Genomic DNA, 44,246 nt, shown 5'->3' on the forward strand with positions numbered 1-44,246 from the left:
AATTAATTACGACATTGAAAGAGAAGAAAAAGCCGTCGTAGAACGACGGGGCTTCAGACCCCGCTTTTTGGTGAAATCTGTCTTATTTTGGAGTCAACTTTCAGGTCGCGAACATCAAGTCTATCAAAAAATTGATAAAATTTCACCCATCAAAGTCAGAGTTTGCGCGCAAGTCTTGTCAGCGATCGCTCAGAACCCAGGCTAATACCATTTTTCTAAAGATGTGGTACAGATGAAGTCTTAGCCCCCCCGAAGTCGCGGGGGGGTTGGGGGGGTAATATCTAGCGCTACTTTATGAAATTGGCATAAGATGTCTTGCCGAAAAAGGTTGACAGTTGTCCATAACTCTACTTTGTATTTTTTTTACCCACAAACTTTTGTTACTCATCAATAAAAGCTATTTCCAGGATTTCTGACATCTTGTGGAGTATCTGGTAAAGCCAGCGCCGCCTTTTTGAATCAACAATCTCAATCTATTTAGCGACGAGAATGTCAAAAATCATCCCCTAATTATGCCACGCCTATCAACTAAGGAATGAAAATTTGCTCGTTACCAGGCTCTGCCTGGTAATGCAGATCCGGAGGCTCTGCCTCCTTTGAGGAAAGCAACTTACAGGAGAGAAGACTGTAGGAGGTGTTTAAGTTATTAAGTTTTCGATCCTAAGCTCCTATTCTCTGAAGTGATGTCGTCAAACCAGCTTTCTCTCAATTATTTTTAATTGCTTACAATTAGATTGTAAAAAATATTATATAAAACATTCAAGTCTCCCTTAGAAAATTATTGCTTCATAATTCTGTCTCAAAAATATGTTAAGAAAAATGTAATTAAATGAATATTGCGCCAGATAGAGCCACAATATTAGATATTAAATCTAAGAAGCTTCAGGCTTAACAAAAGCAGTAGGAATACGTAGGTATGACTAATATCACAAATCTTTTTCTCGGATATCACATTAACCAGCAAATATACTCAGGAAATCGAACTCTAGTTTATCGTGGCTTTCGGTGTTCCAATGGGCAGCCAGTCGCGATCAAACTGCTGCGAAATGACTTTCCCCGCTTCAATGAACTCGTTCACTTCCGCAACCAGTACATCATTGCTAAAAACTTAGAGATTCCTGGCAGTGTTAAGGCATACAGTCTGGAGACTTACCATAACCACTATGCTCTGGTGATGGAAGACTTTGGGGGAATTTCCTTAAGTAGCTACCTCGCTAGTCTAGTAGAAGCTAGCAAGGAACCAGTAGAAGGCTTGCCCGTTAACGAATTTCTTCCGATTGCAATTCAAATTGCCAACGCCCTTGACGGACTTTATCGCCACCACGTCATCCATAAAGACCTCAAACCCGCCAACATTCTGATTAACCCCACCAGCAAAGAAGTCAAGCTGATTGACTTCAGCATCGCCTCACTGCTACCTCGCGAAACCCAAGAAATCAACAATCCCAATGTCCTCGAAGGCACTTTACCCTACATATCTCCAGAACAAACTGGGCGGATGAATCGGGGCATTGATTACCGCACAGATTTCTACTCGCTAGGAGTAACATTCTACGAATTACTAACAGGAAAGTTACCATTTCAAACAGACGATGCAATGGATTTGGTACACTGTCACCTTGCCAAGCAACCTATCCCAGCCTCAATCGTCAACCAGAACGTTCCATTGGTGCTGTCTGAGATTGTCAGCAAACTGATGGCGAAGAATGCTGAAGCTCGCTATCAAAGTGCGATCGGACTAAAGTACGATTTGGAAACTTGTTTATCTCAGTGGAAAGAGACAGGGGAGCTGACTAACTTTAGCATAGGGGAGCGAGATTTGTGCGATCACTTCATCATCCCCGAAAAATTATACGGTAGAGAGACCGAAGTATTCTCCCTGCTATCGGCCTTCGAGCGCGTCAGTCAAGGCAGCACCGAAATGATCCTCGTTGCCGGTTTCTCCGGCATTGGCAAAACCGCTGTCGTCAACGAAGTTCACAAACCAATTGTCAGACAGCGAGGCTACTTTATAAAAGGTAAATTCGACCAATTCCAACGCACCCTACCCTTTAGTGCATTTGTCCAAGCTTTTCGCGATTTAATGGGACAACTGCTATCGGAAACAGATGCTAAAGTTGAGCAGTGGAAGTTAGAAATTTTGGCAGCTTTGGCCGATAGCGCTCAGGTAATCGTTGAAGTCATTCCCGAACTAGAACGGATTATCGGACAGCAAGCGCCAGTCGCAGAACTTTCTGGCAGTGCCGGTCAAAATCGCTTTAATTTGTTGTTGGAAAAATTCATTCAATTATTCACAACAAAAGAACATCCTTTAGTGATTTTTTTGGACGATTTGCAATGGGCAGACTCAGCATCGTTAAAATTAATTCAACTGCTGATGAGCGCTACCGATAACTGCTATCTCTTATTAATAGGAGCTTATCGGGATAACGAAGTATTTCCAGCGCATCCATTGATGCTGACGTTAGCAGAGATTCAAAAAACCGCAGCCAAGGTGAATACTATTACCTTAGCTCCCCTCGATCGAGCCGACGTAAATAGTTTAGTGGCCGATACTCTAGTTTGTTCTACACCGTTAGCTCTGCCTTTGACAGAACTCGTTTATCAGAAAACCCTAGGCAATCCATTTTTTAGCACACAATTCCTCAAATCTTTGCATGAAGATGGGCTAATTGAATTTAATTTTGTAGCTCGGTATTGGCAGTGCGATATTGCTCTAGTGCGAACCTTGGCACTAACGGATGATGTAGTAGAATTCATGGCACTTCAGTTGCGAAAGTTGCCAACCAGGACACAGGAAATTTTAAAGTTAGCTGCTTGTATTGGCAATCAGTTCGATTTGGCGACGTTAGCAATTGTTGATGAAAATTCGCCAGTAGAAACCGCAACAGCTCTATGGAAGGCACTGCAAGAAGGATTGATTTTACCTGTTAGCGAGGTTTACAAGTTTTATCAAACAGATGGAAATAGCGAATTAGTAATCGGTAATGGCAAAAAATCTGACCAATTACCAATTACCCACGACCAATTACCCAAATACAAGTTTTTACACGATCGCGTCCAACAAGCTGCCTATTCTCTCATTCCTGAAGAGCAAAAGCGATCTACGCACTTAAAAATCGGTCAACTGCTGTTAAAGAATACGCAAGAAGTGGAACGAGAAGAAAGAATTTTTGATATTGTCAACCACTTGAATGTGGGAGTTGAACTAATTACCCAGGAGGCACAACGGGAGCAACTAGCACGGTTGAATCTGGTTGCTGGAAAAAAAGCAAAAGCTGCTACCGCTTATACTGCAGCGGTTGAATATTTCAATATTGGTAGGGAATTACTGACAGAAAATTGTTGGTACAATCAATACGAACTAACCTTGGCATTGTCTACAAAAGCAGCAGAAGTGGCATATCTCAGCGGTGATTTTGACCAGATGGACAAATTAGCATCAGTCGTGGAAAACTGCGCCAAAACGCTGCTGGACAAAGTAAAAGTGTACGAAGTCCAAATTCAAGCTTATATAGCTCAAAACAAGTTACTAGAAGCAGTTAATACAACGCTACAAGTCTTAAAGGTGTTGGGAGTCGAATTTCCTTCTCAAGTGAAGCCGTCAGATATTGAGCAGGCACTAGGGGCAACTGCATCAATTTTGAACGGGAAGCGAATTGAGGATTTAATTGACCTGCCTCAAATGAGTAATCCCTATAAACTAGCAGCCATAAGACTTTTATCAATTATCTTTGCTCCTGCATATATAGCAGCCCCAGCACTGGTGCCCTTGACGGTGTGCAAACAAGTAGATTTATCCGTTCAATATGGTAATGCTTCCGTGTCTCCCTTTGCTTATGCCAATTATGGTCTTCTACTTTGCGGAGTTGTAGGAGATATTGATTCAGGTTATCAGTTCGGTCAATTGGCTTTAACTCTAGTGTCAAAGTTAAATGCTCAAGAAATTAAAGCCAAGACACTCCTCATAGTAAATATATTTATCCGACCTTGGAAAGATCATCTGAGAGAAACCTTAGAACCTTTACTGTCAGTTTACTCTAGCGGACTGGAGACAGGTGATTTAGAGTTTGCTGGCTATGGTCTACTAATGTACTCGTGTTTCAGTTACTTGAGTGGTAAAGAACTGACTATCCTTGAAAGAGAAATGGCAACTTACAGAGATGCTGTTGATAAAATCAAGCAAGAAACACCGCTTCATTATATAGAAACCTATTGGCAGGCGACATTAAATATGCTCGGCAAAAGTGAAAGTTCCTACATTTTAAAGGGTGAAGCCTGCGACGAGCAAATTACGTTACCATTGCACCAGCAAGCAAACGACAGATTGGGTGTTGCTTACATATATTGGAACAAAGTTTTACTTAGTTACTGGTTTGAAAATTACTTAAAAGCGATGGAAAATATTGCTTTAGTAGAAAATTATTTAGACGCAGTGATAGGATTACCTGCTGTTCCTATCTTCCATTTATACGATTCTCTAGTGAGGTTAGCGGTGTATTTGGATACTCCACAGTCAGAGCAACAGGGTATTCTTGACAGAGTACAAGCTAATCAAGAAAAAATGCAGAAATGGGCGTATCATGCCCCAATGAATTATCTGCACAAATTCTATCTAGTGGAGGCAGAACGGCATCGGGTTTTAAACCAAAAAGTAGAGGCGATCGAAATGTATGACAAGGCGATCGCCCTCGCCCAAGAAAACGAGTACATCAACGAAGAAGCTCTAGCCCACGAACTCGCCGCCAAATTTTATTTGGAATGGGGGAAAGAAAAACTGGCAAAACCCTATTTAATTGATGCTTACTATGCCTACGCTCGTTGGGGAGCAAAAGCAAAGATTGATTATCTAGAACAGCGCTATCCCAAATTGCTTGCTCCGATCCTGCAACAGGAGCGAAGTCGCCAGTATCCAAGCGAAACAATTCATACCTCCAGCAATAGTGAATCATCCCTATCTAACACGAATAGAACACTTATCGGTACCACTAGCTGCAGTTCGGAATTAGTAGATTTGCCGACAGTTATCAAAGCTTCTCAAGCTTTATCTAGCGAAATTAAACTCGATCAATTGCTCACTACCCTGATGCAAGTGGTGGTGAAGAATGCCGGAGCACAAACCGGAGCATTAATTTTGAATGAAGAGGGAAACTGGAAGATAAATGTCCACTGCACAAATCGTCAAGACTGCCTTCTGCAATCTATTCCGGTTGAGGAGAGCGAAGTAATTCCTCTAACCCTAATCAACTACGTCAAACGTACAAAAGAAACCCTAGTTTTTGATAATGGTAGCACTCAACCAAGATTTGCATCTGACCCCTACATTATCCAACAGCAATCTAAGAGTATCCTCTGCACTCCCATCCTTTATCAAGGCAAGATGATGGGGATTTTGTATCTGGAAAATAATCTAGCAACAGGAGTATTCACGCGCGATCGCGTCGCCATCCTCAACATCCTCTGCTCCCAAGCTGCAATTTCCTTACAAAACGCCCAATTGTATCAACAATCTCAGGATTATGCCCAAAAACTAGAGTCCTCTATCCACAATCTTCAACAGATGCAACTGCAATTGGTGCAGGGTGAGAAGATGTCTGCTCTCGGAAATTTAGTCGCAGGGGTAGCCCACGAAATTAACAATCCCGTAGGCTTTATCGCTGGCAATTTGCAACCCGCTCAAGAATACGTGGGGGATTTATTCCACTTGATTGACTTGTATCAAGAAAAATTTCCCGATCCGGGAGTGGAAATTGAATCAGAAATTGAGGAGATGGACTTGGAGTATTTGCGAGAAGATTTGCCGAAATTGATTAGCTCAATGAATGAGGGAGTCGATCGCATTCGCAATATCAGTACGAGTTTGAGAACGTTTTCGAGGGCGGATAGCGATCGACCAGTTTCTTTCAATATTCACGACGGACTCGAAAGCACTCTGCTGATTCTCAAGCACCGTTTAAAAGCGAGCGAGTTTCGCCCTGCTATTGAAGTTGTGAAAGAGTATGGTAACTTGCCCCTAGTAAAATGCTTTCCCGGACAGTTGAACCAGGTATTTATGAATGTGCTGGCTAATGCCATTGACGCTCTGGAGGAGTCAAATAAGGGGCGCAGTTTTAGTGAAATTAAAGTCCTACCTAATCAAATCACGGTTCAAACTGCTCTGAGCGAAGATAAAAATCAGGTTTTGATTCGGATTAAGGATAATGGAGTGGGGATGTCGAAGGAAGTCAAGGAAAACATCTTTAACCATTTATTTACAACTAAGGCTGTGGGTCAAGGAACTGGATTGGGATTGTCGATCGCCAACCACATTGTTGTGGAAAAACATGGAGGTATATTACTCGTTAATTCCTCATTGGGGCAGGGTTCGGAGTTTGTGATTTCTATTCCGGTATGAGCAGTTCGTGCTAGAATTTAACGCAATTAGCGCCGTTTAGGTAAGAAGAAATATAGGGATATTCCGGGTTTCTAGATACCTATAGCAATCCTAAATGACTCGTAAACTTTTTACCCTGCCCCAACCCTCCCCTTGCTAAGGAGAGGGAGTAAGAAATTCACAAATGATTTACGATTGCTATATTCGTTTAGGATTGAAATTGTGAGTTGTAAGTCAATACGGTTCACTTAACATTATGCCCCGGAGATCCCCCTAAATCCCCCTTAAGAAGGGGGACTTTGAGGGGATTCTTGTTCCCCCCTTTTTAAGAGGTGTGCCTGGGAGATCGTCTTAAGTAAATTGTATTGAGTTATAAGTTGTGATATCAATTCCGGTTGCACTCTTTATGATGTTAACAGTCAACAGTCAACAGTCAACAGTCAACAGTCAACAGTCAACAGTGAATTTACTATTCCGATGAAGAGAGGATTTGATATGAAATGTAATTTGTCTTATTGGCGTTCAATATTGTCAGTCTCGATATTACCTGTACTGGGGATCGCCCAGTCTTTGCTTTGGAATCAACCCGGAAGAGCGCAAGAGGCTTCGAGTGGGAGAACTTCTAGTTTTTCCTCCAATCCATTACACAATTTATTGCCCTCTTCCTTGTTCCTGAATCGTGAATTAACGGAGGTCAATTTGGCTCAATCTGTACCGCCAGTTGCCAGAATTAAACAAGGTCGCCAAGTGTCTCTCAACGGCCGGATTCTGCCCTTAGCTTGGACTGTGCAGCCAACAAACAGCACTTCGGCAAATTTCCGAACTTGGATTGCTGATGTTGGCTTGATGCAGAGTGCGGGAGTGGATTTGCTCAACACCGCCGACAGTAATAAACAACCGGTGCAGTGGTTTTCGGTATCTTTCACCGATGCTAAAAGTTTGACAGCCAGGGCAACAGGCCCGTATCGTTACTTGGATGTTACAGATTTTGCTAAACTTGCAGGCTGGCAGATATCTGCAGAGGGCAATGTTCTAAAAATTACTTCTCCAACTGCGAATATTACCGGCATTCGGCAAGCAGCGAGAGAATGGGGCGATCGCACAGTGATCGAGATCGATCGCCCCGCCCCGTGGCAAGTCAACTTCGTCGATACGCCGAGCCCGTCCCCAACAACCCCACCGCGAGACACTCCCGACGACCCCACAAAGCCTGCTATCCCGCAGCAGACAGCGCCCCCAGCCCGAAACCTCCAAACACCAGACGACCCGACTAAACCGGCGCTCTCGCAGCCGCTAGCGCCCTCTGCGCCGATCGCCACTCAAGAATGGTCGATCGCGATCGATGCTAAGATCGATCGCACTTCGATCGATCGCGCTTTTGCAACCAGCCCACAAGTGCGATCGTTAAAAATCGAACCTGCGGGGAATCAAACCAAAGTCAAGGTACAAATTCCATTAGGTTGGCGGCCACAAGTTTTCAGTTTAGGAAATCCCAATAGATTAGTAATCGACATTCGCCCGGATTCCCTAGTAGAAAAAAACATTCTTTGGGCTCCGGGCGTGCGGTGGCGGCAGCAATATCAAAATTTAGGAACCGCTCGTTTTCCCGTAGTTGGGTTAGAAATTAATCCCCGCCAATCCGGTGTCAAAATTAGACCGCTTTTGAGCAATCCGCCGACAGATCAAGGTACTGCACCTCTATTGCAAACAGCAGAACTTTCGGGAACTGCGGCTGCAATTAATGCCGGATTTTTCAATCGCATCAATCGATTAGCTTTAGGCGCGATTCGGCGGGAAAATAAATGGCTTTCCGGGCCAATTTTGAATCGGGGGGCGATCGCTTGGAACGATCGGGGCGAATTTGCGATCGATCGTTTGACTTTGCAAGAAACTTTGATAACTCCTGCAAATCAACGTTTGTCTGTTTCACAGTTAAATAGTGCCTACGTGACATCAGGAATCTGCCGCTACAATCCCGATTGGGGAAAAACTTATATTCCGTTTTCCGATAATGAAATAGTTGTGACAGTTGCGGGCGATAAAGTTGTCAGCCAATCTCCCGGAGGCGCGCAGGGAACAGCAAATTTCCCGATTCCAGCAAACGGTTATGTTTTGGCTTGGCGTTCCAATTTTTCCCCTGCTTCTCAATTAACTGCTGGCACTTTATTGCGTTTGGAAACTAACACAATTCCGGCAGATTTTAACCGTTTTCCTTACATTCTAGGCGGCGGGCCGGTGTTGGTACAAAACAGTCGAGTTGTTTTGGATGCTAAGGCGGAAGGGTTTAGCGATGCCTATGTTCGACAGACGGCGATTCGGAGTGCGATCGGGCGAACTGCTGCGGGGAATTTGCTGATTGTAGCGGTGCACAATCGCGCGGGCGGGGCGGGCCCAAATTTTGCGGAACTGGCGCAGATATTGCAGCAAATGGGTGCTGTGGAGGCTTTAAATTTGGATGGGGGAAGTTCGACGAGTTTGTATTTGGGAGGGAGTTTGCTCGATCGCCCGCCGTCTACTGCTGCGAGAGTCCACAATGCGATCGGCATTTTCATTCAACCTTAGATTGATCTAATTGTCGGGGCGGGTTCACCCTAATCTATGTTGAGCGATAAGATTGCATAAGTCTTCGATCGATCTAGAAACCGCAGATGTCAGGCAGATAAACACAGATTAACGCAGATAATTGAAGGATCGGAAAGCTTGGGAATGCAAGATGTCTAATCTAAATAAGCCCGCCCCCCAACAATTCGCAATCTCCCTCAAATTTATTTGAAACCTCTGGTTATTACTAGATTTGTAGTCAGCACTAAACTAAAGTTCTTAAAGCTGAGGTAATAAAAAAATGAAGTCCTGACTACAAACAAATACGATCGCCAGATTGGATTTTTGCAGAGCATCGCTCGGCCAGACTCTAAATCAGCCTTGTTGCCGGGAACAGCACCTTAAAACTGATAGACTTGTAGCAAAAGCCGATCGCCCGAAGCAAGCTGCATCACAGGAATAGTCGAAATAACAGGAATCATAGACAACGAAACTTGAGGAATGGGGAATGGGGAATGGGGAATGGGGCATGGGGCATTGGTAACTGGTAACTGGTAACTGGTAATTGTTACTAATGACTAATGACTAATGACTAATGACTAATGACTTCATAGCCGATTTGCGGGCGTTGGTCTAAAATCAATACAGTCCTCTGCTGACTTGCTTTCAGCAAGATTTAAGCATACTTACCCTGCAACCTTATAATAATCCTTGTGCCAGACACTGCCCAGAACCGCCCAGAGCTGGATCTGAAGACCATATTTCCCTTCGAGCTAGATAACTTTCAGAGAGAGGCGATCGCCGCCCTCGATGCAGGTAAATCCGTTGTCGTGTGCGCTCCCACAGGCTCAGGGAAAACGTTAATCGGGGAATACGCCATCCATCAAGCACTCTCCAGGGGGCGGCGCGTCTTCTACACCACTCCCCTCAAAGCTCTCTCCAACCAAAAGCTGCGCGACTTCCGCAGTCAATTTGGAGACGACAACGTAGGTTTGCTGACGGGTGACATCTCCTTCAATCGAGATGCCCCGATTTTGGTGATGACTACCGAAATATTTCGGAATATGCTCTACGGTACGCCGATCGGAGCAGTCGGTACTTCCCTCACCGGAGTCGAAACCGTGGTGCTTGACGAGTGTCACTACATGAACGATCGCCAGCGCGGTACCGTCTGGGAAGAATCCATCATCTACTGTTCCGGCGAAATTCAACTGCTCGCCCTCTCAGCAACCGTTGCCAATAGCGGGCAACTCACAGACTGGATTAACAAAGTCCACGGGCCCACAGAGCTCGTCTACTCAGACTTTCGGCCAGTGCCGCTGCAATTTCACTTCGCCAATCAAAAAGGGATATTTCCCCTGCTAGACGAGACTGGCAAAAGAGCTAATCTGCGGTTAATCCCCAAAAAGAAGGGGCAAAAAGTAGAAAGAGGTAGCATCCCCACTCCGAGTTTGACCGAAGTTTTGTCCCGGTTGGACGATCGAGATATGCTACCAGCAATTTACTTCATCTTCAGCCGTCGCGGGTGCGACCAAGCAGTCGCAGAAGTCGGCAATTTCTCCCTGGTTAACGAAGCCGAAACAGCCGAACTCAAACGCATCATTGACGATTTTTTACAGCGAAACCCAGAAGCAGAACGCTTAGGTCAAAAAGAAGCACTTTTAAAAGGCATCGCAGCCCACCACGCAGGCATTTTACCCGCTTGGAAAGGCTTAGTAGAAGAACTCTTTGGCAGAGGTTTGATTAAAGTCGTATTTGCCACCGAAACCCTAGCAGCCGGGATTAATATGCCCGCCCGCACCACAGTCATTTCCACCTTGTCCAAGCGCACCGACAAGGGACACCGACTGCTAAACGCTTCAGAATTCCTGCAAATGGCCGGTCGGGCGGGTCGCCGGGGCATGGACAAGCTGGGGCACGTCGTCGCAGTTCAGACGCGCTTTGAAGGCGCAAAAGAAGCCTCCTATTTGGCCACTGCCAAAGCCGACCCCCTCGCCAGTCAATTTACACCCAGCTACGGCATGGTGCTGAATTTGCTGCAAACTCACACTATCGATCAAGCTCAAGAGTTGGTAGAGCGGAGTTTTGGTCAATACCTGTCAACCTTGTACTTGCAGCCGCAGCAATCAGAATTAGACCGATTGCAAACAGAATTGGCGGTGCTTGAAGAGTCCCTGGCGGCCGGAGGTAATGTCTCTACCATGGAAAAACACCTCGCCCATTACGAAAAATTGCAGGGAAGGCTCAAAGAAGATAAACGTTTGCTGAAAACTCTATTGCAGCAAGCTGAAGAAGCCAGATTTAAGGAGATGTCCGTAGCTGTGGCTTTTGCAGTGCTCGGAACGGTTCTGAGTCTCAAGGGCAAGCACGTTCCGACAGCAAAACGATCGCACACAACTCCCGTGCCCGCCGTATTAGTTGCCAAAATCGCAGGTTCCGGCCAAGCACCAAATTTGGTGTGCTTGGGCAAAGATAACCGCTGGTATATCGTCGCCATTAGCGATGTCGCTACCCTGCACGCCGAATTACCCCGCTTGAGCGTTGCAGATACCTTGAACCCGCCGTCGGAAATGCCCCTGAGACTCGGCCAGTGCCGCTTGGGAACTGAAGAAACTGCTTCAATTGCCAAATCGATCCCAGAATTGCCCGTACCGGAACCGAGCCCAGAGGCGATCGAGCAACAGCAAAAAATCGCAGCCGTAGAAGCTAAACTAGAAACTCACCCGGTTCTAGAATGGGGCAATCCCGGTACTTTGCTCAAACGCCAGCGCCGCCGGGAGGAATTCAAAAAAGAAATCCGCAAAAGCGAACAAGACTTAGAAAAGCAGCGAGCTCGCTACTGGGAGCAATTTCTCAACTTAATCGACATCTTGCTAAATTTTGGCTGTTTGGAAAGAGTAGTTTCGGCAAATGTAAACCGAGATGACTCCTCCGACAGGTTGGTACCCACAATCTTAGGCCAAGCTTGCGCCGCCATTCGCGGCGATAACGAACTGTGGCTGGGTTTGTCCCTGATGTCTGCCGAGTTTGACGAACTCGACCCCCACCACCTCGCTGCTGCTTGCGCGGCCTTAGTTACAGAAGTTTCCAGGCCCGACAGTTGGACTCACTACTCGCTGTCGCCAGAAGTTTTGGCACCTTTGGACAACCTGCAAAAAGGCTTGCGGCGCCGATTGTTTCAAGTGCAGTACCGCCACGAAGCTGCGATCCCAATTTGGCTGGAACGGGATTTAGTGACTTTGGTGGAACAGTGGGCTCTGGGTGTGGAATGGCTGGAACTGATTAGCCATACGAGTTTGGATGAAGGGGATGTGGTGCGGATTTTGCGCCGGACTTTGGATTTCTTGTCTCAGATTCCTCATGTTCCTCATGTTTCGGATTCTTTGCGGAGGAATGCTTTTCGGGCGATGCAGTTGATCGATCGATTCCCGGTGAATGAAGCTGCAACGCCAGAAAATAGTTGACTGTTGACTGTTGACTGTTGGCTGTTGGCTGTTGACATTTGGCTGTAAGCTGTGCGGCATCTAAATTGTATTTTTGGTTTTTCAACCCAAATGCACCCAGGTTTTAATCTAAAATTGTTTTCGGTTGCATCTCATATGTTGCACCATTCTCAATTAGCCTTTTAGGAACAGGCAAGATGCCTGTTCCACAAGAAAAATTATCTTTTGTGGAACGGGCATCTTGCCCGTTCTTGAGAATGGTGCAAGATGTGAGTTGCATCGGTATTGTTCAAATGTCCAAACAGTCAACAGTCAACAGTCAACAGTCAACAGTCAACAGCCAACAGTCAACACTCATGAGGAATACACCCAGATTTTAATCTAAAATCCAAAATCCAAAATCTAAAATCGATAGATCGCATATTTTCCTGATTCAGGTTGCAGAACAGGATAAAAAATTGTATGGTGCGGATCGATAGCTCGAAATTGTTATTGAAATTTTATATAGCGGTGTGGTGGATAATTATCGTGTCAATGCAACAAATTAAACAAATCGCTCGAATGAATGAAGCCTGCTCCCAGGTTCAAAAAATTCGCTTTTTCACTTTCTTACAAAAAGTATTAATTGGAACTCTAGCGAGTACATTACTCAATCTCTTCATCATATTTCCCTCTCCGAGTTTCGCAGAAGTAGTTCTGGGCGTTGTTCGCAGTTCCGAGAATTCTCCCGATTGGGTGAAGATTACCACGCGCCTCTGGGAAAGCGGCATTGCTTACAAACCAATCAATCTCGAAGAAATCAAAAATGTGGCGGATTTAGCAGGCGTAAACGTGCTGTTTTTGCCCAATATTGAAACTTTGACTCCGGCACAAATTAAAGTTTTAGAAGCTTGGGCCTCCCAGGGCGGCCGCTTGATTGCTTCGGGCCCAGTCGGCCGCAGTTCGCCGGCCTTGGTGCGCCAATCTTTACGATCGCTCCTAGGGGCCTATTGGGCTTTTCCGTTAACCCAGCCGGCGAGCCCGCAACCGCGCAACCGCTGTCGGGATCTGGCTTGCACTACTTCTAGCAGTTGGGTGCCACCAGAACAAAAAAATGCCTCAGTCCAAGGCGGTGTCTTGATTCCTGCTGATGCAAACAGTCAAACTATTGCTACTTGGAAAGATAGTTCCGGTTCCTCCGCAGCCATCGCCACGGATCGCGCTACCTATCTCGGCTGGCGCTGGGGTAGCGACGGTTCGGCAAATGTAGATAAGGCTTGGCTGCAAGCCTCGATCGCCCGCTGGGGAGGCACAATCGCTTCTGGGCCTGTAGTGCCGCCTACTGCTGCTGCGACCCCACTGCCAACTCCCCCCTCCAGAGTCACTAGCAATAGCCCTATTTCGCCGCGTAGTACCCCGCTGAGCCGACTTTCTCCATCTCCATCGCTTCCCGATTCAGTACCTGCAACTTTTACAGACCCTTCGGATCAGTCGGCGCAGCCTGGTTTGGACGTGCAGGCAAATTCCAATAAGCCGATCGTCAGCATTGAAGCGTACTTGATGCGCCAAGAACTCACTAACCTCCTCGGCCGGTTTGAAAGCGCCCTGACAGCATCTAATTCAGCCAATACCGCCATCAATCTCAATGCTGCTACCTCCCCTCAACTGGTGGCTGCAGAACAGGGCGGAGGCGGCCCGGCAGCCAGCCGCCCCCCTGTTATGCAAGCGCTCAGGAAGGGGGCGATCGCCCAAGCACGGCAGGTTTTGCAAACTTTTGACCAACTCCTGCAAGAGCAAAACTACGCGGAGGCTAGAAAGCAGTGGGTGGAAGCGCGGCAGTTGCTGTGGCAAAATTACCCGAAGGAAGGACAGCGCGTTGGGGCGGAAATTCGGGCGGTTTGGCTCGATCGCGGTACGATCGTCGCAGCACGATCTGAACAAGGTTTGGCTGCAGTGTTCGATCGACTCGCAGCCGCCGGTATCAATACCGTTTTCTTTGAAACTTTGAATGCCGGATATCCGATTTATCCCAGTCAAGTTGCACCGCACCAAAATCCCCTAACAGTTGGCTGGGATCCACTGGCATCTGCGGTTAAATTAGCTCACGAGCGAGGCATGGAACTGCACGCTTGGGTTTGGATTTTTGCCACAGGAAATAAGCGCCACAATACTTTAGTTGGCCAACCTAGTTCTTATTCAGGCCCGGTGCTTTCCGCTCATCCACAGTGGGCAAATATTGACAACAAAGGACGCATACAAAATCCTAACGATGGTAAATTTTATATCGATCCTGCGAACCCGGAAGCGCGTAATTATTTGCTACGAATTGTCAGCGAAATTGCTAATAACTACAAAGTAGATGGGGTGCAATTAGACTATATTCGCTATCCTTTTCAAGATGATAATGCGAATTTTACTTACGGTTACGGTATTGCTGCGAGGCAGCAATTTAGGCAGTTAACTGGTGCAGATCCGGTGAATATTTCCCCCAGGGACGGCAGTTTGTGGCGGCAGTGGGTTGAGTTTAAAACTAATCAAATTAATACTTTTGTCGCTGAAGTTTCTCAGCTTTTGCGGCAGAATTATCCGCGCACAATTCTGTCGGTGGCGGTGTTTCCGCACCCGGAAAGTCAGCGGATTTACAAAATTCAGCAAAATTGGGAAGTTTGGGCTCGTCAAGGCATTGTAGATTTGATTGTGCCGATGACTTATGCTTTGGATACGAACCGACTTCAGCGCATCACCGAACCGTTGCTAAAGGAACAAATGCTCGGTTCGGCTTTGATTTCTCCGTCGGTTAAGTTGTTGACTCTCCCGGAAGTTGTGGCGATCGACCAAATTCAAGCTTTGCGCGATTTGCCGACAGGGGGCTATGCTATTTTTGCCGTGGAAAGTATCAGCAGCGGGATGCAGGGGTTTTTTAACCGCACTCAAGGCTCGCCAGTGCGTTCCACTTCTGCTGCGGAGCCGATTCCTTACCGACAGCCGTTTGCGGCGGCGGCTTCGCGGTATACTGCTCTCAAGCAGGAATGGAGTTTTTTGTTGGCTAACAATCAGTTGCGGATGTCGGAATCTGAACTGAAAGTTTTGCAAAGTCGATCGGATGAATTGGCGCAAGCTTTGAGCAAATTGGCGGCCAATCCTTCAACGGAAAGTTTAGCAAATACTAAAAGATTGTTAAGGAGTTTTCAATCTCAATTTCAATCTTCGATGCGCTTGCATTCTGCTGAAAATAGCTATCAAGTTCAAACTTGGCAAAATCGTTTGGAGAGTTTGGATATGCTGTTACGTTACGGCGAAAGGATGGAGTTGAATCGCAGGTAATATCTGTTAGCATCGGAATTATTCCTATCTCTATTCTCTTTATCTGCGTGAATCAGCGTCAATCCCTTGTCATCTGCGGTGAAAAAATTCTCTTGTTTGACCGCAGATACAGGCAGATTAACACAAATTAACGCAGATGAATTAGATGGATTTCGGTTAATTGCACCATCTGTGATTGTTGACCCTTCGGCTTCGCTCATGGCAGCGCTGTTGACTGAATTTTACTATTCCGATGCTACCGGAATTGATATAAATACAGATTTTTTGGGGGAGTTATTGTTAGCTACTTTTTGTTTAAACTGAGATGTTACACTATTCTCAATAACCCTGATCTGGGCGGGCAGGATGCCCACCCCACAAGAAAATGTAGTTGTTGTGGAACAGGCATCTTGCCTGTGAAGCCAAGAGTGAGTGTGATATTGTGGGTCGTTGCTCTTCTAGCCCACCCGTCCCAGACTTATCGAGAATGGTGCAATAAATCAGATGATTTCGACTTAGGTCGATCGCGCCCAACGATCTGTATCAGTAGTTACGAAAAAACTCTGATTAGAAATACGCTATTTTGATTTAAATTGCTCCACGGTACTGTCGTCAGTAAACTACAGCATCAGGAGAAAAGGAAGGGCAAAGGGAACATAATTTACACTCAAAACTTCCAACAGTTACCAATGCCCAATTCCCAATGCCCAATTCCCAATTCCTCTTAGGATAAATATGTTTCCTAAACCCCTCAATCGTTTGGCTACAAAATTTATCGGCAAAGCTCCATTACAAACGGTGCTAGTAATTCCTTTTTTAGTGCAAATTGTCGGCACAGTAGGAGTTGTAGGTTGGCTATCTTTCCAAAACGGTCAGCGGGCAGTCAACGATGTTGCCGCTCAGTTGCGAGGAGAAATTAGCGATCGCATCAAAGACCGCATGGAAAACTATATGTCAATTCCCCACATTGTCAATCACCTCAATGTTCAAGGCATAAAATTGGGGCAGTTGAACCTTGAAGACAAACAAAAACTAGAACTTCATTTCCTCGAACAAATTCAATATTTTGATACAATCAGCATCATTTACGTAGCCACAGAAAATGGAGAACACTCGGGAGCAATCCGCACTAAAAATCGGATTCTCATCTCTGCTGCTGACCAATCTACTGGCAATAAATTAGGTCGATATACTGGTGACTCTCAAGGAAGCCGCGTTAAATTAGTAGAAATATCCACCAATATTTACGACCCGCGAATTCGTCCCTGGTACATAGCAGCGGCGCTAGCAAAAAAAACGATCTGGACTCCAATTTATACAGACTTTTTAACAAGAGAGCTAGCAATTACTGCTGCTATGCCTATCTACAACGACGCTGGAAAACTGTTAGGAATAGCTGGCAGCGATTTGCTATTTTCCAAAATCAAAGAATTTCTCGTCAGCCTCAAAATTGGTAAATCTGGGCAAACTTTTGTGATGGAGCGATCGGGGATGTTAATTGCCACTTCTACAGCGGGCCAAGAATTCGCAGTGGAAGGTAAAGAAGCAAAACGCATCAAAGCTTCAGAAAGCAAAAATACCGTAATTCGTCAAACTGCACAATATTTAGATAAATCCTACGAAAGCTTAGCTAAAATCAATAATTCTCAACAACTTACTTTTGATATTGACGGGAAGCGCAATTTTATGGAGGTAACTCCTTTTAAAGACGATCGGGGGTTGGATTGGCTGATTGTGGTAGTTGTGCCAGAGTCCGACTTTATGGAGCAAATTAATGCCAATACCCGCACGACTGTTTTGCTGTCAGTTGCAGCTTTGATCGGGGCGACAATTCTGGGAATTATTACTGCTAAATGGGTGGTGCGGCCGATTTTACAATTAAATGCAGCGGCGAAAGCTTTAGCCAAGAATGAATGGGATACAAAGCTCGCTCTGAATCGGGAAGATGAACTCGGAGAACTTGCGGCTGCTTTTAACAGCATGGCAGAGCAATTGCAGCACTCATTTACTTCGATCTCGGAAAACGAAAACCGAGTCAAACAATTTCTAAATGCAGTACCGCTCGGCATTTTTATTGCCGAGCCAAACGGTCAACCTCACTACATTAATCCGACAGGAGAGCAACTTTTAGGTCAAGGAATTATAGCAGCAAATTCGGAAAATTTGCGAAAATCCTACCGAGTTTATTTAGCTAGCACTCAGGAAATTTACCCGGCGGAGCGCGACCCAATTTTAAATGCTTTCCAGGGCAAAAGTGTAACTGTTGATGACATTGAAATCTCCTCGACTGACAAAACTGTTCCCCTGCAAGTTTGGGGAACTCCTATTTATGACGCTCAAGGAAATATTATCTACGGGATGTGCGCTTTTCAAGATATTACAGAACGCAAACTAGCGGAGAAAGTATTAAAGGAATACAACGACATTTTAGCAGTGCAAGTTGCAGAACGTACCGCAGATCTTGCCAAGGCAAAAGAAAAGTTTTCTAAAGCTTTTCGTTTAAGTCCTAATGCAATTACCCTGACTAGAATCAGCGATGGTCGCCACATAGAAGCCAATGAGAGCTTTTGTCGGATGATGGGGTACAGTCACCAAGAAATTATTGGAAAAACAGCGGTAGAGCTCAATTTTTGGGCGAGTTTGGGAGAGCGCGATCGCATGATTCAAATGTTAAAAAATAAGACGGCAATTCACAATTATGAGCTGAGGTTTCGCAATAAAAATGGTACAGAAAGAACCGCCCTGCTGTCGATAGAAACCATCGATATTGACGGAGAAGCTTGTTTTTTGTCGATTTCTAGCGATATTACCGAGCGCCAAAAAGCAGAAACAGCCCTCCGGGAAGCAGAAGAAAAGTATCGCAACATTTATGAAAACGCTTTAAACGGCATTTTTCAGACTGCTGCTGACGGGAAATACATCAGCGCTAACCCCGCTTTAGCTAACATCTACGGTTACGACTCGCCAGCAGATTTAATAGCAGCACAGCCGAATTTCCATAACCAGCTTTACGTAAAACCAAACCGCCGCGACGAATTTGCAGCGCTGATGAACGAGTACGGGATACTATCAAACTTTGAATCGGAAATTTACCGCAAAGATGGCAGCATAATCTGGATTTCGGAAAATTGTCGCGCTGTCTGCGATGAAGCAGGAAATCTACTTTACTACGAAGGTTTTATTAAAGACATTACTGATCACAAACAAGCGGAAATCAAAATGCAGCAGGCGAAAGAAGCGGCCGAAGCAGCAAACAAAGCGAAGAGTACCTTTCTCGCCAATATGAGCCACGAATTGCGATCGCCCCTGAACGCAGTCATCGGCTTTGCTCAAGTCATGATCCGCAGTAAAACGTTGTCTCAGGAAAATCAAGAAGATGTCGGAATTATCCTGCGGAGTGGCGAACATTTACTGGCTTTAATTAACCAAGTTTTAGACTTGTCAAAAATCGAAGCTGGACGCACGACGATTAATGAAAAAAGCTTCGATTTATACCAACTAATCGACGATTTAGAAGATATGTTTGCTCTCAAAGCTGAGCAAAAAGGTTTGCAATTGATCTTCGACAGAGACGCCGAAGTTCCCCATTACATTTGTACTGATGAAGTTAAATTGCGGCAAGTCTTAATTAATTTGCTCAATAATGCAATTAAATTTACTTCAGAAGGGGGAGTGTCGGTGCAAGTCAAAGGAGGAAAGCGGAACATACATAAAAACAGCACTGACCAATTGCCCGGCCGCTACTGGCTACATTTTGAAGTTCAAGATACTGGTGCAGGCATTGCTGCTGAAGAAATCCATCAGTTGTTTGAAGCATTCGTGCAGACGAAAACAGGTAAAGATTCTCAGGAAGGAACGGGTTTAGGTTTAGCTATTAGCCGCCAATTCGTGCAATTAATGGGAGGTGAATTTACTGTTAGCAGCGAGATCGGAAAGGGTGCAGTATTTCAGTTTGACATCCAAGTTCATCTAGTTGAAGCTGCTGATATTGAAAGCAAAAAAACTCAACGTCGAGTTGTTGCCTTGGAACCAAATCAACCGAGTTATCGCTTGCTAATTGTGGACGACAAACCTTTGAACCGCCAACTGTTAGTAAAACTTCTCAGTCCACTCGGATTTGAGTTGAGAGAAGCGAATAATGGTCAAGAAGCGGTTGATATTTTTATGGAGTGGGAACCGCATCTGATTTGGATGGACATGAGAATGCCCGTGATGGACGGCTATGAAGCAACGAAACAGATTAAAACTACAACTGGCGGGCAAGCAACGGCGATTGTGGCCCTAACTGCTAGCGTTTTGGAGGAAGAACGGGCGGTGATTCTTTCGGCGGGTTGCGATGATTTTATGCGGAAACCGTTCCGAGAGGAGGATATCTTTGTGGCAATGGGAAAACATTTAGGAGTACGCTATATTTATGAAGCTCCAAGCGCCGTAAGTGCCACAGGTGTAGAGGAGTCAAGTCAGGAGGTGCTGACACCAGAGGCCTTTGCTTCTCTTTCTCCAGACTGGATGGCCCAATTCAAGCAAAATATTTTGAGTGTGGACATGGAGGCGATCGAAGTTGCGATCGCCCAAATCGGCACTGTCAATCCCTCTCTTGCGGGCAAGCTTCAAGATTGCATTAATAATTTTGAATATGACAGAATTTTGAACATAATCGAACTTAGCAAAAAACAGTAAATACCCGATGACTTCAACTTCACCTAAAACCAATCGAGCTAATATTTTAGTAGTGGACGATACGCCAGAAAACCTGCGGCTGCTGACCGGAATTTTGAGCGAAAAAGGCTATCAAGTTCGCCCCGTACCCAATGGCAAGCTAGCATTGTCTGCTGCTCAAAAAATACCCCCGGATCTAGTGCTGCTGGATATTATGATGCCGGAAATGGACGGCTATCAAGTTTGTCAGCAACTCAAAGCTGCTGAAATTACAAAAGACATTCCTGTTATTTTTATTAGTGCGATTAATGACGTGCTGGATAAAGTTAAAGCTTTTGCAGCGGGCGGAGTTGACTTTATTACTAAACCGTTTCAGGTTGAAGAAGTTTTAGCCCGGATAGAAACGCATTTAAAAATTTGTTCACTGCAACAAACTTTGCAAGAAAAAAATCAAGATTTAGCAACGGCGCTGCACCAACTGCAAGCCACTCAAGAGCAGTTGATTCAATCGGAAAAAATGGCAGCCCTGGGACAACTGATTGCCGGCATTGCCCACGAAATCAATACCCCCCTGGGCATTATAGGTTCCTCTATTAATAATATAGCTAATTTTTCAGACGAGTTTTTAGATAAATTTCCTCAAATTTATCTAGAATTTTCTGACAAAAGCAAAGCTTATTTTTTAGCTTTACTGTACAGAGCCACCCATCAAAAGATTTTATTTACCAGCAGAGAAAAACGCAAATTTAAGCAGCAGTTGACAGGGGATTTGATGGCAGAATCTGTTGAAAAGTCTGAGGAAATTGCAGATACTTTAGTTGACATGGAAATTTATGAAAAAATAGAAGAGTTCTTGCCGCTTTTTAAATCGCCGGATTGGGAAGTAGTTTTAAATAGTGCTTACCAGTTTGCGAGCTTTAAAAAAAGTATTAGCCTGATCCAAAGAGCAACAGCGAAGTCTGGGAAAGTAGTATTTGCCTTGAAAACTTACGCTCATTTTGATAGCCAACCCGAAAAAGTCCAGGCGAACTTGCACGATGGCATTGAAACGGTGTTAACCCTTTACCAAAATCAACTAAAGCACGGTATAGAAGTAGTGAAAAATTATGGAGAGTTACCCGAAATTAGGTGCTATCCCGATGACTTAAATCAAGTTTGGACGAATCTCGTTCATAATGCCCTGCAAGCAATGGATTATAAAGGTATTTTGACGATAGAAACTCGGCAGCAAGAGGCCAATATTTTCCTCAAGTTTACTGATAACGGTAAAGGTATTCCCTCAGAAGTTCTTCCCAAAATTTTTCAGCCGTTTTTTACGACTAAATCTGCGGGCGAAGGTAGCGGTTTGGGATTGGATATTGTGAGAAAAATTGTGGAAAAACACGATGGTACAATTGCTGTAGATTCTGTACCGGGGCAGACAACTTTTACAGTCTCGCTACCAATTTGTTAAACAAAACTTACCTGCATGGGGCTGATTCCCGGTGACACTCGTCGCTGTCTCGCTGACAAATACAAGATTTATTACTAGAAACCGGGTTTATCTTGGGAAGTCCTATTAAAATAAGATAGGGGACAGATATCCTGCATCGTTGCCCCAAATCAATAATGTAAAAGGAAGTCGTGTCGATAAACCTACTAAAATTTAAGCAGAGAGGAAAAGATGAATAAGCCTGTAATTCTTTGCGTTGACGATGAACCAGATATCTTGAATACTCTCAAGATGCAGCTAAAAAATGAATTTAAAAGTGATTACTTTTATGAATTAGCTGAAAGTGGTGATGAAGCTTTAGATTTACTTGAGGAGTTTCAAGAAGAAGCTCAGGTGATTGTGGTTGTTTCTGATTGGCTGATGCCGGGAATTAAAGGTGACGAACTTTTAATTAAAGTTCACCAAAAATATCCTAAAATTATTAAAGTGATGTTGACGGGACAAGCGGATGCAGCGGCTGTTCAGCGGGCAGTAAAAGAAGCTGATTTATACTGCTGTTTGTACAAGCCGTGGCAGAGCGAAGAGTTAATAGAGACGATAAAATCTGGGCTGGCTAAGTTATGAAAAAACCTGTGATTGTTTGTATTGATGATGAACCTGACGTTTTGAATAGTTTAAAGATTGAACTGAAAAAGGCGATCGGCGATCGGTGTATAATTGAAACCGCTGAAGGGGGGGCTGATGCTTTAGAGTTGCTGGCTGATTTGCAGGCAGATGAATACGAGATTGCTTTGGTGCTTTCCGATTATATCATGCCGGATATTAAAGGAGATGAACTGCTCAGAAGAATTCACGAAAGCTCGCCGGAGACGCTGACCATTATGCTGACGGGGCAAGCAGATTTGGAAGCCCTGAGTAATGCTATTAAGTATGCTAAATTGTACCGTTATATTCCTAAACCTTGGCAAAATGAAGACTTAAAATTAACGGTAGTAGAAGCTATTCATAGTTACTTGCAAGACCAAAAGTTAACAGATGAAATTCATAAGCGCCAAGAAGTAAACGAGGAGTTAAAGCTAGTAAATGAGGCGCTGTCTGCGAGTGAAAGCCGCCTGAGTCAATTTTTAGAAGCTTTGCCAGTGGGGGTATCTGTTTATCATCCCGATGGCTCGATCGCCTATTTCAACGAGACAGCGCGGGATTTGCTGGGTGCAGACACGATCCCGGAAAGCACTGCGGAACAATTAGCCGCAACTTATCAACTGTATGTTGCCAATACTGATGAGCTTTACCCGCCGGAGAATCTGCCAATTTTGCGCGCACTGAAAGGAGAATTTGTCAAGGTTGACGATGTAGAAATCCGTCAAGATGGCAAAATAATTGCGATCGAGATCAATACGACGCCGATTTTTGACGCTAGCGGAAATATTGTTTATGCGATCGCAGCTTTTCAAGATATTAGCGATCGCAAACAAGCCGAAAAAATACTAGCAGATTACCAGCACACCTTAGAAGCCCAAATTGACGAACGCACAGAACAACTGCAACAAGCAAAAGAAGCTGCTGAAGCCGCAAACAAAGCTAAAAGCACGTTTCTTGCCAATATGAGCCACGAGTTGCGCACCCCTCTCAATTCCATACTCGGGTTTGCGCAAATCATGGAACCCAGCCCCAATCTTACTGTCGAAAACCGAGAAAATCTGAGAATTATTCGCCGCAGCGGCGAACACTTGCTGACTCTGATCAATCAAGCCTTAGACTTGTCAAAAATCGAAGCGGGGCGGATGATGATCGACCCGAAAAACTTCGATCTTTACCGCTTGCTTGACGAGTTGCAAGATATGTTTCAACTGCGGGCACAAAATCAAGAATTGCAATTGCTTTTCGAGCGCGAGGCTGACGTTCCCCAGTACGTAAGATCCGATGATATTAAACTGCGGCAAGTGCTGATAAATCTCCTCAGCAATGCCATTAAATTTACACAGACAGGCGGGATTATCTTAAGAGTTAGAAAGTTAGAAGATTCGGGAAGTGTTGATTTATTGGAAAGTCCGACAGTTGTCTTTGATACCACAACAAGTATTCGGGAATTTGCGATAACTACCAGGGAATTGGCAACGGTTGAATTGAGGAATGCTGCTGAGGATTTAACTATTGATTCGGTGGTTTTCCTTCAGTTTGAAATAGAAGATACAGGAGTTGGCATTTCTCCCGAAGAATTGGGCAATGTTTTCCAGGCATTTGTGCAGACAGCTTCCGGTCAAAAAGCTCAGAAAGGCACGGGTTTAGGATTGACGATCAGCCGTCAATTTGTCCGCCTGATGGGAGGAGAAATTGTCGTAGAAAGTCAACGGGAAATCGGCACTACTTTTAAATTTGAGATTCCAGTCGGTGCGGTTTATGCTGCTGATATTCCCGCCCCGGAAATTAACCGAGAAGTTACTGGGTTGGAACCAAATCAACCCTGCTACCGGATTTTAATTGTGGACGATCGCGAAGACAACCGCCAACTTTTAGTGAAAATGCTTTCTCCCTTGGGTTTCGGGCTGCAACAAGCCACCAACGGTCGCGAAGCAATAGAAATGTGGGAAAATTGGCAGCCGCACTTAATTTTGATGGATGTGCGAATGCCAGTGATGGACGGCTACGAAGCTACTAAAGAAATTAAGGCGATTATACAGCAGAGAGAGCAAGAGCAGCAAGAAAACGGGGAAATGAATATGGACGATCCCGACTCCCCGATTCCGAAGATTGTTGCTTTGACAGCTAGTACAATTGAAGGGAGGCGATCGTTTGCTTTATTGGTTGGCTGCGACGATTTTGTTAGCAAACCTTTCCGCAAAAATGATATATTTGATACCCTTAACCAACACTTGGGGGTTAAGTATCTCTACTCTAACTCAACTGATTTCACGTCAACGGGCGATCGAAATAATCTATCTGACTCGCCCTCTAATGCTGCGCTTGCTTATTTGCCCCAACTTCCCGCAGAATGGATAAACAACATTAAGCAAGTAATCCGCAGTGCGGATTTTGACTTAATTGCCAGGACAATCGAGGAAATAAGGGATGCTCATCCTGAATTTGCCGAAATCCTCCAGGGTCATCTGAATAATTTTGATTACCAGAAAATTCTCAATTTAATTGCTGAGGCGGAGGAATCAGAGAATGCAGATGAAGGCGGAGCAAAATGAAAACTATCAAGCAGATATTTTAGTAGTTGACGATACGCCAGATAATCTGCGTTTGTTGATTAGAATTTTGCAAAAAAACGGCTATAAAGTTAGACCTGTTACTAATGGTTTTTCTGCCATAGATGCGATTCAATCGAGCGCACCAGATTTGATTTTACTCGATATTATGATGCCGGATATTGACGGCTACGAACTCTGTCAACAACTGAAATCAGAACCGCAATTTAGGGAAATTCCGATCATTTTCCTCAGCGCGCTAGAAGAAGGAATAAATAAGGCAAAAGCTTTTGAAGTGGGCGGAGCAGATTATATCACAAAACCTTTTCAGGTGAAAGAAGTATTGGCGCGAGTGAGCAATCAACTTACTGTGCGCTCCTTGCAAATGCAATTGCAAGAAAAAAATCAAAAGTTGACGGATCAAAATGTCCAGTTGCACCAGGAAATTGCCGAACGCCACCAGGTGGAAATGGAAACGAGGTTGCTGCTGAAAGCAACTCAAGCTATTAGCAAATCGGAGAATTTTGAGTCCGCTATAGATGTGATTTTAGGTTTAATTTGCCAAACTATTGAATGGAATCTGGGCGAAGCTTGGATTCCCAGCAGTGAGGGCGTTTTAAAATGCGCTACAGGCAGGTACGTCAGCGACTTGAGTTTTACCCAATTCCGAGAGACAAGTTGGCAGTTAACTTTTGATCCCGGTGTGGGGCTGCCGGGGAGGATTTGGCAGTCGCAGCAGTCGGAATGGATCGAGGATGTTTCTAGTGCACCGGAACAAGTTTTTTTGCGATCGGAAATTGCGGTAAATGTGGGATTGAAAGCGGCTTTTGGGGTGCCAATTTTGGCGGACAACCAAGTGTTAGCTATTTTGATTTTTTATCGTGAGAAAGTTCTGAAATGTCAGCCGCGCTTGTTGGAATTAGTGAGCGCGGTTGCTACGCAGCTTGGTTCGTTGATTCAGCGGAAACAAGCTGAGGCAGCGCTGAAATTGCAGCAAGAGCAAACAGAGAAATTGCTGCTGAATATTTTACCGAAACCTATTGCCGATCGCTTGCAAAAAGAGCAAAAGTTGATTGCGGATCATTTTGATGAGGTGAGCGTATTGTTTGCTGATTTGGTGGGTTTTACAGAGTTTTCGGCTCACAAAAGTCCGACGCAGTTGGTGGAAATTTTGAACGGGATTTTTTCGGAGTTCGATAGGTTGTCTGAGTTGCACGGGCTGGAAAAGATTAAGACGATTGGGGATGCTTATATGGTGGTTGGGGGTTTGCCGACGGCGCGGGAGGATCACGCGGAGGCGATCGCACTTTTAGCTTTGGAGATGCAGGCAGCTTTGAGGAGGTTTAATGCCAAAGTTGGAGAAAGTTTTCAATTGCGGATCGGAATTCACAGCGGTTCGGTGGTGGCGGGAATTATTGGGATTAGCAAATTTAGCTATGATTTGTGGGGGGATACTGTTAATGTTGCTTCGCGGATGGAGTCGAACGGATTGCCGGGTAAAATTCAAGTGACGGCAGCGACTTACGAGCGTTTGAAAGAGCAGTTTGTTTTGGAAGAACGGGGTCATATCCCGGTTAAAGGTAAAGGAAGAATGCTGACTTACTGGTTAATTGAAGAACAAAAAAAATCTTTTTAAATTTTAGAGGTCAATTTCAATTAATATGAAAAGGAGACTAAATCTGGGTTTGCCATACCCTTTATGATTCGGCGGTTGCAACCGCTACTATACAAACGAAGTCTGCCTAAGCGCTGGCTTCGCCCACGCAGACTAAGAAATAAAGGGCGTATTTAAGCCGGATTTGGTATTATATCCAACTTGCACTTTCTGGAGGGCTAATCCTTTGCAAACAGTTGAAACAAAATCGCCGACAGCGTTGAAAAGAGTCCTAGTTATTTTAATATCACTGCTAGCAGTAGCGGTACTGTCGATCGCTATTTTTATCGCAATTCCAGGAGAAAAAACAGTGTTTGCTGGAAAAAGACCTGCCAATATCGGCATTCAGTCAGGAAAACTCGCAGCGTGCCCTTCTTCCCCCAACTGCGTCAGCAGCTTCAGTCAAGATGCCGAACACAAAATTGAGCCTTTGGCATACGTTTCGTCGCCGACAGAAGCAATGGCAAAGCTCAAAGGGGCGATCGAGTCCTATGGAAAAACTAAAATTATCACGGCAACTGATAATTACCTCTATGCGGAGTTCACCACTGCTTTGATGGGGTTTGTTGATGACGTTGAATTTTTGGTAGATGATGGAGCAAAAGTCATCCATGTGCGATCGGCTTCGCGTCTGGGACAGTCCGATTTGGGAGTTAACCGCAGTCGGATAGAAGCTATCAGAACTCAATTCAATCAACTCTGAACTTAAAATTTCTAGCTTTCCTGAAGCCCCTCTCCTGTAAGATGAGGGGCTTTGATATTTTGGTCTTACTATATAATGTTGATTTTTCACCACATAGTTAACAATTATTAACAGTATGCACAGCGCAAAAGAGTGTCCTGCAGGGGGAGTAAGACACAGCAATGCCGTGTCCCTACGGTTGGCTTTGAGTTTTAATACTTCTTATAAGATTGACGATTGTAGAGTTTTAGAATCTTTAAAATAGCTGAGCGCGCTAGCACAGAAGCAGAGATGCCGTAGTATTCCTATAGTATTAAACAACCTAAATTATACACTTCTGACTTTAGGGAGAGGGAAATTAGCGAATTAATTTCTACTATTAATTTAAGTAGAGCAAAGAGGCAAAAACAAATGGCACTTCAAAAATTAGCAGAATTTTATCCTAACTATCAGGAAGAAATCTTTGCTGGAGACGACATCAAGGGATTTGATGTTTATGCTGGCGACTCTGATGAAAAAGTAGGCACCGTTTATGACGCTTTGGTTGATGACACTGGTCGTTTCCGCTATCTGGTAATTGACACCGGTATTTGGATTTTTGGCAAAAAAGTATTGTTGCCAATCGGCTCGGCCCAGTTCGACTACGGAGCCCGTCGCGTCCACGCCACAGGCCTTCGCAACAAAGCTCAAGCAGAACAATTGCCGGCTTACAATGAATTAGAAGCAGTAGATTACGATCGCGAAGAACAGGTAAGAGGCGTCTACCGCAATCAAGAAACTGCCACTGCAACTCCTGCAACTCCTGCTAGCTACGATCGCAGCAGCTACAGCTACGATATGGATCGCCCCCTCTACGAAACCAACGAACAGCAGCACCAAAATCTCAAGCTTTATGAAGAACGCTTGATTGCCAACAAACACCGCGCAAAAACAGGCGAAGTAGCAGTTGGCAAGCGCGTGGAAACTGAAACAGCGCGAGCTTCAGTACCCATTGAAAAAGAACGAGTTGTAATCGAGCGAGTAACCCCGGTAGAAGCGGGTCGAGTAGTTTCAGTCGGTGAGGCTGACTTCCAATCAGGGGAAGTTGCACGCATGGAAGTCTACGAAGAAACGGCCGACATTCACAAGGAAGCTTTCGTCCGGGAAGAAGTCAACGTCAGAAAAGAAGTTGTTCGCAGCACGGTTGAGGGCGAAGAAACCTTGCGTCGTGAAGAATTAGACGTTAAGACTGATGGAACTGCGGTTGTAGATAATAAAAATAAAAAGATCTAAACCAACCGCAACAGCTATTGCATAGGAATTGCGCCTTAATGACATAATTCTGTCACCGCGCAGGTTTGATTGGATTGGTAGCGCGCAATTCCTATGTGAGGGGCGGGGGGGGGTACAAAACTTGTCTGGTTTTGGCAAGGTTTATGCACCTTCCCCGCCTTACCCCTTTCCCCTTTCCACTTCATAATAAAAATCCCTAAGCAGGAAAGTTTAAAAAATGAACGGTCAAGCATCAGCAGAAAAGATAGCAACTGCCCAATCAATAACCCGTCTCAACCGGGTGCCTGAAAAAGTCAGAACTAAGCTAAAAAGTTTTACCGTCAAAGACAACCAAGGTCACTTGGTCGGCAAAGTTAAAGATGTATATTTTGATGCTAACGGTCAGTTAAACTTTGTGGTTGCAGGGCTAGGCAGCGAAAATACCCGCATTTTTTTATTAAGTATTAAGCTGCTAAAAAAAGTCGATTATCACCAAAAAGCCCTGTTTGTAACTATCAATTTAGCTCAACTCGAACTGCTGCCGGGAGTTTCGGCAGATGCGGGGAGTCAGTATTTAGAAAATGCCTCAGAAGCGCATAGTGAATTCAGCAACAGTGAGTTAACAAATCCCTCAACAGCTATGTCAAATCTAACAGATGCCGATCGCACCGATGAAAGTTTGGAGACAGATCAGGATGATGAAAACTTCGATATTGTCGATCAAGAAGTAATTCGCCTGCTAGAAGAACGATTGGTGATCAATCGCAGCAAGCGCAAAGTCGGCGAAGTCATAGTGCGTAAAGAAATTGAAACTCGGATGGTACAAGTGCCTATCCAGTGGGAAAAGCTGATTGTAGAACAAGTCGGCGACGATCCGAAGGTGTTGGCCGAAATAGATTTGGGCGAGGGAAGCATCACCGGTATAGATTTGACGGAGATTAAGAGCGATCGCCAAGAACCGACAGTTAAGGCTGAATTTACCTCTGTGCAGAAAGCTAGCAAAATCTTAAATTCGATCGCCTCTCAACCCCGTCACGGTTGCGTCAAAGTCCGCCTAGAACTCGTTCTGGAAGACAAGCAACTTGAGGATACTTACCAAAAATGGATGACGGAAAACCACTCAGAGAGTTAAACTCTTCGTCCTTTTCGCTGTGGATTTTAGCTATTAGCGAGAAACTTAAATCTAAGAGCGGACTGTGGCGAGCACTTCTGTGGGGAAAGTTCACCGCCCTCTACTAAGATCGTGTTCGGTAAATTAACCGTAATGTTGGTAGGGGCGGGTTCACCAATATCTATAATATAAGCCTGAGATCCGTAAACCCGCCCCGGCCGGGATATTTAAATTTTTAGCGATCGACCTCTAGACAAAATTGTACCGACTTGCGGTAAAATTGTGGTGGTCAAATTTAAAAGTATTTGAAAATGCCCAGCACAATCTCCGACATTAAAGTAAAAACGATCGCAGGCGAAGACAAGCAGCTAGGAGAGTACGCTGGCAAGGTACTCTTGATAGTGAATGTAGCTTCCAAATGTGGCTATACACCTCAATACAAAGGACTCGAAGAATTAAGCCAGAAGTACAGCGCGGCTGGACTCCGTGTTTTAGGATTTCCCTGCAACGACTTCGGAGGTCAAGAACCCGGAAGTAATCCAGAAATCGTCAATTTCTGTACTACCAAATACGGCGTCACCTTTGAATTATTTGACAAAGTACGCGCTAACGGTACTCAGCAGCACCCGCTGTACGCTAAGCTTACGAGTGCAGTCGAGCCAAAGGGTGAGGTTTCCTGGAATTTTGAGAAATTCTTAGTTAGCAAACAGGGTGAAGTGGTTGCCAGATTCCGCAGCAGTGTTGGCCCCGATTCGCCCGAACTAATCGCTGCTATCGATCGAGAATTGGCAAAATAAGAAGTTCGGCAACTAAGCTGTGTACAGGATTTAACTGATTTAACGGATGGATGTTTAGGGAAGAGGGAAGAAATTAATAGGCTTTTTTTCTGATAAGTTGATAGCTAATTTTTTTCTTCTGATCTTCCCCATTGTGTGCAAGCACTCAACCATGAACAAATACCGATGATTATATTTAATTGGAGAACAGTTTAATTTAATGGAAAATACATCGGGATTAGATTTAGTGGTAGGTTTACTTGCCTTCGCAATTCTGGCAGGTGGTCTGGCAATGCTATTTGTAGGCATGGCATCGTTTCCTAAAGAAAAATAATACTAATCGATATGATGTGCGATCGCAAAACCCAAATAAAAGTCTTTGTAGTGAGGAATTAAAATGCTTATTTCACACGGCACCATCTGAATAAATCAAACTGCATTCAATTTGAACATTCGCAATTGACAATCATGCAAACTACCGAAAACAACGTCAAAATTGTCCTCGCGCCGGGGAATTTGCGCCGCGTTCACCATATCGCTTTAAACGTGCGCGACATGAAAGCTTCCCGCCACTTCTACGGTACAATTCTTGGCCTGCACGAACTAACAGGTGCAGAAATTCCCGCAACTTTAACAGAAATGGTAGCGGCTGGTAAAGTCGCTAATTTCGTCACCCCAGACGGCACTGTTATTGACTTATTTTGGCAGCCCGACTTGGAACCGCCAAACCCAGACCCGGAGAAAGCTTTTACCCGCGCCAACCACTTAGCCTTCGATATTGATCCGGATTTGTTCGATCGCGCTCTGGAAGTGCTAAAGTCAAATCAAATTGCGATCGACAGCGGCCCCGTCACTCGCGCTACAGGACGCGGCATTTACTTTTACGATCCTGATGGATTTATCATCGAAATCCGTTGTGATGCAGTTTAAACAGTCGCTATCTGGTTCTTGGTAGTCCGGCTGCACCATACATTTACTCTTTGGATCGCGGTGATCCGTAAACATCCTACCTTTAAAGTTGTTTTATTTTCCGTCTTGGGTAATAGGTTGCTTCGGCCAAGTAAACCGAAAAGTTGCTCCTTCACCTTCGGCAGATTCTAGGGAAATACTGCCGCCTTGACCTTCGACGATTTTTTTTACCAGCGACAAACCAATCCCAGTATTTTCAACTTTATCGCGAGCTTCCAAGGTCTGAAAAATCACAAAAACTTTATCGTGATATTGAGGATCAATCCCCGGCCCGTCATCCTCTACAGAAAACTCGTAAAAATCATCTAACTCTTTAACCGATATTTTTACATGACCCGATTCAGCTCGGTTGTGCTTAATTGCGTTGCTAATTAAATTAGAAAAAACCTGCTGCAACAGCAATCTTTCTGTCACAAAAGTTGGCATTCCCGGTTCAACTTTCACCTCAAATTCAGACGGCGGCGCCAACGAATCAATAATTTCGGCTAATAAATTCTCAACTTTTACCATTTCTGAAGGCACTTGAATGCGTCCGACGCGGGAATATTGCAGCAGTCCCTCAATCAAACCTTCCATCCTGTGAACTCTGCCGCGCAGCAGGTTCATTTGGTGCAGAGTATCCTCTGTCATCGACTCGCTGAGGTCTTCTTCTATCCAACTGCTGAGATTGGCGATCGCCCTGAGTGGCGCTTTCAAATCGTGAGAAACTACATAAGCAAACTGGTCTAATTCTTGATTCCGCTTTCTTAAACTATTCGTCGTTTGAGCCAGATTTTGGGCTGTCAACCTCAATTCTTGAGCGCGCAACCGCAGCGATTCCTCCGCTTGTTTCCGATCCCTAATATCTTCTACCACACCCATCAGAAATTGAGTGCCATCTTGTTCTCGCAGCAGCGAAACCGTCAAGTTGGCCCAAACCAACTCTCCGTCTTTGCGGATGTAGCGCTTTTCCAGAGAGAAATTTTCAATTTCTGCTGCTAACAATTGGCGCAAAAGTTCCAGTTCGCTTGCCAAATCTCCAGGCCAAGTAATATCCTGAAATCTTTTCTCTACCAATTCTTGGCGGCTGTAGCCCAAAATTTCGCACAGTTTTTGATTGACTAACAGAAATTTGCCTTCCACACTCGCTTGAACCATGCCGACTGCCGCCTGCTCAAAAGTAGCGCGAAACCGCTGCGCGCTTTGGGCCAAAGCCATTTCTGAGCGTTTGCGATCGCTAATATCGTTGCTAATTTCCAAAATAGCAACGGGTTGATCTTGATCGTCGTACTGCAAAGTCCATCGGCTTGCCACCGTTATTTTTGTCCCGTCTTTCTTAGTTCGCACCAGTTCTCCTTGCCAAGAACCCTCCTCGAAAAATACTTTTTGAACTACCTCAAAAGGTTGAGTCCATTGTGTTTGTAAAAGCTTGTGAATATTTTTTCCTATTGCTTGCGACTTCCGCCACCCGTAGAGCCACTTCGCCCCCGAATTCCAATAAGAAATTGCTCCGTTCAAGTCTAGTACCGCGATCGTATCGTTTGCCAAATCCAGCATTTGCGCTTGCTTTCGCAGAGTTTCCTCGGCTTGTTTCCGTCCTCTGGCATCGCGGCAAATAGCAATAAACAAGTGTTGATCGGCCAGACGCATTTCACTGACAGCCAACTCCATCGGAAACTTAGTTCCGTCGTGGTGAAGTCCAACTGTTTCTTGCTGGTAAGTCTTTAGCGTACTATCGGGATTTAACACAAAATATTCGATTGAATAATCCCCCACGCTGCTGTACGGTTGCGGTTGAGCTATCAGCCCGCGCAGGTTCGAGCCAATTGTGCGATCGGCTTTCTCGCCAAAAATCTTTTCTGCTGCCCTATTAAAAGACTCAATATTTCCCCGTGCGTCCAAAGTAATAATCCCGTCAGCCGCATTGTCTACCACAGCTTGAATGCGACTTTTACTTTCTTCCAAGCCTGCTTCCCGCTTCCTCAATTCCTTCTCTAAACTATCAAATAAATACCAGGAAGCCCCTGCACCCAAACAGCCGAAAAGCAAACCAGCAACTTGCACAGAATTAGTGAAATCTATCAAACCCCGCCTTTGCTGATCTAGAGCTTTCTGGTAGGCTTCGCCGGCATTAGAAAAAACATTAATTTTTGCACGCAGGTTATCCCTCCTCAATTTGCCTTGAGTGAACACCTCAATTATTTCCGGCGACTGCACGCTTGTTGCCGAACTGTCGAGCTTATTCAAAGTGTTTTGCAAGAAATTTATATGCTGTTCGGTACTTTTTTTTATATCTTCAAATCGCTGAGCTTGCACTTTGTTTTTTTGAACCATAACCTTGAGGTCAGCCAGCAGCGGAGGCAAACTCTTCTTGGCTTCTAAGTAGGGTGAGAGAAATGCGCGGCGCTTCGTCAACCCGTAACCTCGAATGCCCGTTTCCGCATCCACTACGAGGGTTAATAAGCGGTTAGTTTCCTGAAGTATTGCCCTATTAGTATCTCCTCGGTCTCTTATCTGTATGGTAATCTGCCGGAGGCGTGCAATTGCTAGCAGCGAAGCAAACAGAAAAATAATGGGGATAGCAACGATGATTGTTCCCCGCTGGCGAATTGGTCGGTCTGTCCATACAAAGTGGAGGCAGCGATCGAGCAAATACTTCACGGATATTGAAGGAGAAAGTTTGCTGCCAGTATATCGCTTTTTGGCAGTTTAGGCTAGGGATAAGTTTGTTTTGTTTGGTTTGGCGAGCGCCGGGGACTAACCGTCGAAACTAGATTAGACCCCTGCGATAGCTACCTGCTGACACTAACAGCAGATTTTTTGGAACGGTGTTTAAACTGAGGCACGGAGAAAGAAAGGACTTTTTTCGACACCGAGACAGCAGGCGAAGCAGAAAGGATCGTTTCTGCTTTACCTTCGTTTTCGCCTTCGGCTTCTGCTTTTAAACTAGAGTCTGTTTCGCAAGTGTTTGGAACACTTGTAACTACAGTAGTCCACCTGCCTGTAGCCGGATCGCGATAACAAGTAAAAGGATTTATTTTTAGCGGTTGACTGCAAGGTTTAATCATGTAGATGCACTCCTTTGATTCTGAGAAATTGTGCATTGCTTTCAGGAGCAGTGCTATCTCGCCAGTAGAAGCAGTATGAAGGAAAAAAGCAGAATTGTGTTTCTGCGTCCAGAGACTTTTGAAAATTCCTGATTTCCTGTTAACTTTTGGCTTCTACTGCTTCGCGACCATAGCATTACTTTTACCAAATTGCCTGTCTGGAAGCAACCCCCCACCCCTTAATTAGGTTGAGGTGGGACTTGTGAATGCAGCGAGGCGCCCGATCGTGCCTGCAGGACAATCTTGGAATAATATAGGTATTCTAGGCTGAAAAAAAATGCTACTGTGTGATCGACAACAGAGGTTGATCGCGATCGGTGTCACAATTAAAAAGGGAATTGGTAATTGGTAATGGCTAATTTGTAACGCGGGAATGGGTAACTGGGTAATTATTCCCTCTTTTGCCATCCGTTAAATCCGTTAAATCAGGTACAAAATTCCTGGCATAACCCACCCTTTAAATCCCTTAAATCTCCTACATTTCTAGTGGCCAAACTTGCTTCTAACTAATATCAACTTCTGCCTTTAAATGAACAGTAAAAGTAGAGCCAACATCCAACTCACTCTCAACAGTGATATCGCCGCCCATCATCTGGCAAAACAAGCGGCTAATGGCCAATCCTAAACCGGTGCCACCGTACTTGCGAGTAGTCGAAGCGTCCCCTTGAACAAAAGGTTGAAACAAACCCTGCTGCTGTTCTGCCGACATTCCAATCCCCGTATCAGATACCTGCAAATAAACCCAATCGCTGTCGCTTGCTGGTTCGCGAGTCACGCTCAACAGCACCGTTCCACCTTCGGTAAACTTCAGGGCATTCGAGAGCAAATTAAACAGAATTTGCCGGACTTTAGTCAAATCTGCATACATCACTCCCAAATTTTCAGAGCAAGAAACTTGCAATTGATTGTGATTTTTTTCGACCAAAGGGTGCAAAGTTGCAACGACTTCTTCTATTAAATTACTGAGGTCAAATTTTTCCAAATAAAGCTCCATCCGACCGGCTTCTATCTTAGAAAGGTCTAGAATATCGTTAATTAAAGTCAGCAAGTGTTTGCCGGCGTTATAAATTTTTTGGGTATCGGGAATGATCTCTTCGATTCCCGATTCCCGTGCTTCTTCTTGTAGCATTTCGCTATAACCTATAATCGCGTTGAGCGGCGTCCGCAGCTCGTGGCTCATATTGGCTAAAAAAGTGCTTTTAGCTCTCGAAGCTGCTTCAGCTTTGTGTAAGGCTTCTTGCAAGGCTATTTCGGCTCTTTTGCGCTCGGCAATTTCGATGCGGAGCAGTTTATTGGCGGCGGTGAGTTGAGCGGTGCGCTGATCGACGGTCATTTCTAGCTGCGCTTTGGCTTTGGAGAGGGCTTCCTGAGCCCGCTGGCGTTCAAATCCTTCGATCGCCAGCGCTACCAAATTTGCCAAAGAATCGGCGAAGGTGCGCTCCTCCAGAGCCCACTGGCGGGGCGCGCCGATATGTTCGAGAGAGAGGATGCCCACGATCTGGCCGCCGAGCCTAATTGCTACATTTAATATGGATGAATTGGGCTTGCTGGCATTTGGTCGCACAGCGGAATGTTCGGCTAGCGAAGATAAGTGGGACAAATTTGTTTGTAGAGATTTTTGAGTCTTTGTCGTAGGTTCTAAAGCATTGTCCGATCGCCAATTTTCGCCCGGTGCGTCGCCTTCAACCTCTAATTTTGATAAATTTAAATCGCTTGCCGATATGGACTCCCGGCTCAAATGATTCTCCTGGGTGCGATCGTACAAGTCGAGACAAACTAATTTGAGGTTGGGGATTTTAAACTTAGAATGATTCACCCCCTCGTGTTGCTCTGGGGCAGCGGTCTCTGTATCGAGTGCCTCTGTTTGGTTCTGGGCGAGCACTCTCTCGGTAAAATTTAGCTGGGGATCTGTCGGGTAGCGAGTTCCAAATCCTCCATGGTTGTAAAGCCAGACGCTGACTTTTTCCACATCCAAAGTCCGGGCTGCAGCCTCGGTAATTTCGCGAATTCCCACATTCAGCGCACCGCTATTGAGAGTCCTCTGCCTACCTAGCTGCAACAAAGCCAAACTCTGGCGGCGGAGACGCTTTTCGCTCTCTTGGAGGGTTTGTTCTCCTTCCTTGCGCTGGGTGAGGTCGTACAAGACGCACAATGCCGTCTGCTGCCCGTTAAACACCAGCGACTGAACCGAGATCATCGCCCAGAAAGCGGTGCCGTCTGATTTTTTGCAGTGGAGTTCGTAGTTTTGGAGGTATCCGTTTTTAGCAAGTGCCTCAAGTACCTTTGGGCGATCGGCGGAGTTGAAGTAAAAGTCTGGAGTGCTGCAGCCGATCAATTTTTCTAGGGGTGTGTTCAGGAGAGAAGCCAATTGAGCGTTCGCATACATAATTAAGCCGTCACAGAGGCGAGAAACTAATATCGGCACGGGAGTTGCCGAGGCGATCGCCCGAAACTGCTCTTCGCTTGAACGCAGCGCCAACTCAGCTTTGCTCAGCAAGTGAGCTTCCATCGTATCTGAATGTTCGGTGGTAGTCTCCAGCAAAAGTTCTAGGTCAACCTTTTCGCGCTTCAAGTTTTCAAGTTCCGCACTCAGCCGCTGAACGTCGAAAAGTAGCTGTTCTGTCGATGGTTCTTCCTGCATAGCAATTGAAAATTGGTAATTTTTAGTCGGTTCTGAAGTTTTTTAGGGTTTTGTGCTAGTTTAACTATGACTTATCCCGATTAACTTCAGCCACCCTCATCCTGGTTCGCGGACTTAGCCGGGGATTCATCTTTACCTTTTGCGCTACTATTCCAATTCTAAGTGCAAGGAAGGCATCAGCCTCTGCAAGTTTTTCAGGGATTTTATCTGCCAGGGGATCTGTTTAGAACCTTTGATGGCGATTTGAATATTTTTTTGCTGGCGCACTTTGATCACAAATTTTGAGACAATATTAATTCCAGAACTATTTAAAAATTCTAGCTTTCGCAAGTCTAGAGTCACCGTGTTTGGGCAGGAGTCAGCCACTTCGTTGAGCAGATCGACGATCGGTGCGTATTCTTCCACCAGGCTGAGTCGAAACGAGCCGCTACAGGTGACTGTTTGCGTAGCGCGATCGTAATGGATCGTGTAATCTTTGGTCTGAATCTCCATACTTTTGTCAGTTGCCGGTTTTGAGTGGTAAAGGGGCTTTGGCTGCGTGAGCGAGGATTGAGCTCGAGGCTAGCACGATCAAAATTCAGCCGTTTGCCGAATGCCCAAGGCCTTTGCGTGTGTAACTTTTATTACATATACTGCCAACTGTACCATTGCCACAGGGCAGTTATGAGTTGTTTTAGGATTTATCGGTTGTGATACCAGTTGGAAAAAAGAATGCAACTGTTGACTAGCTCCAAACCCTGATAGTCATCAGTCATTGCCAATCTCAAATCTCAAATCTCAAATCTCAAATCTCAAATCTCAAATCTCAAATTGTATGAGTTGTGGGGGTTGACGAGACCAGCTTTTGCTGAAGTTCCGAGCTATCAATTCGATTTTTTTCTCAACTTAGTATTGACAAAATCACCAAAGTGTGAGACATATTTCACATCTGACACTGAAGTGAAGGGGAGAATATTTAATGGCAATTTCTGAAATTACAGAAAAGCTTTTGGCGGCTAAAAAAGCTAAGGGAATTAGTTTTGCAGATTTGGAAAAAGTTTTGGGGCGCGACGAAGTTTGGATTGCCGCGGTTATTTACCGTCAAGCAACCGCATCGGTCGATGAAGCTGAGAAAATTGTCTCGGCTTTGGGATTGGATAGCGAGACGGCTGAGGTTCTCTGTGAACCTCCGTTAAAAGGTTCTTTGGATGCCGGAGTTCCAGTAGACCCTCTGATTTATCGGTTTTATGAAATTATGCAGGTTTACGGGATGCCGCTCAAAGCAGTAATCCACGAAAAATTTGGTGACGGGATTATGAGCGCGATCGACTTTACTTTGGATGTCGAGAAAGAAGCAGACCCAAAAGGCGATCGAGTGAAAATAATTATGTCGGGAAAATTTTTGGAATACAAAAAATGGTAAGCCCGTGCCACTTTATTTTCAAGTGAAAATGAAAAATTCAAATTTGCTCGAATGACTCATGACTAATGACTAAAGCCTCAAAAGTGTTAACTTAGAAATAGAGATCGCGAAGCTTGACTGGCTTGGGTGTCCGATCGGGAAACCCTTCTAGGGCAAAGCTAAGGTCGCTCCCGCGGCAACCTCCCCAGTCGAAACAAGCAACCGCAACCGTAAATTAAGAGGCAAATATGTCAAAATATGACTCCCATCTGAGATGCTCCTTTTGCGGCAAGTCGCAAGAGTACGTCCGCAAGTTAATAGCTGGGCCCGGGGTCTACATTTGCGATGAATGCGTGGAACTGTGCAATGAAATTTTAGAGGAGGAGTTCTTTGACTCCAGTAAAACAATTGGTCAACAGATTCCCCAATCAGAGGTGCGAGAGTCTCAGGGACAAGGAACGCGGCGCCAGGGTCGATCGAACAAATCGAAAATCGTTTTAGCTCAAATTCCGAAACCGACAGATATTAAGCAGCATTTAGACAATCATGTTATCGGCCAACATTCAGCAAAAAAAGTCCTTTCTGTAGCAGTTTACAACCACTACAAGCGCTTGAGCGTTGACCAAGCTAAAGATAGCGACAAGTCTTCGCCTGACAGCGATGTAGAACTGCAAAAATCCAACATCCTGCTAGTTGGGCCCACAGGTTGTGGCAAGACTTTGTTAGCGCAAAGTTTGGCCCAAATGCTCGAAGTCCCGTTTGCGGTAGCCGATGCGACGACGCTGACAGAAGCTGGATATGTCGGCGACGATGTAGAAAATATTTTGCTGCGGCTGTTGCAAATGTCTGATTTTGATGTGGAATCGGCACAGCGCGGGATTATTTATATTGATGAAATTGACAAGATTGCTCGCAAAAGTGAAAACACTTCGATCACCAGAGATGTATCGGGAGAAGGAGTGCAGCAAGCGCTGCTAAAAATGTTGGAAGGAACGGTGGTTAATGTGCCTCCCCAAGGTGGCCGCAAACATCCTTACCAAGATTTTATTCAAGTTGACACTAGCAAGATTCTATTTATTTGCGGCGGTGCTTTTGTCGGTTTAGAAAAAATAGTTGAACAGCGTTTGGGTAAAAAATCCTTGGGCTTTATTCAGCCAACAGAAACCGAAAGCAACTCGACTTTGCCGGCGAAGGATAAGCGGGCGGCTGATATTTTGCAGCAGGTACAGCCGGATGATTTAGTTAAGTTTGGTTTGATTCCTGAGTTTGTCGGGCGGATTCCAGTGGTGACGGTGATTTCGCCGCTGGATGAGGCAGCTTTGATGCAGATATTGACCGAGCCCCGAAATGCTCTGGTGAAGCAGTATCAGAAGCTGTTGAAGATGGATAGTGTGGAGTTGGAATTTGAGCCGGATGCGCTACGGGCGATCGCCCAGGAGGCCTATCGTCGCAAAACTGGCGCGAGAGCTCTCCGCAGCATTTTAGAGGAGTTAATGCTGGATGTGATGTACGAGTTGCCTTCTCGCAAGGATGTGGCTAACTGTATGATTACTCCCGAAATGGTCGAGAAGCGATCGACTGCTGAATTGCTGTGGCATCCCGCATGGCGGAAGCACGAAACTGCATAATTTGTAATCTGTAGGGTGCTTGTGGCGCACCCTACAAGCTTGGCAAATTTACTTTATGACAGTTAAAAAAATGTCAGTCAATGTAGCTAAAGCCAGTAAAAAATCGAGATTGCCAGTATCCAGTTTGCTGCCGAGGATTGCAATTTACAGCGCGGTTGTGGCTGGCATCATGGCGTCATTTTACGATTTCCAACTCAATATGATCGGCTCGTCAAGCGGTAAGAGATATTCAGAAAACCCACAATATATTAATGCCATCAATAAAGGGCAGGAAGCTTACTATGCAGAGTACGGTCAATTTAGCGATTCCATTGCAGAATTGGGTCTGGGAATTAAAGAACAGACCAAGAACTATCATTACACGATCGTCTCATCAATGGGCCCGGTTCAAACTAGGCACAATCACCGCGAACCAGCACAATTTGAAAGCGCGATCGCGATCGCGATCGCCAAACCTACGGAGACGAACCCCCGCGAGAAATCCTACACTGGCGCAGTATTTGCTTACAAAGAAAAGGGTAGCAATCTAATAAGAACTATTAGTGCTATATGCCAGAGCGATCGGGAGAACGCAAGTTATGCAGAAACTTGGAGTCCGCCAACTTTTGACGGCAAAGAAATTCACGGCCAGCCCGGAACAACGTTGTTACAGCGTTAACTGCCAGCCCGAACGTTAAGGTAAAACCTTGAAACTCTTTTGCGTCACTTTTTGACCGTCTAAGTAAAATTGAAACTGCCAATTGCCAGGTTTGTCATCTTGTTTAAAATTGTACCAGCACCAAGTATTTAATCGATCGCCCGTCGTTTTTAAATAAGATTGACTCTGGGCTGCGAATAGTCCTTGAGGGTTGACAACCTTACAATAACTTCTATATTCTCCTTTTGGCAACTTAGTACCACTGACAGCAAAATAGACTTTTTTGTTTTGCTTCAAAGACCAAAAATCTCTAGTTTTTGTCGATTCTAGTTCGTCAGTTAACATCTCTTGAGTGTGAGGATTTAACTTTACTGCGTTGATTACTGGTTTGATATCGACTGCTGTTTGAGGTTCGGGAAATTTCCAGAGCAAAGGAATAAAAATAGCAGCAATTGCTGTTAATAATCCGACTGATATGAGTGCGAGTTTTGACTTGTTACGCTGCTGAACTACCTCTAGGGGAATCAAAGCATTTAAGGCGGCCTCTGCTGAAGGATAGCGGTGTTTGAAATTAGGTTCCACCATCTTTTGCAGCCAATCAAGAAACTCTGGAGTTAGCTGTGGCAACCGATGTTTAAAATTAATCCGCCCGGTATCGTCCATCAAACTTCCAACTTCGGTAGAATTGATGCCGATTAGCAAGCAAATTAGCGTCGCGCCGAGACTGTATAAATCCGATGCAACAGTTAGCTGCCGGTTGAACATTTGTTCTGGCGGCATAAAGCCCAAAGTGCCTTTCACAACGCTGCTAGCGGCCACTTCTCCCCCGCCGATTCTAGCAAATCCAAAATCGACAAGGCTGACATTCATCCGGTCATTTACTAAGATATTTTCGGGTTTTAAATCTCTGTGGATGACTGGCGGAACCCGATTTTGCAGGTATTTGAGTATTTCTAAAACAGAGATAGCAATTTGCTTGATTTGTTGGGGCTTCCAGCGGTGAGAATTTGCCAAGGAAGGGGCATTTTTGTATTCTTGCACCATGCAGAAACCCGATGCAGTTGGGAAGGAATCTAAATAGCGGGGAATGCTAGGATAGTCGAGTTCTCGCAAAATCCGAATTTCTTGTTCGCACGCTTGATATTGAGCCCAATTAGCGCCTGTTTGGGCAAATTGAAATTGTTTGACGGCGACGGAACGTTTGGTATTAATTTCGGTAGCGAGATAAGTAACTCTACCGCCAGCGCGATTGTGTCCGAGTTCGCGGGTTATTTGATAGCCGTAGTTGGAAAAGTCAGGAAAAGCATTCATAGGTAAATAGTTGATAGTTGATATAGCAATCCTAAATGAGTCGTAAAAAGATGTAGGGGTAGTGCCCCCGTGCCTACCCCGGTCTTATGGGGCAACCACGGGGGGTTTGCCCCTACAATAATTACACAAATGATTTAGGAGTGCTATAGTTAGTGGTCGAGAGTTGTGATAGTTAATAGCGAGGTTTTTAAGAGTTGGATTTAAAGCGAACTCTCGAAAAAATCCGCCAACAACAGGCAGGAATGCAGACTCTTAATGTTTGGTAAGGTTTTTAGTAAGGACTTCAGTCATTGAGGTTGAAAGTCCTTGCTGCGAACAAGTTTTTACGGTTTAATTAAATTTGGTCGGGATTTGCGATAGTTGGCAAGCATTCTTTTTGGTTTAAAAACGAGCGAGTCAATTAACGGAATTCCAGTGACGGCTAGAGATGTTATTATCGTTCCTCCTACAACTAATATTTCTCTGGGTTCAACCCCTGCTAAGTGAGATTTTAATTTTAAAAAGGTTAGAAATGCTACTGACAAACTCATACAAAATCCGGCAGTAAGGAAAGCTCTTTGGGTAGCATCTACTTCAAGAATTTGTCGGGCTATCTGCTGGTCAATCAGCTTATTAAATACCGAATTGACTATCTTGTAAATCAGGGAGGCCAGCGCTAGAATCAAGACGACGCTAAAGCTATTAGCATACAAGGAAAATGATAAAAGCAGCATAATAACTGCTACTATCGTAACATTTCCGATTGTAAAATTCGTAATCCTTCCTCCTAGTATTAAGGCTCCAAGTAAAGTTACTGCAATCGAAACCAGCACTGACCCAGCATACACAAAACTCATTAATTTATAATCGATCGTACCCTGCGCGATATCAAAAAGCATACTGGTTAATCTGCTGCTAATAACACTATAAAATATCAATCCTATTAACCCTCCACATAAAGCTAAAAACCAATTAAAATCATATTTGTTTAATTTGGCTGCAATGGCGATTTCGGCGACTGAAAATCCTAAGAAGCCACTCGTAACACTGATGGGAAGCATGATAGTAGTAGTCCCAAAATGCCAAAATAAGCCACCCGGCGAAGAGAGGAAATTAGGAATTTCACTCAAGAAAAGTATCAAAACTATTAACAGCAAACCGCACATACAAGTTGCTAAAATCAAACAGAACATAAAAGTCAGCCTGAATACCGACAAAAAATTAGTTTTTTGCGGTACGGGCAGGGATGCTGTTGTGACTTGCAATTCTATTGTATGAGTTTCTGGTTCCGAATTTGCGCGCAAGATGATTTGGCGGTTGTAAGTTTGACTTTCCAGCAATTTGCTCGTATCGACGGCGATTGTGCACTCGATATCATTGCTTTCAAATGCCTGCGGTTCAAAGGAGATCCAAGAGTGGTCGTAGGGCGTGTGGGGCGGATCGTTCGGATGCGGCGCGACTTCCCACCTGCCACAAAGTATTGTATCGGGAATTGGGTTGCTAATTGCAATAGTTTGTGTTAAGATTTCTCCATATTCAGTAGCTGTGAATTGAAGGCGATCGCGCTCAATTCTAACTTTCGGCAAGCTGCTGACATCCAAAGATTCTAGCGCAGTTAAAGCATCCGCAGCCGATGGATATCTGTCTTGCAATCTCGGCGCTACCATCCTCTCCAACCAATTCATCCAACCCTGCTGCAATGGCGGTACTAAATGCCGGAAATGAATGCCATAATTGGCATCAACTAAATTACCGACATCCGCAGATTTCGTACCAGTTAACAAGCAAATCAGCGTTATCCCCAAGCCGTAAAGATCCGAGGCTTTGGTTAATTCTCGGTTGAACATTTGTTCGGGTGGCATGAATCCCATCGTGCCTTTGACAACGCTGCTAGCCGCGATATTTCCACCTCCTAGCCGAGCAAAACCGAAGTCTACTAAATAAACATTGAGTTCGTCATCTATCAACAAGTTTTCTGGTTTGATGTCGCGGTGGATTACGGGCGGTTTTTGGGATTGCAGGTAAGCTATAATTTCTAAAGTGGCGATCGCAATTTGCTTGATATCCGGCGGCGAAAAAGTCCGCGCGACAGCAGATTCGGCATTTTTGTATTCCTGCACCATGCAGAAACCGCTGTCAGTTTGAAAGTAACCGTTCAGGGGGGGTAAAAGAGAAATAGCCCAAAAAGCGGAGAAAATCTGATAAATTAAGTGACATGG

General features: G+C 44.8%; 26 protein-coding genes. 20 read left to right on the forward strand and 6 right to left on the reverse strand.

Annotation, left to right across the window (positions count from 1 at the left end; all coding sequences use genetic code 11):
• The 17 genes from QUA44_RS24405 to QUA44_RS24485 form a co-directional block, all read left to right on the forward strand.
• Positions 1 to 205 (forward strand): hypothetical protein (locus QUA44_RS24405; protein WP_333255205.1); only part of this gene is annotated, 205 nt, incomplete at its 5' end.
• 711 nt (positions 206 to 916) lie between these two features.
• The gene (locus QUA44_RS24410) at positions 917 to 6,394 is read left to right on the forward strand and encodes an AAA family ATPase (RefSeq protein ID WP_333255203.1); all 5,478 of its coding nucleotides are present in this window, start codon (positions 917 to 919) and stop codon (positions 6,392 to 6,394) included.
• A gap of 678 nt (positions 6,395 to 7,072) precedes the next feature.
• Positions 7,073 to 8,935, forward strand: a complete 1,863-nt coding sequence (locus QUA44_RS24415; RefSeq protein WP_333255201.1) for a phosphodiester glycosidase family protein — start codon at positions 7,073 to 7,075, stop codon at positions 8,933 to 8,935.
• 692 nt (positions 8,936 to 9,627) lie between these two features.
• Complete coding sequence (locus QUA44_RS24420; RefSeq protein WP_333255199.1) at positions 9,628 to 12,378, forward strand: DEAD/DEAH box helicase; 2,751 nt, start codon at positions 9,628 to 9,630, stop codon at positions 12,376 to 12,378.
• A gap of 176 nt (positions 12,379 to 12,554) precedes the next feature.
• Complete coding sequence (locus QUA44_RS24425) at positions 12,555 to 12,737, forward strand: hypothetical protein (protein ID WP_333255197.1); 183 nt, start codon at positions 12,555 to 12,557, stop codon at positions 12,735 to 12,737.
• A gap of 181 nt (positions 12,738 to 12,918) precedes the next feature.
• Positions 12,919 to 15,660 (forward strand): family 10 glycosylhydrolase, encoded by a 2,742-nt coding sequence (locus QUA44_RS24430; RefSeq protein ID WP_333255195.1) that lies wholly within the window; start codon positions 12,919 to 12,921, stop codon positions 15,658 to 15,660.
• Positions 15,661 to 15,756: 96 nt separating this feature from the next.
• Positions 15,757 to 15,963 (forward strand): hypothetical protein, encoded by a 207-nt coding sequence (locus QUA44_RS24435; protein ID WP_333255193.1) that lies wholly within the window; start codon positions 15,757 to 15,759, stop codon positions 15,961 to 15,963.
• Positions 15,964 to 16,374: 411 nt separating this feature from the next.
• Positions 16,375 to 20,319 carry a PAS domain S-box protein gene (locus tag QUA44_RS24440; protein WP_333255191.1) on the forward strand — a complete coding sequence of 1,315 codons (3,945 nt, stop codon included), beginning with the start codon at positions 16,375 to 16,377 and terminating at the stop codon, positions 20,317 to 20,319.
• A gap of 7 nt (positions 20,320 to 20,326) precedes the next feature.
• Complete coding sequence (locus QUA44_RS24445; protein ID WP_333255189.1) at positions 20,327 to 21,751, forward strand: response regulator; 1,425 nt, start codon at positions 20,327 to 20,329, stop codon at positions 21,749 to 21,751.
• A gap of 210 nt (positions 21,752 to 21,961) precedes the next feature.
• The gene (locus QUA44_RS24450; protein ID WP_333255187.1) at positions 21,962 to 22,354 is read left to right on the forward strand and encodes a response regulator; all 393 of its coding nucleotides are present in this window, start codon (positions 21,962 to 21,964) and stop codon (positions 22,352 to 22,354) included.
• Positions 22,351 to 24,924, forward strand: coding sequence for a response regulator (locus tag QUA44_RS24455; RefSeq protein WP_333255185.1), 2,574 nt, complete (start codon positions 22,351 to 22,353; stop codon positions 24,922 to 24,924). The genes QUA44_RS24450 and QUA44_RS24455 overlap by 4 nt, the downstream gene beginning before the upstream one ends.
• Entirely contained in the window at positions 24,899 to 26,557 is a 1,659-nt protein-coding gene (locus QUA44_RS24460; protein ID WP_333255183.1) for an adenylate/guanylate cyclase domain-containing protein, read from the forward strand. The genes QUA44_RS24455 and QUA44_RS24460 overlap by 26 nt, the downstream gene beginning before the upstream one ends.
• Positions 26,558 to 26,762: 205 nt before the next feature.
• A complete protein-coding gene (locus tag QUA44_RS24465; RefSeq protein ID WP_333255181.1) occupies positions 26,763 to 27,278 on the forward strand; it encodes a DUF1499 domain-containing protein in 516 nt (171 codons plus the stop codon).
• Positions 27,279 to 27,668: 390 nt separating this feature from the next.
• Entirely contained in the window at positions 27,669 to 28,529 is an 861-nt protein-coding gene (locus tag QUA44_RS24470; protein ID WP_333255179.1) for a DUF2382 domain-containing protein, read from the forward strand.
• Positions 28,530 to 28,746: 217 nt separating this feature from the next.
• Positions 28,747 to 29,640, forward strand: a complete 894-nt coding sequence (locus QUA44_RS24475) for a DUF2382 domain-containing protein (protein WP_333255177.1) — start codon at positions 28,747 to 28,749, stop codon at positions 29,638 to 29,640.
• Between the two features lie 290 nt (positions 29,641 to 29,930).
• Positions 29,931 to 30,416 carry a glutathione peroxidase gene (locus QUA44_RS24480; RefSeq protein ID WP_333255175.1) on the forward strand — a complete coding sequence of 162 codons (486 nt, stop codon included), beginning with the start codon at positions 29,931 to 29,933 and terminating at the stop codon, positions 30,414 to 30,416.
• Between the two features lie 447 nt (positions 30,417 to 30,863).
• Positions 30,864 to 31,325: a VOC family protein gene (locus QUA44_RS24485; protein ID WP_333067617.1), complete on the forward strand. Its 462-nt coding sequence runs from the start codon at positions 30,864 to 30,866 to the stop codon at positions 31,323 to 31,325.
• Positions 31,326 to 31,418: 93 nt separating this feature from the next.
• On the opposite strand, the gene QUA44_RS24490 is transcribed toward QUA44_RS24485, so the two are convergent.
• The 4 genes from QUA44_RS24490 to QUA44_RS24505 all read right to left on the reverse strand — a co-directional run bounded on the left by QUA44_RS24490 (position 31,419) and on the right by QUA44_RS24505 (position 37,583).
• Entirely contained in the window at positions 31,419 to 34,004 is a 2,586-nt protein-coding gene (locus QUA44_RS24490) for a PAS domain S-box protein (RefSeq protein WP_333255174.1), read from the reverse strand.
• Between the two features lie 131 nt (positions 34,005 to 34,135).
• The gene (locus tag QUA44_RS24495; RefSeq protein WP_333255172.1) at positions 34,136 to 34,411 is read right to left on the reverse strand and encodes a hypothetical protein; all 276 of its coding nucleotides are present in this window, start codon (positions 34,409 to 34,411) and stop codon (positions 34,136 to 34,138) included.
• A 541-nt stretch (positions 34,412 to 34,952) separates the two neighbouring features.
• Positions 34,953 to 37,091: an ATP-binding protein gene (locus QUA44_RS24500; RefSeq protein WP_333255170.1), complete on the reverse strand. Its 2,139-nt coding sequence runs from the start codon at positions 37,089 to 37,091 to the stop codon at positions 34,953 to 34,955.
• A 147-nt stretch (positions 37,092 to 37,238) separates the two neighbouring features.
• On the reverse strand, positions 37,239 to 37,583 hold the full coding sequence (locus tag QUA44_RS24505; RefSeq protein WP_333255168.1) for a slr1659 superfamily regulator: 345 nt from the start codon (positions 37,581 to 37,583) through the stop codon (positions 37,239 to 37,241).
• Between the two features lie 466 nt (positions 37,584 to 38,049).
• Between QUA44_RS24505 and cynS the strand changes: the two genes are divergently transcribed.
• The 3 genes from cynS to QUA44_RS24520 all read left to right on the forward strand — a co-directional run bounded on the left by cynS (position 38,050) and on the right by QUA44_RS24520 (position 40,758).
• Positions 38,050 to 38,493: a cyanase gene (cynS, locus tag QUA44_RS24510; protein WP_333255166.1), complete on the forward strand. Its 444-nt coding sequence runs from the start codon at positions 38,050 to 38,052 to the stop codon at positions 38,491 to 38,493.
• Positions 38,494 to 38,720: 227 nt separating this feature from the next.
• A complete protein-coding gene (clpX, locus tag QUA44_RS24515) occupies positions 38,721 to 40,100 on the forward strand; it encodes an ATP-dependent protease ATP-binding subunit ClpX (RefSeq protein WP_333255164.1) in 1,380 nt (459 codons plus the stop codon).
• 55 nt (positions 40,101 to 40,155) lie between these two features.
• The gene (locus QUA44_RS24520; RefSeq protein ID WP_333255162.1) at positions 40,156 to 40,758 is read left to right on the forward strand and encodes a type IV pilin-like G/H family protein; all 603 of its coding nucleotides are present in this window, start codon (positions 40,156 to 40,158) and stop codon (positions 40,756 to 40,758) included.
• Positions 40,759 to 40,773: 15 nt separating this feature from the next.
• Here QUA44_RS24520 and QUA44_RS24525 read toward each other — a convergent pair whose 3' ends face one another.
• Together QUA44_RS24525 and QUA44_RS24530 are read right to left on the reverse strand one after the other, a co-directional pair.
• Complete coding sequence (locus QUA44_RS24525; RefSeq protein ID WP_333255161.1) at positions 40,774 to 42,048, reverse strand: protein kinase domain-containing protein; 1,275 nt, start codon at positions 42,046 to 42,048, stop codon at positions 40,774 to 40,776.
• Positions 42,049 to 42,371: 323 nt separating this feature from the next.
• A partial coding sequence (locus QUA44_RS24530) for a protein kinase domain-containing protein (RefSeq protein WP_333255159.1) occupies positions 42,372 to 44,246 on the reverse strand: 1,875 nt, incomplete at its 5' end.

This window comes from Microcoleus sp. N9_A2, from assembly GCF_036701775.1.
In the GTDB taxonomy this organism is placed as follows: domain Bacteria; phylum Cyanobacteriota; class Cyanobacteriia; order Cyanobacteriales; family Microcoleaceae; genus Microcoleus.

What these genes read in the sequence shown, in the direction of transcription:
- QUA44_RS24495 (WP_333255172.1), bottom strand. Translation starts at nt 34,411, where the DNA reads ATGATTAAACCTTGCAGTCAACCGCTAAAAATAAATCCTTTTACTTGT.
- QUA44_RS24520 (WP_333255162.1), top strand. Translation starts at nt 40,156, where the DNA reads ATGACAGTTAAAAAAATGTCAGTCAATGTAGCTAAAGCCAGTAAAAAA.
- QUA44_RS24525 (WP_333255161.1), bottom strand. Translation starts at nt 42,048, where the DNA reads ATGAATGCTTTTCCTGACTTTTCCAACTACGGCTATCAAATAACCCGC.
- QUA44_RS24425 (WP_333255197.1), top strand. Translation starts at nt 12,555, where the DNA reads ATGCCTGTTCCACAAGAAAAATTATCTTTTGTGGAACGGGCATCTTGC.
- QUA44_RS24480 (WP_333255175.1), top strand. Translation starts at nt 29,931, where the DNA reads ATGCCCAGCACAATCTCCGACATTAAAGTAAAAACGATCGCAGGCGAA.
- QUA44_RS24475 (WP_333255177.1), top strand. Translation starts at nt 28,747, where the DNA reads ATGAACGGTCAAGCATCAGCAGAAAAGATAGCAACTGCCCAATCAATA.
- QUA44_RS24505 (WP_333255168.1), bottom strand. Translation starts at nt 37,583, where the DNA reads ATGGAGATTCAGACCAAAGATTACACGATCCATTACGATCGCGCTACG.
- clpX (WP_333255164.1), top strand. Translation starts at nt 38,721, where the DNA reads ATGTCAAAATATGACTCCCATCTGAGATGCTCCTTTTGCGGCAAGTCG.
- QUA44_RS24485 (WP_333067617.1), top strand. Translation starts at nt 30,864, where the DNA reads ATGCAAACTACCGAAAACAACGTCAAAATTGTCCTCGCGCCGGGGAAT.
- cynS (WP_333255166.1), top strand. Translation starts at nt 38,050, where the DNA reads ATGGCAATTTCTGAAATTACAGAAAAGCTTTTGGCGGCTAAAAAAGCT.
- QUA44_RS24445 (WP_333255189.1), top strand. Translation starts at nt 20,327, where the DNA reads ATGACTTCAACTTCACCTAAAACCAATCGAGCTAATATTTTAGTAGTG.
- QUA44_RS24460 (WP_333255183.1), top strand. Translation starts at nt 24,899, where the DNA reads ATGCAGATGAAGGCGGAGCAAAATGAAAACTATCAAGCAGATATTTTA.
- QUA44_RS24455 (WP_333255185.1), top strand. Translation starts at nt 22,351, where the DNA reads ATGAAAAAACCTGTGATTGTTTGTATTGATGATGAACCTGACGTTTTG.
- QUA44_RS24470 (WP_333255179.1), top strand. Translation starts at nt 27,669, where the DNA reads ATGGCACTTCAAAAATTAGCAGAATTTTATCCTAACTATCAGGAAGAA.
- QUA44_RS24500 (WP_333255170.1), bottom strand. Translation starts at nt 37,091, where the DNA reads ATGCAGGAAGAACCATCGACAGAACAGCTACTTTTCGACGTTCAGCGG.
- QUA44_RS24440 (WP_333255191.1), top strand. Translation starts at nt 16,375, where the DNA reads ATGTTTCCTAAACCCCTCAATCGTTTGGCTACAAAATTTATCGGCAAA.
- QUA44_RS24430 (WP_333255195.1), top strand. Translation starts at nt 12,919, where the DNA reads ATGAATGAAGCCTGCTCCCAGGTTCAAAAAATTCGCTTTTTCACTTTC.
- QUA44_RS24450 (WP_333255187.1), top strand. Translation starts at nt 21,962, where the DNA reads ATGAATAAGCCTGTAATTCTTTGCGTTGACGATGAACCAGATATCTTG.
- QUA44_RS24410 (WP_333255203.1), top strand. Translation starts at nt 917, where the DNA reads ATGACTAATATCACAAATCTTTTTCTCGGATATCACATTAACCAGCAA.